Below are 56,202 nucleotides of genomic sequence, written 5' to 3'. Positions count from 1 at the left end.
TCCCCCACCGTCTCATTTGCTTCCAGCAAATGATCCACCTCCCCGTATAACGGGGAGGGATAAAAAGAGTAGTGAATTCTGTAATTTACTAGCTAATCGTGCTCAAGACGATGATGCCGTTTGCGGGCGGTAAATCGTCAGCGAGCCGGGATCGAAGGGCGCGGAGTCCTGGCCAAGGTCGAAGAACAAGGCGTGGTCACTGATGATACGCCAGTAGCGCTGCGAATCCTGATCCAGGCCGAACGGACCGCAGGCTGTGCGGATGCCTTCGGTGGCGATCTTTTCTGATTCGCCGATGGTCATCTCATCCACCTCCAGGGCGTCTGCCGGGAAGCTGTCGATGGCGGCTCGGCGGACCTTGCATCGGGCGGCTTCCTTCGGGTCGGTGATCTTGGCCTTGGCGTAGTCGAGGATGGCGGTATGGCCATCGGGTGTCGCCGGGATGATGGTCACGGGCGTAGAGTCGGGAAAATCGCGGTAGCGTAAGGTGCCGTTGCCGTAGTCGAGCTTCGTGGCCTTGTTGTCGCAGAGGGCCGCCAGGTACAGCAGGTACTCGCCTTGCGGCAGGGCGGTTTCGTTGAGCGTCCAGGTGCAGCCGTCCGGTGCATTGGGGCGCGAACCGGAATCGAATTGAAGCAGATAGATGGCCTTGTTGTAGCACAGACCGGACTCCGGCAGTTTGGCGCAGTCAGGAGCGTCGGATGCCGTTGATGCTGTGTTGCTGTGCGGTGCCGGTTGGCAGGCGGCCAAGACCAGCCACGCCGCAAGGGTGATGTGTTTGTACATGACGCCGCTCCCCGTTTTGCGAAGGTTGTGGCACGCGTGGGCGGCTGTCAACAGGTGTGCTCGCTATAAGAAAAATCTATAGTAAAATAAAATAAAATAAACTTGCCTTATTGTTCGTCCTGAGCGAATTTCCGCGTCGCCACACTTCACTTCATAGGAGAAAGCCCATGGGCCTCATCAACACCACCATCAAGCCGTTCAAGTCGACCGGCTTCAAGCAAGGCAAGTTTGTCGACGTCACCGACGCCGACGTGAAGGGCAAGTGGTCGATCTTCTTCTTCTATCCGGCCGACTTCACCTTCGTGTGCCCGACCGAGCTGGAAGACCTGGCTGACAATTACGACACGCTGCAGTCGCTGAACGTCGAAGTCTACAGCGTTTCGACCGACACGCACTTCTCGCACAAGGCTTGGCACGATACGTCGCCGGCCATCGGCAAGATCAAGTACACCATGCTGGGCGATCCGTCGGGCGTCATCACCAACAACTTCGACGTCATGCGCGAAGGCATCGGCCTGGCCGACCGCGGCACCTTCCTGGTCGATCCGGACGGCGTCATCCAGTTCGCCGAAGTGACTGCTGAAGGTATCGGCCGTAACGCCACCGAACTGCTGCGTAAGGTCAAGGCGGCTCAGTACGTTGCTTCGCACCCCGGCGAGGTATGCCCGGCCAAGTGGGAAGAGGGTGAAAAGACTCTCGCCCCGTCGTTGGATCTCGTCGGCAAGATTTAAGAGTAGCTGGAAAGAGGACCCCTCCGTCTCGACGCGGTCGCCCCATAAGGGGGCTCCCTTGCTCGCCACCTCCCCATCGATGATGGGGAGGAGAAGAAAAAGTAAATTTCGCGTGGAGGGGTTCTCTTTCCACATTTTCCTGATTTCGGGTTCTGTGGGACCCGACATCTGGACAATGAATTTCCCCTGACAGTTGGAGTACTACCATGCTGGACGCTGGTCTCAAGGCGCAGTTGAAGGGCTATCTGGAAAACCTTCGCACCCCGATCGAACTGATCGCCCATACCGACGACGGCGCGAAGTCGCGCGAACTCGTCGATCTGCTCGAAGACATCGTCGCGGCCTCGGACAAGGTGTCGCTGACGATGTACCAAGGCAGCGAAGGGGCGCGGGTGCCGTCGTTCGATATCGTTCGTCCGGGTTCGGATATTGGTGTCACTTTCGCCGGCCTGCCGATGGGCCATGAGTTTACGTCGCTGGTTTTGGCCTTGCTGCAGGTGGGTGGTCACCCGCCGCGGGTCGAGCCCGAGGTCATCGAGCAGGTCAAGGCTCTGGAGATCGAAGGCGAGCTGCGGTTCGAGACCTATTTCTCGCTGTCGTGTCAGAACTGCCCGGATGTCGTCCAGGCGCTGAACCTGATGAGCGTGCTCAATCCGAAGATCAAGCATGTCGCCATCGACGGCGCCTTGTTCAAGGACGAGGTCGAAAAGCGCCAGGTCATGGCAGTGCCCAGTGTTGTGTTGAATGGTGAGGTGTTTGCTCAGGGCCGGATGGGCGTTGAGGAGATTTTGGCCAAGATCGATACGGGTGCGCATCAGCGTGAAGCCGCCAAGATCAACGCCAAGTCGGAGTTCGACGTCCTGGTGGTCGGTGGTGGCCCCGCCGGCGCTTCGGCCGCCATCTATGCGGCGCGTAAGGGCATTCGCACCGGCGTGGTGGCGGAACGTTTCGGCGGCCAGGTGCTGGATACCATGGGTATCGAAAACTTTATTTCGGTCTCGCACACCGAAGGTCCCAAGCTGGTGACAGCGCTGGAACAGCACGTGAAGGATTATGAAATCGACGTGATGAACCTGCAGAAGGCGGTCAAGCTGGTGCCGGCTTCGGCGCCGGGCGGTTTGCATGAGGTGCAGCTGGAAGGCGGCGCTTCGGTCAAGGCGCGGACGGTGGTGTTGTCGACCGGCGCGCGCTGGCGCCAGATGGGCGTGCCGGGTGAGGCGGAGTATCGCAACAAGGGCGTGGCCTATTGTCCGCACTGCGACGGTCCGCTGTTCAAGGGCAAACGCGTATCGGTGATCGGTGGTGGCAACTCCGGCGTTGAGGCGGCGATCGACCTGGCCGGTCTGGCGTCGCATGTGACCTTGCTGGAGTTTGCGGCCGAACTGCGGGCGGATGCGGTCTTGCAGCGCAAGCTGTACAGCCTGCCGAACGTGACGGTGATCGTGAACGCCCAGACGACGGAAGTGAAGGGTGACGGGTCCAAAGTGGTGGGTTTGAGCTATAAGGACCGCATTCATGACGTCGTGCACGACATCGAACTGGAGGGGATTTTCGTCCAGATCGGGCTTGTTCCGAACACGGAATGGCTGAAAGGCGCGATCGATCTGTCGAAGCATGGCGAGATCGAAATCAATGCTCGCGCTGAGACCTCGATCCCGGGGGTGTTCGCGGCCGGGGACGTGACGACTGTGCCGTACAAGCAGATCGTTATCGCCATGGGTGAAGGTTCGAAGGCGGCGCTTACGGCGTTCGATTATCTGATCCGGTCGACGGCGCCGGTGGATATCGCCGCGTAAAGGGAAGGCCAGGAGGCGCAGCCTCCTGGACCTCGTAACTGGACAGCGATTAACCTGTTAAAACCAAAAAACCCGGAACTCTTGGTTCCGGGTTTTTTGGTTTTATTAGATTGAACACTATCGAGTTTCGGGGTCCAGGGGTCCGCGACCCCTGGCCTTCCTCTTACGGCGCTGATACCTCGTACCCCTTCGCCCGCAGCCGATCCAGCGTCGCACCTCGTCGCAGCAGGATGGCCAGCGGAAGCACGGCCACCGACTTGCCCGGTTTCTTCAGCGCTTTTTCGACGGCGGCGACGCTGTCGTTGATGCTGCGGTCCATCAGCGCCGAACCCTTGGACGATCCGCTGAGGCACCGCGCCATGGCGGAGGCCGGGTAATTGGCGCGGACGGTGGCCAAATCGCCGACCGCCCAGGCCGCGGCTGTCCGGCCCAACCGGTCGAGAAGGAAGTCGATGTCGTCCAGGGTGGCGGTGACGCAGACCTCGGCCGCCTGCGGTGTCATGGCGTTGATGTCCTTGACGATGGCGCCCATGTCGTAATTGGCGGCCGCCCGTACGGGAACACCGGCCCGGCCGGCCAGACGTTTGATCGTAGCGACGGGTTCGTCGTCGGTCAGGCCGCGTTTTTCCAGCACTTCACGGCGCAGGCGCACCATGGCCCACACCGGTTTGTCGCGGGCGAAGTCGCGGATGGAGACCTTGGCGCGCGCGGCGGCCGCTTCGTAGCGCGCGTACAGGGCCGGGGAGAGGACCTGTTTCAGCGTCTTGCCGTCCGGAAGGCCCTTGCGGAACATCAGGCTGGTCATGTCGCCGGCACCGGCATGGCTGGTGGCCGGGGTAATCAGCACATTGGCGCCGCGCAGGGCATTCTCGATCCGCTTGGTGTTCCAGGCCTGTTTCTTTGGGAAGACCGGGAGGATGCCGATGATGATGACCTGGGAGTCTTCGTCGCTGACCCGCCACATGGCTGGGCCGACGGTTGTTTTCGCCTTGATGACGACGTCGGGCCAGTCTTCGGTCTGGGCCATTGACTGAAACGGCAGGCCGATCAGGCACAGGACAAGGAACAGGCAACGCAGCATGGTGGACTCGCAAAATCGGTTTGCTCAGTCCTATCGAGGGTGTGTGACGGTTTTTTTGCGGTCAGGCTGCCGGGGCATTAGCGCGTAACCCGGTATAATACGAGTGGCGACGGCAGAAACACCGGCGGGTCAAATTCCCCACCGTATCATTTGCTAACCGCAAATGATCCACCTCCCCGTATAACGGGGAGGGATAAGTTATTTATATTGCTGATTTTTTCAATATCGCCAGGTTGATTTCAGTGCTGTTGAATTCGAGCAGATCAGATCGAAGCAGGTGGATATAGCGAATTACTCCAAGTCGCCTTCGAGGAAGCGACGTACTTCGAAGGGAGCATAGTCGTATCCCGTTGCTCTTGCCCCAGACCAATTGATTCCGACTCGCAATCCGTCTTTCTCCAGACCTGGCAACCAGCGCTCGATGAAATCTGACAAAGTGAGCTGATGCGGAGCAAAGCCTCGATATGCAGCTACGGTATCTACGATGGTTTGCGCTCGTTTTCGACTCGACCAGAAAGGCATGGAGGTCTCACCGGACGGGTTGGTCGAAGTTGGGAATCCCGCGTCGTCCCGAATGGTCCACACCATTCCGCTTTTACCGACATCTCTGAAAAACTGATGGGCGTGTGCGGCTGCAATGCTCATAGGTTTTGCTTGGGTGCCCGTGGTTCAGAATGTACGGTCGTCGGCGAGGACACTTACGCAGCTTTGTCCGAGGATACGGCGTTGAAGGTGAGGGGGCTGCCCCAGAAGGCTTCGATCAGGCCGGATTGCGAGCCGGGGGTGCCGGTTGTCAGAAAGGTCCGCGCCCCGGACGATCCAATATCATATTGCGTATGGCGCTCGACATAGTCGCCCATGGCCTTGGCCACCGAAGGCGGCTGGTGGATGATCGGCGTGCCGGCCGGCAGGTGTTCGCGGAACAGATCGGCCACCAGCTCATAATGTGTGCAGCCCAGGATCGCCCGGTCGGGATAGCGGCCGACGCGGATGCGCAAGCTTTCGACATGGCCCTTGATCTTGGCCGACAGCGAGTCGCGATCGGCGCCCTTTTCGATCATGTCGGCCAGGCCGGAACAGGCTTCGGTGAAGACGGCGATGTCCTGGCGGCGCTTGTCGATCTCGATTTCGTAGACCCGCGACCGCGCTGTCGCCACCGTGGCGAAGACGCCGACAATGTCCAGCTTCTCGATTTTCTCGCCGCGGCGTTCGGCTTCGTGCTCCCACGGCAGGCCGGTGGCGGCTTCGATGGTCGGGACGATAATGCCCAGGACATTGACCGGACGCTTGTAGGTTTTGCGAAAACCCGACAGCCAGGTCTGTTGCAGCCGGCGCAGGGCCACCGCGGAGGCCGTGTTGCAGGCCAGGACCACCAGGGAGGCGCCGGCTTCGAACAGGGTTTCGCAGCCTTGTTTCGTCAGTTCGACGATCTCTTCGCCGGAACGGTCGCCATAGGGGGTGTGTTTCTGGTCGGCCAGGTAGATGAAATCCGCCTGGGGAAGGCGACTGACCAGGGCGTGGTGAATGCTTAAGCCGCCAACGCCCGAATCGAACACGCCCATAGCCATGAAACTGTATCCCTTCCAACCGCTTGCCGGTTGGCAAGCGCGACTGCGCGCCCGAGCTTATGCGAGGAGCCTCGCGGCGCTTGAGCGCTAAGACCTTACGAAAACTTAATTTGGCCGTATCCGGGCCCACTTATAGGGTCATCGCATACGCCTTTTGCAACCGGCCGTAAACGGGGTTTTGCAGCCGGTTTTCACGGAGTTTTTCCATGTCCGAACATAACATTGATCGCCGCACCACGCTGGGCCTGATGGCTGCGACGGCACTGTCCACCTCCGCGTTTTCGGCGTTTGCACAGGAAGGTACCGCTTTGCTTTTGACAGCCGAATGGACGGGGTCTTATGGCGGAGTTCCGCCATTCGACAAGGTCGATATCAACCAGTTCGAAGCCGCCTATGACGCGGCCATGGCATCGCAGCGGCGGGAAATCGCGGCGATTACCGGCAACCCGGAGCCCGCAACCTTCGACAACACCATTGTGCCCTATGAGCGGTCGGGCAAGGCGCTGGGCCGGGTCGGGACGATCTACGGCATCTGGAACGGCAACCTGGCGACGGCGGAATTGCAGGCCATGGGCAAGACCATCCAGCCCAAGCTGGCGGCGTTTTCGGATGAGCTTATCCAGAACCCCAAGCTGTTCGCGCGCATCAAGTTGGTGTGGGACAACAAGGCGAAGTTCAACCTGACGCCCGAGCAGGATCGTCTGTTGTGGCAGTATTATACGAACTTCGTCCGGGCCGGCGCGGCTTTGTCGCCAAAGGCCAAGACGCGGGTGGCGGCGATCAACAAGGAGCTGTCGCTGCTGTTCAAGACCTTCTCGGACAATCTGCTGCACGACGAAGAGCAGGTGATGGTGGTGAGCGAGGCCGAGCTGGCCGGATTGCCGGACGGATTGAAGGCTTCGATGAAGCTGGCCGACGGCAGTTATGGCATCGCCAATACGCGTTCGGCGATGGAGCCGGTGACGACCTTCTGTACGGATCGCGGTGTGCGGGAAAAGGTGTGGCGGGCCTATGTCAATCGCGGCGACAATGGCGATCAGTGGGACAACAATGCCATTATTTCCAAGATCCTGAAGCTGCGGTTCGAGCGGGCGCAGCTGCGTGGCTATGAGACGCACGCCCATTGGCGGCTGGAAAACGCCATGGCGAAGACGCCGGCGAATGCCATGGCCTTGATGGAGGCGGTGTGGGGCCCGGCCGTGGCGCGGGTTCACGAAGAGGTCGCCGATATGCAGGCGGTCGCCGACAAGGAAGGCGCAGGCATCACGATCGAGCCGTGGGATTACCGTTTTTATGCCGAGAAGGTCCGTAAGGCGAAGTATGATCTGGATGAAAACGAGGTCAAGCCGTACCTGCAGATGGAGAAGCTGCGCGAAGGCATGATGTGGGCGGCCGGTCAGATCTATGGGTTTGAATTTACCCAGATCCAGGGCGTGCCGGTGTTCCACGATGACGTTCGGGTGTGGAAGGTGACGCGCGGCGGCAAGACGGTCGGGCTGTGGTACTTCGATCCGTATGCGCGCAAGGGCAAGCGGTCGGGCGCGTGGATGAATGCCTATCGGTCGCAGCAGCGGATGGATGGCAAGGATATCATTACGCTGGTGTCGAACAATTCCAACTTTATCAAGGCAGCGCCGGGTGAGCCGATCCTGATTTCGTGGGATGATGCGAAGACCTTGTTCCATGAGTTCGGCCATGCGATTCATGGGCTGTCGTCGAATGTGACCTATCCGTCGTTGTCAGGAACCAATGTGGCGCGCGATTATGTCGAGTTTCCGTCGCAGCTCAATGAGCACTGGTTGCCGACCAAGGAGGTTTTGAGCCGGTTTGCTTTGCATTACGAGACGGGCGAGGCGATGCCTGAGGCTTTGCTGGCCAAGATCGAGAAGGCCGACACGTTCAACCAGGGTTTTGCGACGGTGGAATATCTGGCGTCGGCTTTGATCGATATGAAACTGCACCTGGCCGGAGGGGCGGATATCGATGCCGATGCGTTTGAAAGTGCGGAGTTGACGAAGCTGAGTATGCCAAAGGAGATCGTCATGCGCCACCGCACACCGCAGTTCGGGCATGTCTTCTCATCGGACGGCTATTCGGCGGGGTATTACAGCTATCTGTGGTCGGATACGCTGACGGCCGATTGTGCCGAGGCGTTTACCGAGGCCGGCGGGTTCTACGACAAGGCGGTGGCCGATCGGCTGCAGGCCCATGTGCTGAGTGTCGGGAATACCGTCGATCCGGCGGATGGCTATCGTGCGTTCCGGCGCCGGGATCCGAACCGGGATGCGCTGATGCGTAAGAGAGGTTTCCCCGTAAAGTAATGGGGTGTGGGGTCCGCGACCCCACCTCTTTTCTTCTTCCTTTCCTGACCTTCGCCCCAAAGTGGGCGAGGTCAGGAAAGGAAAGAGGGAAGACTTGGGGCCGCAGGCCCCAAACCCCGTTTATTTTATGGGGGACACCCTCTATATACGCAGCATGTCACGCCCGTTCCTCAAGATGAACGGCCTCGGCAACGATTTCATCGTCGTCGATGCCCGCGAAACCGCCTTCCAGCCCGCTCCGGACCAGATCCGGGCGTGGAGTAACCGCGTCTCCGGCATCGGCTTCGACCAGCTCATCGCCATCGAAGGTTCCCGCGACGGTGACGCCTTCATGCGCGTGTGGAACTCCGACGGCGGCGGTGTCGAAACCTGCGGCAACGCCTTGCGCTGCGTCGCCTGGTACCTCAACCGGGACGCCAGCGATAAAACCCTGAAGATCGATACGCTCGGTGGAGCTACCAAAGCCCGCGTGCTCCGCGCCGACGCCACCACCGGCACGGCCAGCATCGACATGGGCAAGCCCGGTCTTAACTGGCAGGACATCCCCCTCTCCGAGGAAATGAACACCGCCAAGCTGGAGCTGAAGGTCGGGCCCTACGACGCGCCGCTCTATCACACCCCCGTCGCCGTCAGCATGGGTAATCCCCACTGCGTCTTTTTCGTCGACGACATCGAAACCGTCGACGTCAGGGCCACCGGCAGCCTGATCGAGCATCACCCGCTCTTCCCCGAAAGCGTCAATGTCGAGTTCGCCCAGATCCTCGACAAGGACAACATTCGCATGCGCGTGTGGGAACGCGGCGCCGGCATCACCCAGGCCTGCGGCACAGGCGCCTGCGCCACACTGGTCGCCACCGCCCGCCGCGGGCTGACCGGCCGAGCCGCCACCGTCCATATGGACGGCGGACCGCTGCACATCGTCTGGGCCGAGAACGACCACGTCATCATGACCGGCCCCGTCGAAGTCGAGTTCGAGGGCACGCTTTGACCGCCAAAGAATCGTCCCTCCAGGTTGTTACCTTTGGCTGCCGCCTGAATTCGTACGAAAGCGAGGTCATCCGCAAGACCGCCGCCGATGACGGGCTGTCCGACGCCATCATCTTCAACACCTGCGCCGTCACCGGTGAAGCCGTGCGCCAGGCGCGCCAGGCCATCCGCCGCGCGCGCAAGGAAAACCCGGACAAGCGGCTGATCGTCACCGGCTGCGCCGCCCAGACCGATCCCGACACCTTCGCCAACATGTCGGAAGTCGATTTCGTGATCGGCAACGCCGACAAGCAGAAGGCCGGCGCCTACCGCCTGACTCCCGACAGCGCGCGCGTTGTCGTCAACGACGTCTTTTCCGTCCGCGAAACCGCAGGTCATCTGATCGATGGGTTGAAGGATCGCGCCCGCGCCTTTGTCGAGGTCCAGAACGGCTGCGATCACCGCTGCACCTTCTGTATCATTCCGTATGGCCGCGGCAATTCGCGATCGGCCGCCGCCGGCGATGTCGTCGCCCAGACCCAGCGCCTGGTCGCCGAAGGCTATAATGAAATCGTCCTGACCGGAGTCGACCTGACCTCGTGGGGCAGCGACCTGCCCGGGCAACCGCAACTGGGCAATTTGGTGGCGCGGATTCTGAAACTGGTTCCCGACCTGAAGCGGTTGCGCCTGTCGTCGATCGATGCCGCCGAAATCGACGATACCCTGTTCCGCGCCTTTGCCGAGGAAGAGCGCCTGGCGCCCTATCTGCACCTCAGTCTTCAGCATGGGGACGATTTGATCCTGAAACGGATGAAGCGCCGCCACCTGCGCGCCGATGCCGTTGCTTTGGTCGAGAAGGTGCGGAGCATCCGGCCGGACATCGCGTTTGGCGCCGACATGATCGCCGGCTTCCCGACCGAAACCGAAGAGCATTTCGACAATGCCGTGTCGCTGATCGATGACTGCGGCCTGTCCTATGTTCATGTCTTTCCGTATTCGCCGCGGCCGCAGACGCCGGCGGCCAAGATGCTGCAACTGCCGCGTCCGGTGATCAAGGAACGCGCTGCCCGGTTGCGCGCCAAGGCCGAGGAAGCTTTGCAGGGGCATCTGAGCCGGCAGATGGGACGGACGTTGTCGTGTGTTATTGAGAAGCCGGGCTTTGCCCGCGCCGCCGACTTTACCGAAGTGGTGTTTACGGGCGAGGCGACGGTCGGTGGCATCAGCGATATCGCCATCACCGGCCACGACGGCAAACATGCTATTGGCGCTTTACTTCAAAACACGGTACGGCAGTCGGCATGACCGAAGAGAAGAAAAAAGGCTGGTTCGAGCGGCTGACCCATGGCCTGTCGCGGACCTCGCAGAACCTGGCCGAACAGGTCACCCAGGTGTTTTCGCAGAAGGAAGCTTTGAGCGATTCCGACCTGGAAGCGCTGGAAGATCTGCTGATCGAGAGCGACCTGGGCCCGCAGATTTCGGCCAATATCTCGGCCAAGATGGCCCAGGCGAAGTTTTCGTCCGCTAAAGATTCGACGGCGGTGCGCGAAGCCCTGGCCAATGCGTTGGCCGATGAGCTGGTCAATCACGAAGGCACGTTCGAGCCTCTGGGTGGGCCCAAGCCGTACATCGTCCTGTTCGTCGGCGTGAACGGGTCGGGCAAGACCACGACCCTGGGCAAGATCGCCGCCTCTCTGACGGCCAAAGGCGCCAAGGTGCTGATCGTCGCCGGCGATACCTTCCGGGCGGCCGCTGTCGAGCAGCTCAAGGTTTGGTCCGAACGCGCCAAGGCCGATTTCATGGGCCGCAAGACCGGCGCCGATGCGGCGGGTCTGGCCTATGATTCGGTGGTGAAGGCGAAAGAGGAGGGCTACGACGTTGTCCTGATCGACACCGCCGGCCGGTTGCAGAACAAGCAGCAGCTGATGGACGAGCTGTTGAAGATCGTCCGGGTGATCAAGCGGGTTGATCCGGACGCGCCGCATGAGACCCTGCTGGTGCTGGACGCCACGGTCGGACGCAATGCGCTCAGCCAGGAACAGATTTTCGGCCGCCAGGCGTTTGTGTCGGGGTTGGTGATGACCAAGCTGGACGGCACCGCGCGCGGCGGCATCCTGATCCCCATTGCCAAGGCCTCCGATGCGCCGATCAAGCTGATCGGGGTGGGCGAGGACATCGAAGACCTGCACGCCTTCAAGGCGCGTGATTTTGCCCGCTCGATGGTGGGCCTGGAGCCGCAAGCATGACGGACGAACCGCTCAAAACGGCGCTGAAGGCCGATCCGGAACTGGCGCTGAAGCCGTCCGAACCCAAGCAGAACTGGGTCAAGATCGGTGTCGATTACGGTCCGCTGATCGCGTTCGGCGGCGCCTTCTTCGCGTCGAAGTTCCTGTTCAAATTGCCCGATCCGGATCCGCTGATCTGGGCGTCCGGTAGTCTGGCTGTCGCTTCAGTGATCGCCCTGATCGTCGGGTTCGTTGCTGAAAAGCGTCTGGCGTGGATTCCGCTGGCGGCCGCGGCCATCGGGATTCCGTTTGCGGTGCTGACGGTGGTGTTTCACGACGGCGTCTTCATCAAGATCAAGATGACCATCGTCAATGTGCTGATCGCCGGCGTGCTGCTGGGCGGACTGGCGCTGAAGAAGCAGCCGTTGAAGGCGCTGGTTGGCGAGGCGCTGAAGCTGAAAGAGCCGGCCTGGCCGAAGCTGACCATTTATTATGCCCTGTTCTATCTGGCGATGGCCGGGGTGAACGAATATATCTGGCGGACCCAGACCGATAGCGTCTGGGCGACCTGGAAGCTGTTCTCGCTGGTCGGCGGTCCGATCCTGTTCTCCCTGGCGCTGTTTCCGTTCCTGATGAAGAACATGATCCAGCCGGAAGAAAAAGGGCCGGACGCGTGACAAACTGTTCCGGGTACGGAATATTGTCGTAAATCTGCCATATATCTATGACAGAAAACGAAGACATTCAGCACGCTGCACGGAACCGTCTCATGAAGAAGTCCAAGCCGTCCGATGCCCCTGAGCCGCGTTCCACGCTCGAAGGCTCGCCCGCCCATCTCCTCCACCGTGTTCTGCAGATCGCGCTCGATATCTATAACGAGACGGCTGGCGAGGGCGCCCTGACCCAGCGGCAGTTCGCCGTGCTTCAGGCGCTGGACGGTAGCGAGGGCCTGTCCCAGACGGACCTGGTCAAGATTACCGGTATCGACCGCTCGACCCTGGCCGACCTGGTGGCGCGGATGATCGCCAAGGAACTGCTGGTACGGGAACGTTCGGCGACCGACGCACGCGCCAACCTGGTGCAGCTGGCGCCGGCCGGCAAGACGGCGTTGGATGAAATGCAGCCGCGCGTTCTGCAGGCGGATGAGAAGATCCTCAGCCTGTTGTCGCCGCCCAAGCGTGACAGCTTCGTCAAGCTGCTGCGCAAGATCACGGCGGCGCGCGAGGTCGAACTGTCGGGCGAGACGCCGGTGCGCAAGGCGAAGGCCGATAAAAAGACCGACAAGAAAAAGAAAAAGCACAAGCTGAGTGCCAAGAAGCTGAAGAAGCTGCCCATGCCGGCCCTGTCGGATGGCGCATCTGAGGCTGTGGCCGGGCAGGATCTGGTTCACGCACCCGTGCCAGAACAGGCCTAACGCCCCAATTCGGCCAACATCGTTTATGGAGAATTAAGGCAACACACCTTATTTCAAATCCATGCTTCGCTCGTCCTATCGCCTTTTGCTGACCGGGATCCTCGCCTTCGCCCTGTGCGGAGCCATGCAGTCTGACGCCAATGTCCGCGTCAAGCGGCTGTCGGCCCAGGATCAGGCCGATCTCGATGCCTTGTCCGCCCAGCGCCGCGCCGAGGAACGCAAGAGCGACCAGACCCGCCAGACCGCCCGTGACGTGGCGCTTGAAGTCGAAGCGTTGCGCCAACGCATCATCGATATTTCCAAGCGCCAGGGCGTGTCGGAGCAACGCGCCGCCATTTACCGCGCCAAGCTGGAAACCCTGAACCTACAGGAAGCCGACATCACGCGCCGGCTGACGGCTGAGCGTTCCACCCAGTCCAAGCTGCTGTCGGCTTTGCAGATCTATTCGCGCAATCCGCCGCCGGCGTTGCTGATCAACCCGCGCAAGGCCAATGACGCCGTCCTGGCCGCCATCATCATGCGCGCGATCACGCCGGAACTGGAAAAGCGCACCCAGGGCCTGGTCCAGGAAAACGCCCAGCTGGTCAATGTCCGCCGTCAGGCCGCCCTGCAGAACGAAGCGTTGTTCATCTCCGAAAGCGAGGTGTCGAGCCAGCGCCGCGAAATAGAGGGCCTGATCAAGGAAAAGATGTCGCTGGAAGACCAGCTCCTGCAGCAGGCCGATCGCATGGACGCCAATGTCGTGACGATGAAAGCCAGGGAAGACCGGGTGCGCGGCAATCTGCCTCTGCGCGGCATGTTGGGCACCGAGTCCTCACGCCTCAATCAACCCGTGGTCGGGGAAAAGGTCCGCGACTTTGGTCAGGTTGGAGGGCAGGCCAATGCTCCAGGCGGAGCACCGTCCAGTCGTGGCGTCTATTATACGGCCCAGCCGGGGTCGCAGGTGACGGCGCCGGCGGAAGGCGAGGTCGAATATGCCGGCCCCCTGGCCTCCTACGGTCAGGTCGTGATCCTGGGGATCGGCAACAATTATCACATCGTGCTGACAGGGATCGGCCGGATCTATGTCGACAAGGGCCAGACCGTCGGCCGCGGCGAGCCGGTGGGCCGCATGCCCAACCTGTCGGATAAGAAGACCGTTCTGTACATGGAACTGCGCAAGGGCGAGGACCCGGTCAACCCGGCTAACATGGTGCCGGTTTCGGGGAAATAGTTAGCAAGTAAGATACTCCTCCACCCCTTCGGGGTCCGCCTCCCCACTTCGTAGGGAGGAGGGAGCTTGAAACTGCGGACGGCGCTTTCTCGGACAATTACGCTCTTGCGGCCGTTTTTTCGGTTGCGGCGTTGCCCAGCACCTCGGCCAGCGGCTTGGGGCGGCTGAAATAATAGCCCTGCAAATACTGGCACCCGGCCAGCCGCAGCAGACGGACATGGTCCTCGGTCTCGACGCCTTCCGCGGTCACCGCCAGCCCCAGGGCATTGGCGATATTGACCGTGCCGGCGACCAAAGCCGCCGCCTGAGGGTCGCGGTCGACCTGGCTGGCCAGCGACTTGTCGATCTTGATGGTGTCGAAATCGTACCGCCGCAGGTAACCGATGCTGGAATAGCCCGTGCCGAAGTCGTCCAGCGCCATCGAAACCCCCAGCGCCTTCAGCGCCGACACCGCCGCAATGGCCCGCTCAGGATTTTCAATCAGATAGCCCTCGGTGACCTCCAGTTCCAGGCGATCGGCGGGGAAACCGATTTCGGCCAGGATGGCGGCGACCTTGCTTTCGAACTCGACGTCGCGGAACTGTGCCGGCGAAATATTGACGCTGAGCTGCAGCTCCGGCACCAAGCTCAGGTCCTTGCAGGCGCGGCGCAGGACGAACTCACCCAGGGCCTGGATCAGGCCGCTGCTCTCGGCAATCGAGATGAACTGGTCGGGGAAAAGCTCGCCGTCCGGCCGTCCCGGCCACCTGACCAAAGCCTCGACCGAGGCCATACGCCCGCTGCGGGCGTCGATGATCGGTTGATACACGACGTCGAACTCGCCGCGTTTCAGGCCATCGCGGATTCCGGTCTCGATCGCCTGCTTGCGCAGTCTCTGGGCGTCCAGTTCGTCATTGTACCAGGTGATCCGGGCCTTGCCGGTCGATTTGGAATGGTACATGGCCAGGTCGGCGCGGCGGAACAGCTCCTGGCTGCGGACGGCTTTCAGGTCGCCGGAGGCGATGCCGATGCTGGCGCCGATCTGGACGGTGCGTTCGCCGATCCGGATCGGTTTGGTCAGAAAGTCGAGGGACTTTTCGGCAAAGATCTGGGCGCGGGCGTCCGCATCCTTGCCGCCCAGCAGCAGGGCGAATTCGTCGCCGCCCATGCGCGCCAAGGCGCCATGATTGGGCAGGAATTCCTTCAGCGCGGCGGCTACGATCATGATCAGCTTGTCGCCGGTGGCGTGGCCGTAGATGTCGTTGACATCCTTGAAGCCGTCCAGGTCGATAAACACCACGGCCTTGTGGGCGGCTCCGCGCTTTTTGTCGACCCGCCGCAGCTGATCGAACAGGGCGCGGCGATTGGGCAGGCCGCTGAGGTTGTCGGTGAAGGCGAAGGTGCGCGCGACCTGTTCGCCCTGGGCAAACTTCATAAGGCTGTAACCCGCCACGGCAAACATCAGCAGGATAAGCCCGCCGATCAGCCAGGCAATGGTCTGGATACCGGACCGCGCGGCTTCGGCCGCCTCGGCGCCGGGTTGGCGGGGCGTCCAGGACAGTCGTGCCAGTTCCAGCCCGCTGGCGTCTTCAAGCTGCAGATAGGGCTTGGTGCTGCCTGACCTGTCGGTCAGGCGAATTTCATCAATACGGAATGCGTCGGACAGCTCTTTCAACATGCCGGCCGACAGGTGCCGGGTCATGACCAGATAGCGTTTCGTGCTGCCCTTTCCCGACAGGGTGCCGTCAGTCTGGCGGATAAGACCGATGCCGGCAATCGCGATCCCGCGGGAGCTGCGGGTCATGCCCGATACAGCCGTCTTCCCGGTCTGAAGGTTATCGCGATGGACATTGATAAGGGCGTCCAGCCCGCTGCCGAGACTGACGGCGGCCGGATCGACCTTTTGCCCGGAAACATAGCCGGTCACGACGGCGAATTTTTCGTCGAGAATATAGATGCCGTCATAGTCGCGACCGTCCTGCGCGACGGCGCCCCAGGTCGCATAAAACCAGTTGTCGTCCTGCCGGTCGGTATAGATGTGCGCGACGGCATCATCCCAGACGGTGTTGTCCTCGACGCGCGCCGTCATGCGCGTCAGGGAGGTCAGGATGGCCCCCTGGACGTATTCGATCGACCGCGTTTCGTAGATCTGGTTGGCCTTGTTGGTGACAACGGCCAGGGACGAATACATCAGGGCAATAATGGCAACTGCAAAGCCGACGCAACCGACCGCAACCAGGGCGAAAAGCGTCCTGGCCTTGGGCTCGATACGCCACCCCGGAAATTTGAGCATTCTGCCACCGACTATGAAACGACGCTCTTCCGGCGTCTCCCAGCATCGGCACTATGAAACAAAAGTGTGAAAATCTCGCTTATGGTGGCCGTAATTGCCTGAAGCGGGTTGCCAGCTTTTCTTACCTATACCCCTCCACCGCTCCGCGGTCCCCCTCCCCACTTCGTGGAGAGGAGGGCGCTTGGCACCTCCGTCTGAGATAGCTCCTTTGCCGGGGAAGCAATGTCCATATGGATTTTATACGCGCGCCATCCTATGCTCGCAGCTTAAGCGTACCCGGCATTTCCGTCACAACCGGCGGGAAATGGAGGTCACGGTTACGCGCCCCGTTTACGCCACACTCACACTCTTATATGTAGTTTGATAACCTTGATGCCCGGGCGTGCTTGCGTCGTTCCCGGGCTCGCTTTGAGGACAGTATGAAAAACCTTTATCTCGGCGGATTCGCCGCCCTGTGCCTGAGTGCCGGCGCCGTTGCCTACGCCAACCAGCCGGCCTTTGCGCCGCAGTCCGATACCTACAAGCAGCTTCAGTTGTTCGGCGACGTCCTGGCCATCGTCCAGCAGAACTACGTCGTCAAGGTCGATTCGAAGAAGCTGATTACCTCGGCGCTGCAGGGCATGCTGACCAGCCTGGATCCGCATTCCAACTACCTGTCCGACGAATCCTATACAGATCTCAACGAGAAGACCCGCGGCACCTACGGCGGCATCGGCCTGGAAGTGACCAGCGAAGACGGCGCGGTGAAGGTGGTGACGCCGATGGACGACACCCCCGCCATGAAGGCCGGCGTCGAATCGGGCGACTATATTACCGCCATCGACGGCACCTCGATCCTGGGCCTGCCGCTGAACGAAGCGGTGTCCAAGATGAAGGGCGAGGCCGGCACCAAGCTGACCGTCACCCTGGTCCGCGCCGGCAAGGACGAGCCTTTCGACCTGACCCTGACGCGCGAAGTCATCACGGTCAAGTCGGTCAAGGTCCGTATGGAAGGCGACTACGGCTATCTGCGCATCGCCAGCTTCTCGCAGAGCACGGCCAATGATGCCCGCGTCGCGCTGGAAGACCTGATGGCCAAGAACCCGAACATGAAGGGTCTGGTCCTGGACCTGCGTAACAATCCTGGCGGCCTGCTGGAACAATCGGTCGGCGTCGCCGACATGTTCCTGAACGGCGGCGAGATCGTGTCCCAGCGTGGCCGCGACCCCAACGACATTATCCGTTACCAGGCCAAGAAGGGCGATATGCTGAAGGGCCTGCCCATGGTCGTCCTGACCAATCCGGGTTCGGCTTCGGCGGCGGAAATCGTCGCAGGCGCCCTGCAGGACCAGAAGCGTGCCTCGATCGTCGGTCTGACCACCTTCGGCAAGGGCTCGGTTCAGAGCGTCATCGACCTGGGCGATAACCGCGCGGTCAAGCTGACCACGGCGCGTTACTACACCCCGTCCGGCCGCTCGATCCAGAAGACCGGCATCGAACCGGACCTGGAAGTTGCCCAGTCCAAGGACCAGGCGAAATACATCGCCACCTCGGCCCTGCAATATACCGAAGCGGCCTATGCCAATGCGCTGGATGCCGACGAAGGCAAGGTCCGCCGTTCGCCGCACGCTGTGCAGGAGGTTCCGCCGGAGGATTTCGACACCAAGACCGGCGACTTTACGCTGACGCGTGGCCTGGACGTCCTGAAGTACGGTGGCGACGTCAAGATGGCGATCGACCATCCGCGCGGTGTCAAGCTGGCCGACGCCGACTTGGTCAAGAAGGATCCGAGCCGTTTTGCCGGCAAGGACAAGCCGGCTCCGGCCACGGGCACGATCGTCGAAGGCGCCAAGTCGTCAAGTTCGAGCACTTCGGCACCGAAGTAAGGTCGTTTAAGCTGAAAGGAATAAGGCCCCTCAGTTGTTTCGAGGGGCCTTATTTTTTTTCCCTCTCCCCGCTTGTGGGGAGAGGACGAGAGCGGAACGAATTGAACGCGACGGGGCGGGCGGCGAGCCTGAGGGGCTTTCCGAAAGCGTCTATGCGGCGGACGGTACAGCATGCCCCTCACCCTAACCTCTCCCCGTGCAGAACGGGGAGAGGGGATTCTGACGGCGCTTCTTCGACAAAAAGTAAGCCTTCGTTAGGCTTTGTTAACCCTGAATTGGCAAAATCCAGGCTGAGTTTCCCGGATCGCGCCGCATGTTCGCCAAACCGAAATCGCCAAGCTTCCTCAGTCGCCCGGCCACGCCGCGCGCCGGCGGTTTCGACCTGCGCGCGAGAGCGGACAAGGTCGTCGAATTTTTCAAAAAGCCCTATGTCGGCCCGGTCACGGCCGGTGCCGCCTTCGTCCTGGTCATCTTCGCCTTCCTGAACCTGGCGGGCGACCCCGACGCCGCCTCGCAGTCCGTCCGCATCACCCTGCCCAAGACGCAACAGTCCAAGGCCCCGCCGCCGCGCTCCGGAGCCGGCGAAGCCGCCGAAGGTGAAACCTTTACCCTCGACAGCCTGGGCCTGTTCGGTGACACGCCCAGCGATGGCTTCAACCTGGACCCGGCCAGCCAGGCCGAAGCCCCGGGCCACGCCGTCATCACCCTGCCAGGCGACGAAACCGCTGCTCCCGCAGCTGCCGGTGTGCGCGGCGCGCGTATCCCCCTCAGCCAGGCGCCGGTCGCCGGCCTGATCCAGACCACCAACACCGGGCCCCTGCCGATGATTTCCCCGGCCGGCCTGACCCCGGCCTCGGCCTATGCCCGGCCGTTCAAGTCCGACGGCCGTCCCTATGTCGCCCTGATCGTTGGCGGCCTCGGCCTGAACCCGGCCGCTACGCGCCAGGCCATCGACGAATTGCCGCCCGAAGTCACCCTGTCCTTCGTGCCCTACACCCAGGGGCTCCAGGGATGGATCGACCTGGCCCGCGCCTCGGGCCACGAGGTCATTGTCGAAGTGCCGATGCAGCCGACCAACTATCCCGACACCGATCCCGGCCCGCAGACCCTGATGGCCAACGCCAAGAGCGACGAACTGCAGAACAAGCTGGCCTGGTCACTGTCGCGCGCTACCGGCTTCTTCGCCGTCTCCAACTATCAGGGCAGCGCCTTCCTGAAGGACAAGGCCGGCACCCAGACCTTCATGAGCGTGCTGAAATCGCGCGGTGTCGCCTTTATCGACGACGGCCAGGCGCGGGGCCTGCAGGGTGCGTGGTCGCGCGCCAGCGCCGACCGCGTTGTCGACAGCCAGATCAACGCCCAGTCCATCCAGGCGCAACTGACGGGGCTGGAAACCACGGCCAAGAACCGCGGCAGCGCGCTGGGTACCGGCTTTGCCTATCCGGTGACTTTGGCTGTGGCCCTGCGCTGGACCCAGTCGCTGGACGCCAAGGGCATTCAACTGGCGCCGGCCTCGGCGGTCCTGCATCAATGACCGCGCCGACCGGCTATCGTCCCAATGTGGGCGTCGTCGTCTTCAACCGCGACGGCAAGGTGTGGATCGGCCACCGCTACGGCATGGCCGGTGACTATGCTTGGCAGTTCCCGCAAGGCGGCATCGATGAGGGCGAGGACCTGGAAGAAGCCGCTCGCCGCGAGCTTTATGAAGAGACCGGGATCAAGCGTATCGACCTGATCGGCCGCACCAAGGATTGGGTTGTCTATGATTTCCCGGCGGAGGTCCTGGCGCAGGGCAAGATCGGCAAGAACTTCAAAGGCCAGAAGCAGATCTGGTTCGCCTTCCGCTTTACCGGTGACGACAGCGAGATCGACCTGAACGCCCACCACGAGCAGGAGTTCTCACGCTGGGAATGGTGCGACCTGGGCTCGGTGATCGACCGTGTCGTGCACTTCAAACGCGACAGCTATCGCCAGGTGATCAAGGAATTCCAAGGCCTGGTGTGACGGAACGTGAGTAAAGGGTTTTACCACGGACCACACGGACCACACGGACTTCGGGTTATACCAAACCCCCGCGTAGCGGCAAATACCCAAGACATATTCCGCTTCACGGTAGACCCAGGCTAACCTGAAGTCCGTGTGGTCCGTGTGGTCCGTGGTAAAAAATCTTACTTCGCGGGGCCCTTGCGCCGGGTGTCCGACGGGGCCTCACCGAACAAGTTCGCGTAATACTGGGCAAACCGCCCGGCATGGGGGAAGCCATGATCGGCGGCCACCTCGGCGATCGGCCGGGTATCGCGCACGTCCTGCAAGGCCTGATGCGCCATCTGCAGACGGATGGTCCGCAGGTAAGCATGTGGCGTCACGTCCATATGCGTCCGGAAACTGGTTTCCAACGTCCGTACACTGATATTGGCCGCCTTGGCGACCTCCGCCATGGAGGGATTGCGCCGCGCCTCACGGTGCATGAAGTCGCGCGCCACCCGCAGATAGTTGGGCATGGGGCCCGCCTTCGGCGCCTGCATGCGCTCGGAATAGCGGTGCGGAATACTTTCCAGCAGCATGTGGCTGAAGGTTTCGGCCAGGCGCTGCTGCAGGGTCGGCGACAGGTGCCGGCTCTGGAAGGTAAAGGCGTCCGAACACAGGGTGGCGATCAGCCGCGCCAACAGCTTGGCCTTCGGCGCCGACATGTCGATCACCGGCCCCAGTTGCAGGTCCTGTTCGACCGGCAACTGCAGGATATCGTACAGGAAGCGCTGGACCCAGTCGAAGCTAAGCTTGATGATATAGGCTTCGCAGGTCGTGCCTTCGGCCAGGTGATAGATCCGTGCCTCGGTGCGCGGCTGGTAAATCGTCGCCGAACCAGCGGCAATCGTTTGCGTTGCGCCGTCACGCTCCAGGCGCAGACTACCCCGGACCGGCATGATGATGACCACGTCGCTGGTCGGTTCGGTCTGGACCTGCAAGAAGCCGCGGCTGGAGGTCAGGCGGGCCATCAGGATACGCGGTGCATTGCGGCTGTCTTGCGACTTCAGCACGCCCAGATTCATCTGCCAGTGAAAATTCGGACCGGAATCGTCGAGATCGCAATTCCAATCGAAAAAGCTGCAGATGATTTTCTGGAACTTGTCAAAGCTGTCGCCGACGCATTGCCATGTTTCCACGGAATCGAGCGTATTGCCTTGCATGATCTCCATTCCCAACGCAGCTCTCCTCCTACTTTCCGAGAATCGGGCGAGTCCGAAGGTCTTAATCGCAGTAAATCAAAAGGTTCTACTGCGAAAGACAAAGGATATCCGCTAATAAACACTGATATCCAGAATGCGAAAAAAAAGACGCCCGCAAGAAAACAATCCACATAATAGAATGTAACGACAATTCAGATAATTACGTTTTGGTCTGAAATTTCTAAAGTATCCATAAATAAGCGCTTTTCGTCCAAAAAGCGTAGAGTAAAATCAATTTTTTATTTGGAAAATTGGGCGATTTTGCGGCGTGATCACACATCATCTCACGCCGGGCCAATATCCGCAAGCCGTCACATTACGGTCATTGGGACGATGTAAGGCTTTCGGCAATTGCCAAACCGTTCGCCATCGTTTATACGCCCCCGTCCCTCCCCATCGCTCCGTCTGGGGGACCAAGGGCCAATGACGGGCGTCACCAAACCTATGGAGGCGATCATGCGTAAATATACCCCCCAATTCAGCTTTCGAGCCGACATCTAAACGCCGGAGGGGCTTTCCCCAGCGAAACCCGCGTCATGCGTGGCGACCGTGTCGTCCATGGCGAAAAGGAGCTGATGGAAAAATTGGGTCGTCAGGACCCATGCCCCTGCGAATCAGGCCGGAAGTTCAAGGCATGCTGCCTCACCCGCCGCTGCTTTCAAGGACATGAACCACTACCGGCGTGATTGATCCCCTCCCTATCCCGACCCGCCGTCGCTCCGTCCGGCGGGTCGGCCTTTCCAACGACGGGCGCTCAAATCAAGGGAAACCACAGATATGAACGCTCCCGTTCAGACCAACACCAAGGCCGAGCTGCTGCAGAACACCGTCGAGCACGTCGACATCACCTCCTATGACGCCCGCCCGATCATCGATTCGATGCGCAAGATGTCGTTCTCGTCGCGCGACACCGCCCGCGCCGCCGACATCTTCAACATGGCCCTGGCCGACAAGGGCTGCTCGACCTGGCTGATCCTGGCCGGTTCGACCTCGGCCGGCGGCTGCATGCATGTCTATCGCGACATGGTGAAGTTCGGCATGATCGACGCGGTGGTCGCCACCGGCGCCTCGATCGTCGACATGGATTTCTTCGAAGCCCTGGGCTTCAAGCACTATCAGGCGGCCGGCTCGGTCGACGACAACGTGCTGCGTGAGAACTATATCGACCGGATCTACGACACCTATATCGACGAGGAAGAGCTGCAGGCCTGCGACCACACGATCCTCGAGATTGCCAACCGCCTGGAGCCGCGCGGCTATTCCTCGCGCGAATTCATCTGGGAAATGGGTAAGTGGCTGTCGGAAGGCAACGCGAAAAAGCCCGGCTCGCTGATCCAGACCGCCTATGAAGAAGGCGTGCCGATCTTCTGCCCGGCCTTTGTCGATTCGTCGGCCGGTTTCGGCCTGGTCAAGCACCAGAAGGAGCGCATCGCCGCCAAGCAGCCCTATATGCTGCTGGACGCGATCGCCGACTTCCGCGAACTGACCGACATCAAGATCGCCGCCGGCACCACAGGCCTGTTCATGGTCGGCGGCGGCGTGCCGAAGAACTTTGCCCAGGACACGGTGGTCTGCGCCGAAATCCTCGGCGTCGAAGCCGACATGCACAAGTACGCCGTCCAGATCACGGTCGCCGACGTCCGTGACGGCGCCTGTTCGTCCTCGACGCTGAAGGAAGCCGCTTCGTGGGGCAAGGTGTCGACGACCTATGAACAGATGGTGTTCGCGGAAGCGACGACTGTCGTTCCGCTCATTGGTTCGGACGCCTACCACCGTGGCGCGTGGCAAGGTCGCGAAAAACCCCGTTGGGCCAAGCTGTTCGCGTAATCGTGAGACAAAAAACGCAGATATATTGCGGTGCACCTATTGCAATTTCGGCGGAAAGGATTAGTTAAGGCCTCTCAGCTATGATCATCATATGATTCATCTCATATGAGTCGCAGCAACAAGTTCGTCGCCGGGATCATCCCCCCCCCCTCGAAACCGGCGGCATGCGCGGCCCTCCTTGCCCCCCAAGGAGGGCCGTTGATTTTTACGGCACCGTTGTTGCGGGCAAGTCGGGTTTTCTTTGATTTGCGCTTTTGCTCAGGCAAAAGACGCGGGCTTGCCTCTCCAAGGAGGGCCGTTGATTTTTACGGCACCGCCATTGCGGGCAAGTCGGGTTTTTCTTTGATTTTGCGCTCTTGCTAAGGCAAGAGCGCGGGCTTGCCCCCCAAGGATGGCCGTAGATTTTTTACGGCACAGTCGTTGCGGGCAAGTCGGGTTTTTCTTTGATTTTGCGCTCTTGCCAGGGCGAGAGCGCGGGCTTGCCCCCCAAGGATGGCCGTTGATTTTTACGGCTCCGATATCCCGATAAATTTGCGCAGGAAGAAGACTCCCTCTTTTCTTCGCGTCTTCGCGTGAATAAATTCTTCCGACCTCGCCCCCGCACACAAGACGCAGGCACTGTCGAGAACCTACGCAAAAAAATTCACGCGAAGACGCGAAGACGCGAAGAAATTAACCGGTCTTAATCGCCGTTAACCAAATAGCTACCTGATTTTCCTAAGGTTGGCGTCATGACCACGCCGATTCGCCCCTCGCTCGCCCAGATGCTGAACCCGCAACAGGCCGCTCCGGCCCGTCCGGCGGCGCAGGCGACTCCGCAGGCCGGAGGGTTCGCTTCGGCGATGCAGGCCCAGAAAGCCTTCTTCCAGCAGGTCACCCAGCCGAAAATCACCCCGGCCACCTATACGGCGGCCGACATCGCCAGGGCGACGCCGCAGGTCAATACGGCGCCGGCACCCGCGGCCCAGGACGCGACCCAGCCGCTGAAAAGGCCGGGCTCGTACGTCAATATCGTGATTTAAACTCAATCCCGGTGATAGGGCAGGCCGGCCAGGATGGTCGTGGCGCGGTACATCTGTTCCGCCAGCATGACCCGTACCAGGGCGTGCGGCCAGGTCTGCGGCCCGAAGGCCAGGGAAAACGCCGCCTGTTGACGCAAGCCCGGGTCCAGTCCATCCGCCCCGCCGATGACGAAGGTTACCCGGCGCTCACTGCGGTCCTTGAAGGTTTCAAGCCGTTCGGCGATCTTGCGTGAGGTCAGCAGTTCGCCGCGCTCATCGCAGGTGATCAGAATGCCGCCATCAATGGCATCGCGGATGGCCTCAGCTTCGGCAGCCTTGAGCTGCGGCGAGGTCAGGTTTTTCGCCTTCTTCGCCTCGACCTCGATCAGCTCGACCGGCGAAATACCTAAGCCGCGTCCGGTCTGGCCGGCGCGGCTCAGGTAGTCTTTCACAAGGGCATTTTCCGTGGTCGCGCCCAGCTTGCCCACGGCGCACAGGGTCAGGCGCATGGTATCAAGCGTCGGCGGGCGACAGCGACCAGATCTTTTCGATATTGTAGAAGGTGCGGACTTCCGGACGGAAGATGTGGACGACCACATCACCGACATCGATCAACACCCAGTCGCAGGCCGGCAGGCCTTCGACCTTGGCCTTGCCGTGGCCGGCCTCCTTCAGAGCGCGCAGAACGTGGTCGGCGAGGGCGCCGACATGGCGGTGGGAGCGGCCCGACGCGATGATCAGGGTATCGGCGACGGAGGATTTTCCCTTGAGATCGATGCAGACAATGTCCTGCGCCTTGTCGTCATCGAGACGATCAACAATCAGGGTCTCAAGCGGCGGAAGAGTTTCATCGTGGGCAGCCTGAACAGTGTCAGGCGCGGCCGGCGTGCCGGCGGAAGCTTTCGGTTGCGCACCTTGCGCGGGTTGAAGAGACAGGGTCAGGGTTCCTTTATGGTCCACGATAAGGCAGGACCTTATCACAAAAGGGTCCCCCGGTCATCCCATCAATGGGCCGATCACCGATTTTTTAAATGCCGGTGGGCGACTGCCGCCGTTGCGCCCGGATCGCGGTCGAGGAATGACCGTGCAGAGGCCCTTTGAAGAAGGACCAGGCGGGAGCCGCCATCATCGGCAGGATGCGCGCCTGGCGTTCTTTTACCCGATAATGGGCGAAACGTTTGGCGGCGTGCGAGAAGCGTGCGTTCATCATGGCACCGGGACGCGACACCACTGCGACGGGCACCATGGCCATGATCTGCAGCCAGCCGCGCCACTTGTGAAAGCTCACCAGGCTATCGCCGCCCATGATCCAGACGAAGTGCACGCCCGGGAAACGCGCCTTCAAGGCCCGCAGGGTATCCAGCGTATAGGTGGCGCCGATGCGGGTTTCGAAGTCAGAAATAATGTCGTTGGGACCGATAAACGGTTCGATCTCGGCGATGCGCTGATGCAGCGGCGCCGTTTCGGTCTTGGATTTCAGCGGATTCTGCGGCGAGACCAGCCAGATGATGCGGTCCAGTCCCATCTTGACGCGTGCGGTTTCGGCGACGTGGCGGTGCCCCTCATGGGCCGGATTGAACGAGCCGCCGAACAGGCCGATCTTCATGCCGGGTTCGAGATGGAATCCCGGACGCAGGCCGCCGCCGCGCACCGAAGACGTCATCGGGACGAGACCGGCGCGCCACATCCCGTTTAGTTATCCCAGGGACTGTAGGGCGCGGCGACCGGGGTATCATCGTCCTCTTCGTCACGTTTGGGCGCCGTGCCCTGGATGGTGGCCAGGGCGGCGAACAGAAGTTCGCGCACGCCTTCGCCGGTGACGCCCGACATCTGGTACGGGGTCTGGCCGCTGGCGCGTTTCAGTTTTTGGCTCAGCTTTTTGCGGGTATCGGCGTCGATGGCATCGATCTTGTTGATGACGACGAGTTCCGGCCGCTCGGCCAACTCCTCGGCATAGGCTGCCAGCTCGCGGCGGATGACCTTGTAGGCCTTGACCGGGTCGTCCTGGGTGCCGTCGACCAGGTGGATCAGCACCTTGGTGCGTTCGACGTGACCCAGGAAGCGGGTGCCGAGACCGGCGCCTTCCGAAGCGCCTTCGATCAGGCCCGGGATATCGGCGAGGACGAAGCGCTGTTCGGGGCCTAAGTCGATCACGCCCAGGTTCGGGGTGAGGGTGGTGAAGGGATAGTCGGCGATCTTGGGCTTGGCGGCGGAAGATGCGGCCAGGAAGGTCGATTTTCCGGCGTTGGGCAGGCCCAGCAGGCCGGCGTCGGCGATCAGCTTCAGGCGCAGCCAGAACCAGCGCTCTTCACCGTCCTGGCCGGGCAGGGCGAAGGTTGGAGCCTGGTTGACCGGGCCCTTGAAGCGGGTATTGCCCCAGCCGCCATTGCCGCCCTTGGCCAGCAGGTAGCGTTTGCCGACGACGTCCAGATCGACGATCAGTTGATCTTCGTCTTCGTCGAGGACTTCGGTGCCGACGGGGACGCGCAGGACGATGTCATCGGCATTGGCGCCGTGCATCTGGCGGCCCTTGCCGTGCTCGCCGGTCTTGGCTTTGAAATGTTGCTGGTAGCGATAGTCGATAAGGGTGTTGAGGCCCTCGGTGGCTTCGATCCAGACGTCGCCGCCCTTGCCGCCGTCGCCGCCGTCGGGGCCACCGTTGGGGATGAACTTCTCACGCCGGAAGGAGACGCTGCCCGCGCCGCCATTGCCTGAGCGGATAAAGATCTTGCACTGGTCGAGGAATTTCATGGTTTGGTTGTCTTGACGGAAAAAAGGCCCAAGATCAATGACCTTGTGCTCAGGGGGAGGATAAGGTTTTTCGCAAAAAAGTCCCTTGGCTTCGGGCGTTGCCCTCGCCTCAGCGTACTTTTTGGCGGGTTCAATAAGGAAAATCCAGGACTGGGGAGCGGCCCGGCGTCCTGGATTTGCTTTTTAGTGGCTTGGACTTTGGCCAAGGTTTCAGAGGATGCGGATCATATGCAGGGCGGTGTGGTCGCCGTCGCGGGCGGCTGAGGTCTCCTGGGTGCGGCGGCCCGTGTACAGGAAATCCGCCGCAATCAGGGTCGCGCCGCCCTTTTCGTTGTCCGCGAAGTGCGCCGCGTGGATGATCTTGTGCAGCTTGCGCTTCTTGACCCAGCGCAGCAGACCGTCGATGGCCTCCAGCGCATAGCCGCGGCCATGGTGCTCCGGCGCGACGAAGATGCCCAGGTGCGGGCCGAAATGATGCAGATCCGAGGTCTTGCCGCAGGCCGCCCGCGTCAGGGAGATCACCCCGATCAGCCGGTCATCGTCGAGGCGGATGGCCCAGTAGGCGTAGGGCTTGGCCATCATGTTGGCCAGAAGACGCTCGGCATCCTCACGCTTGAACGGGTGCGGCACGGTATGGGTCATGCGCGCCGACGAGTTGTCGCAGAACACCGCCATCAGGTCGTCGAGATCCGTATCGCGCAAAGCGTTCAGGCTCAGGCGCGTGGTTTCGATGCTGACGGCCTCCGGACGCACGGGGCTGTCGCTGGCATAAATGTTCATAATCATCGCTCGTCTCCAGGGCCTGTCCCCTGCGCCATGCATATGGCCTCGGGTTGGGCTTTATTTAGGGCGGACCTGTAACAGTTCGACCCTTTGGCTTTTTGAGCGGGATCACATTTTGTTTAAGGGAAACAAAAATGTAAAACGGGAGCCCGGTGAACCGGACTCCCGCTACAAATCGGTCCGGATCGGCTTTGGCAAGCACGATCCGAAAGCAAAGGATCAGTGCTTATTCAGCGGCCAGGGCCGCCGGAATGATCGACACGTAACAACGGTCGTCACGCTTTGTGGTGAACTTCACAGCGCCTGTCGCGGTCGCGAACAGGGTGTGGTCGCGGCCGAGGCCGACATTGTCACCCGGGAAGAACTTGGTGCCGCGTTGACGGACCAGGATGTTGCCGGCCAGGACGTTCTCGCCGCCGAAGCGCTTTACGCCAAGGCGTTTGGCTTCTGAATCGCGACCGTTGCGCGACGAACCGCCAGACTTTTTGTGTGCCATAGGAGTATCTCCTTAAATACAGTGCTTACGCTTCGTCAGCGGTGGTTTCGGTGGTGGCAGCGGCCTTCTTCGGCGCGGCCTTCTTCTTGGCGGGGGCCTCTTCGACCGCGACCGGTTCGACGACGGGAACCGTATCGACTTCGACGTCGGTTTCCAGCGCGGCGGCCAGAGAGCGCGGCGCCAGGTTACGGGCGCGGGCGTTCAGTTCGGCCTTGGTGGTCAGCGAAACGGTGCCGTCCCACTTGATGTCGTTGCCGCCGCCCAGGATCGAGGTGACGCGCAGGACGGTCTCGAACTGACGGTGGCCGTTGGTGCGGCGATAGCCCTGGCGGCGGGTCTTCTTGAAGATGCGGACCTTCTCGCCCTTGCGGGTTTCGATCAGGGTCGCTTCGACGACAGCGCCGTCGACCAGCGGAGCGCCGATGGCGTCGCCGACCATCAGGACTTCGTTGAACTTCACGGCGTCGCCCGGCTCGCCTGCGAGCTTTTCGACCTTGATCAGGTCGCCGGCGGCGACACGGTATTGCTTACCGCCTGTTTTGATGACCGCGTACATGGTCAGAACCTTTGCTCGGGCGCAAGGCTTTACAGTAAGGAAAGCTCGCGCGGAAAAATGGAAAAACGCCCCAGGAACCTAGGGCTCCGGGCGAGAGGCGGCGACTTATACAGCGAAAAGTCTGTGAGTCAACGCCCGAGGCCGGATTTGCGTCAATAATTGTATGGCTTGACGGCCGATGGCAAAAGACGTCTGTCGAATGAGGCACAGGCGCGGAGGAGTTGCAGCTTGCCGGACGATCAGCCCGACATCAAGACCCTGGCTTACCATCTGAGTCCCGAAGAGGTGGACGCCTTTCATCAATTCATTCTGGCGCGATATTGGCGTCCCGATACCGCACGGATATGGATGGTCGCCAAATACATCATCTGCTACGTCGCCTTACTGGCCTGGTTGGTCAAGGTTCAGGAATTTCCTCTTCTCCTGGCCGTCCTGGTAAGTACAACCTCCTTCGGAGGCCTGATTGCCTACCTGGCTGCTCGCGACAATGAAAAATGGCGGCGGATGAAGGCAACGCCAACCGTGAACCAGATGCGAGTCAATGCGGCGGGGCTGCATCTCGGCTCAGACGACTTCGACATGCGCATGGCCTGGAAAAATATTGCCGGCCTCGCGAAGAAGGGTGAGCTGGTCATTTTCCTGATAGATGAGGTCACGGCGACGGCTGTACCGGTTGCGGCCTTTGAGTCCCCTCAGCATCGTGAAACCTTTATTTTGGCTGCGGAAGCTTACCTGCGAGCCGCAAAATCGGGCGTCGACGTCACTTCCGCTTGATTTCGACCCGCAAAGGCATACTTAAGCGGCATCCGTTTTCTCTCTATTACAAGATAACACCATGCCCGACAGCGCCCCTTCATCGACCAAGACTCCCGTCACCGTGCTGACCGGTTATCTCGGCGCCGGCAAGACCACCTTGCTGAACCGCATCCTGACCGAGAACCACGGCCAGAAATACGCCGTCATCGTCAATGAGTTCGGCGAGATCGGCATCGACAACGACCTGATCGTCGGGGCCGATGAAGAAGTCTTCGAGATGAACAACGGCTGCGTCTGCTGCACCGTCCGCGGCGATCTGATCCGCATCCTGTCGGGGCTGATGAAGCGCAAGGGCAAGTTCGACGCCATCATCGTCGAAACCACCGGCCTGGCCGATCCGGGCCCGGTCGCCCAGACCTTCTTCGTCGATGAGGAGATCAAGGCCAAGACCTATCTCGACTCGGTGACCACCCTGGTCGATGCCCGCCACTTCGAGCAGGCGCTGAAGGACGGCCGCGAAGCCAAGGAACAGGTGGCCTTTGCCGACCATATTATCCTGAACAAGACCGACCTGGTTTCGCCGGAGCAATTGGATGAGATCGAGGCGCGGTTGAAGGGGTTGAACCCGCTGGCGACGATTCAACGTGCGCATCGGTCGGATGTGCCGATCAAGACGCTGCTGAACCAGCATCGGTTCGATCTCAGCAAGATGGAACAGGTCGATAATCACGACCATCACCATGATCATCACCACCATGATCATGACCATGATCACGGGCATTATCATGATAACCCGGCTCACGGCGAGCCCGGTCACGTCCATGATGAGCACTGCGGGCACGATCATCATCACCATCATCACCATGATAATCCGGCCCACGGTGAAGTCGGACACGTTCATGACGAGCATTGCAGCCACACGATCAATCCGATCCACGACGAAGAGATCAAGAGTGTATCGCTGAGCTCGGAAAAGCCGGTCGATGGCGTCAAGTTCACCCAGTGGCTGGACAAGCTGCTGGCTGAGCAGGGCCAGGACATCCTGCGTGCCAAGGGCATTCTGAATGTTGCCGGCGAGCCGAAGCGTCTGGTCTTCCAGGCGGTGCACATGATCCTGGAAGGTGAGTTGCAGCAGCCATGGCGAGACGGCGAGAAGCGCCTGTCACGGGCTGTGTTTATCGGCAGGCATCTCGATCAGGCCGCTCTGAAGGCCGGGTTTGACGCCTGCGTGGTGCAGTAACGCCGTCAGAATCCCCTCTCCCCGTTTACGGGGAGAGGACGAGAGCCGAGTGAAACGAAGGCGATCGGGTGAGGGGCCTTCCGAAGACGATCGAGCGTCGGACCGGTCCGTATGCCCCTCACCCTAACCTCTCCCCGTGAAGAACGGGGAGAGGGGTTTTCTTACAGCTTTCCCTTCCATTGCTCTGTGCCTATAAGCCTCCGCCATGACCATTGCCTATTCCAAGTCCTTCGACTCTTACGTCGTTTCCGCGCTGTTCGACGCGCTCGATGAACCGATCGTCGCCCTGGCCGACGGCCGGGTGATTTTCCCCGATCTCGACGCCGAGTTCGAATCCCACCCCAATGCCGGCATCCTGGCCGCTGTGATCCACCCGACCGGGCTCGGTATCATCACCGGCGGAGACGACGGCCGGGTTGTCTGGACCACCAAGGATTCCGGTCCGATCGAGCTGGCGGCGCACAAGGGCGCCTGGATCGACTCGATCGCAGCTGCATCCGAAGGCCAGACCATCGCCTATGCCGCCGCCAAGAAGGTCCATGTCCTGGACCTGCTCAGCAAGGCCCAGCGCGTTTTTACCCACGATCACAGCGTGTCGGGCTTGGCCTTCGATCCGAAGGGCCGCAAGCTCTATTGCGCGACCTATAACGGCGTGAATGTCTGGTTTTCGCGCATCGCCGAGCAGAAGCCGCAAAAACTGTATTGGGCCGGCTCGCACACCGCCGTCGCCATCCAGCCCGCCGGGGATTTCATCATCACCGCCATGCAGGAAAATGCCCTGCACGGCTGGCGGCTGAAGGATTCGAAAGACATGCGCATGGGCGGTTATCCGGCCAAGATCAAGTCGCTCGACTTCTTCGCCAAGGGCAAGCTGCTGGCTACCTCGGGCGCCAATGGCGCGGTAGTCTGGCCCTTCCTGCGCGCCAACGGGCCGATGGGCGAGGAGGCCTCCGAGATCAATCCCCAGGAAGGCGCCATGGTCACCGTGGTCTCCGGCGCGGCCGAAGATCCGTTACTGGCGGCCGGGCTGGACGATGGCCGGGTATGGATCGCGGAACTGCAGTCGACCGGTATCGACTGGGTGAAGGCAGAAAAAGGTGGGGCGATCACCGCGCTCAGCATGTCCAATGAGGCCAACCGATTGGTATTTGGCGATGAGGATGGTTTCGTCTATATCTACGAAGGTAGTGAATAGGCGCGCTGTGGGGGCGTTGGTAGATGAGCGACAACAAGGACGACGAAACCGGCCAAGGTGAAGATGGCGCCGAAGGCCTGTCGCCCGACATCATGTACGATCAGTCCGGCGATGAGGCCGGTAAAAGTCACGAAAAGAACTCCCACGCCTTTACGTCTGATGAGGCTGAGCCGGCGCCTGAACCTGTCGCTGAGCCCGAACCCGAAGCCCCTAAGCCGGAGTCTGTTGCGGTCCCGCCGCGCAAGCCCGACAGGCTGAACCCCGTCCTGCGCTGGGCGCTGTATGTCGTCGTGGGCTTCTTCACCTTCTCTATCTTGTCGGTGGCGGTGCATCGTTTCGTGCCGGTGCCGGTGACCATTCTGATGCTGCAGCGCCTGGCGGAAGGCGAGGGTCTGGATCACCGCTGGGTGTCGGCGCGCGATATCAGTCCAAATCTGAAGATGGCCGTGGTCGCCGCCGAGGATGCCAAGTTCTGCACCCACGACGGTTTCGACTTCGAAGCGATCGAGAAAGCGCAGAAGTACAACGCCACGCACAAAAAGAAGCGCGGCGCCTCGACCATTTCGCAGCAGACCGCCAAGAATGTCTTCCTGTGGCCGTCGCGATCATGGGTGCGCAAGGGTTTTGAGGTCTATTACACCGGCCTGATCGAGGTGATGTGGCCCAAGGACCGGATTCTCGAAGTCTATCTCAACAGCGTTGAATGGGGACCGGGTGTCTACGGCGCCGAATCGGCATCGCGCTATTGGTTCGGCAAGTCGGCCAAGAACCTGACGCGGGCGGAAGCCGCGCGGCTGGCGGCCATCCTGCCCAGCCCGCGCAAGTGGAAGGCGGCCAGGTCGGGCAAATATGTCCAGAAGCGCTCGGGTAAGATCCAGGCGGCGGCGCGGACCTTCCAGAATGGCGGCATCGATATCTGCGCGGCGGAGTAGGTTTCAGAAGAGGGGGGAGACAATGGACATAATTCTTTCGGCTTTCAGGGCGCATCCTATCGGCCTGATGGTGGCAGGACTGTTTTTGCTGACGACCGTCTGGGCCAATTGGCCGATGAACTGGAAACGTCAGAAGGCCCGGTTTATCGAACGGCTGGGCCTGACCCAGGATGAGGCCGACCGCGTTTTCCTGCCTACCCGCGACGTGGTAACGCAAGGCGTCCAGAAGACGGTCGCGCTTTCGATGAGTCTAGTTTGCCTTCTGTATATCTTGGGCTGCCTTTTTCCCGGCTCTCCCCATGGTGCCATCCTGACAACGGTTATGCTTGGCGCTCTGGTCTGGTTCCTGGTGGTCGGCGGCGGATTGCAGATTTTCCGGGCCCGGCGGCTGAGGCAAATCGGACGCCTGCGCTTTGTCGGTGATCCCAACCGCTTTTCAAAGGGTGCCTGGGCGGTGTTCGATGTCGAGAAACAGCTTGGAGCGCAAATACTGATGCGCCTGATCGGCTTCAAGCTCATGGTGGTCGGGCTGGTGCTGGGCTACTTCGCCTTCACGGGCGGTCGTCTTGGTTGGATCGAAACGCTTAAGGGCTTGGGATGACGCTGCTGCGCCCTGACCTGGCGGGTTGCCGATACCGGACCTCTCTTCGCTCTTGACGCCTTACCTGAAATAGCCTTCCCTCGGGCATCAAACTGCCTGGGAGGCTGTCATGAAGCGTCTGCTCCTGTCCACGGTAAGCCTTTTGCTGCTTACCGCCTGCGCCACCACCTCGACCCCAATGGATCCGGTTGCCGAGGTTCCCGCGGAAGTTCCGGCCGATGTGCCGCCGCCGGTCGAAACCGCCTCCGGCCCGACGCCGCAAGAGGCCAAGGCCTTTGTCGAGGGCGCCGAGGTTAAGCTGGCCGACCTAAGCGAATATCAGAACCATGCTGCCTGGGCGGCCGAAACCTATATTATCCACGATACCGAGTGGGTTCGCACCAAGTCCGATGCCGCCATGACCGAGGCCATGGTCGGTTACGCCACCGATACGGCGCGCTTCAACGGCGTCAATGCCGATGCCGCGACACGGCGCAAGCTGGACCTGCTGCGGGTGTATCAGCCGCTGCCGGCGGCCAATACGCCGGGCGCGGCCGAAGCGGTGGCCGGCGTATCGGCGCGGTTGCAGAGCACCTATTCGACCGGCAAGTTCACCTGGAAGGGCAAGACCTATAACCTGACCGAGGCGTCCAACCTGATGGCGACGTCGCGCGATCCGGCGACCTTGCGCGCCATGTGGGAAGGCTGGATGAGCATAGCCACGCCGATGCGGTCGGACTATGCCAAGCTGGCTCAGTTGTCCAATGACGGCGCCAAGGGGCTGGGCTTCGACGACACGGGCGCCCTGTGGCGGTCGGGCTATGACATGTCGCCGGATGCCTTCGCGGCCGAGACCGACCGTCTCTACGCCCAGGTCAAGCCTTTCTATGTCAACCTGCATTGTTATGTCCGGCGCAAGCTGAACGAAAAGTACGGCGATGGCGTCCAGCCGAAGTTCGGGCCGATACGGGCCGACCTGTTGGGCAATATGTGGGCCCAGGACTGGACCAACATCTATGACGTGGTGGCGCCGAAAACCATCAAGACCAGCTACAGCCTGGACAAGCTTCTGGTCGCCAAGAAGTACGACGCGGTCAAGATGGTGAAGACCGGCGAGAACTTCTACACCTCGATCGGGCTGGAAGCCTTGCCGCAGACCTTCTGGGAGCGGTCGCAGATCACCCGGCCGCGCGATCGTGAAGTGGTGTGTCACGCCTCGGCCTGGGACATCGACAACCGCGATGATATCCGCGTCAAGATGTGCACCCAGGTGAACGGCGAGGACTTCTACACGGTCCACCATGAGCTGGGGCACAACTATTACCAGCGCGCCTATAAGGAACAGCCCTTCCTGTTCAAGAACGGCGCCAATGACGGCTTCCACGAAGCGATCGGCGATTTCATCGGCCTGTCGTCGGTGACGCCGACCTATCTCAACCAGATCGGCCTGCTCGACAAGGTGCCGGATTCGTCCGAGGACATCCCGTTCCTGCTGAAGATGTCGCTGCAGAAGGTGGCCTTCCTGCCGTTCGGCCTGATGATCGACCGCTGGCGGTGGGAGGTCTATAACGGCGAGATCACCGAAGCCGAATACAATGCGCGCTGGTGGCAGCTGATCGGCAAGTATCAGGGCCTGGCTGCGCCGGGCGTACGGCCGTCGACAGCCTTCGATCCGGGCGCCAAGTATCACATCCCGGCCGGGGTGCCCTATACGCGCTACTTCCTGGCCGACATCCTGCAGTTCCAGTTCCAGCGCGCGGCCTGTGATGAGATCGGCTGGAAGGGGCCGCTGCATCGCTGCTCGATCTATGGCGAGCGCGCGGTCGGCGCCAAGCTGAACGCCATGCTGGAGATGGGGCAGTCAAAGCCTTGGCCGGAGGCACTGGAAGCCTTCACCGGTCAGCGCGAGATGGATGCCACGGCGATCATCGAGTACTTCAAGCCGCTGGATGCCTGGCTGACCGAGCAGAACAAGGGTGAGAAGTGTGGTTGGGAAACCTGACCCAGTTTCGGGGCGTGGGGCCTGAGGCCCCACATCTTCTTCTATCCAATAAAAAGCCTCGCCCTTTTGGGGGGCGAGGCTTTTTATTGGATAAGGAAAAGGCGAGGGGTCGCGGACCCCTCGACCCCGAAACTAGGCCAGTTTGATCTCCCGAATGCGCTGTTGCAGGAACTCGTGGGCGGTTATGGGTTCCGGGAACTGATCCGGATGGTCTTCCGAGATTCGGTTCGGCAGGGTCTTGATCACATACGGGCTTTCGAAATGCAGGAAGAACGGCGTCGAATAGCGCGAGAAGTCCTTACGCGCCTCCGCCGGATTGACCACACGGTGCACCGTCGACGGCAGGAACCCGTTGGTCAGCCGTGACAGCATGTCGCCGATATTGCACACGATGCAGTTGGCCGGCGGGGTGATCGGCAGCCATTGACCGTCTCGGTCGAGAAGTTGCAGGCCAGGCTCCTCAGCCCCCAGCAGAAGCGTAATGACATTGATATCGCCATGGGCGCCGGCTCGAACACTTTCGCCCGGCGTATTCACCGGCGGATAGTGCAGCAGTCGCAAAACGCTGTTGCCATCCTTCACCAGCGGCGTGAAGAACTCGCGGTCCAGGTCCAAATAGACAGCGATCGCCCGCAGCACCTTCTTCCCGAGATTGTCCAGAGCCGTGTACAGCTCATAGGTGGCCTCATGGAAATCCTCAACCTCCGGCCAGATATTGTCCGCCATATGGTCGCGATACGGATGGCCCTCAGGCAGATCCCGGCCGACGTGATAGAACTCCTTCAGATCGTGCGCCGAATAACCCTTGGCCGTCTCGACGCCGAACGGCGTGTAGCCCCGCGCGCCACCCTGGCCCTTGCGGTGATAGCTCGTCTTCGCCTCTTCCGGCAGGGCAAAGAAAGCCTTGGTCGCCACATCGACCCGCTTCAACAGCGCCGGATCGATGCCGTGATCGCCCAGGACCGCAAAGCCATAACGTTCGAACGCCGCGCCCAGCCGGGCCGAAAAGGCGTCGAAATCCGAATCATACAGCGCCAAAGGCACGGGCGGGATGGCGGAAACGGGCGCGGAGTCGGGCATGTCCTTTGTCCTTCGCAAAAACTGATCGATCTATCAAAATTCAGCGCGCAACCTTAAGGCCGGCAAGGTTCGCACGCAAGTCGTCACAGCGTATACGATCCAAAATATCACAGTGAAACGTTTGCACACAGCAGGGGATGCTTTTTCCCCGGAAACCAGCTATTAACGTTTATCACAAAAACGTGCGCCGTCTTCATACAGGGTAATGCGTTGGCTTTTCGATTGGGCGGACTGAGGTTCAGCGCGGGCGCGATCATGGCCGCAGCCATGGTCCTGTCATGTCTGATGACTGGCCCGGTCATGGCCCAGAGCAGCGCCGAAGCCGCCGCCGCGCTCAGCATCGATCCCGACCTGGCGCCGGTCAATTCCACCAAGGCGCTGAAGACCTCGGAACAGGCGGTTGTCCGCGTCCTGGTCATCTATCGCGGTTTCGGTGGCCAGCCGCTGGACACCGTCGGCATGGGCTCGGGCTTTGTCGTCGCGCCCGGCTATATTGTCACCAACTTCCACGTCGTCGAGGTCCCGCCCGAAGCGTCGTCGGCCGACATCTATATCGTGCCGCATAAGGATTCCGGCGCCGCCTATCAGCCGGTCCAACTGGTCAAGCACTGGATCGAAGGCGACCTGGCCCTGTTACAGGCACCGGGCCTGAAAATTCCGCCCATCAAGCTGTATCTGACGCCGTACAAGAACGAGCGCGTCGTCTCGATGGGCTATCCCGACATTACCGACCACCTCCTGAACCGGTCGGGCACCGCCCTGTTGGAACCGGCCGATGCCTATGTCACGCAAGGGTCCATCGCCCTGTTCGCCAGCACCAATCCCGACGGTGCGCGGGTCGACACCCTGTTCCATACGGCGCCGATCAATCACGGCAATTCCGGCGGACCTCTGTTGAACGAATGCGGCCAGGTGGTCGGCGTCAACACCTGGACGGCGCCGTCGACCCTGTCGGCCGGCGGTGATCTGGACGTGGCGGCCGGCCAGTTCGTGGCCACCCACGTGTCGGCGCTGAACACCTTCCTGAATTCTGCCGATGTGAAGCCCCAGACGACTTCGTCGCCCTGCTATGCCAAGAGCGAGGACGAGATCGTCAAGGACGACGCCCTGACGCGCGCCCTGGCCAAGGCCTCGGCCGCGCAGGAAGAGCGCCTGGGCGAACAGCGCAAGGCCGAGGCTGACCGGGCGTTGATGGAGCGGCTGCAACTGGGCGCCATGGTGGTGCTGTCGCTGCTGGTTCTGGTGCTGATCGGCCTGATCGTGCGGCGGGAAATGCGTCACCGTGCCGAGAGCCATCACAAGGAACCGGAAGCGCCGACGGCGTGGTCCGAGCCTGTGCCGGAAAAAGCCAAGCCGGCCAAGGTCGAGAAGGTAAAGCCCGTGAAGCCGGCGCCGGTTGCCAAGGCGCCGGTCAAACATCCGATTCCGTGGGGTTGGATCGCGCTGGGCGTCATGGTGGTGGTGGTGATTATCGCCTTCCTGGTCAATTACAGCGAAATGGCCAAGCGTCTGGCGCCCGCCAAGGCATCGGCAACCGTGGCTGCCCAGGGCGTGATCCAGATGGTGTGCCAGGTCGACAAGAGCGCCTCGTCGCAGATGCTGAAGGACGCCGGCCCGATCGATTTCGAATTCGACGCCCTGCATGCCTGCGTCAACGGAAAGACGGCCTATGAGCGCCAGGACGACGGCAGCCTGGTCCGCTATATGGTCAGCGACAGCAGCCCGATTGCCGCGCGGATCTCGCTGTCGTCGGACGGTACGACGTTCGAACGCCGCGAATACCGTCTGGAGGCCGAGACCTACCGCAGCTATCTGGCGCAGCGCGCGGCCCTGGGGTCGTTGCGGTGTGTCACCAAGACCGACCCGGGCAAGACGGCGCAGCTGGCGGACAACCTGGCCAAGGTGCGTACCCTGTCCATGACGGTTCTGACCATGCCTCCTGAGAGTCATACAGTGTGGCGTTGTACCAAGAAGGCCGGGTGAGAAATGATTGACGCTGGTCTGCAAAGGGCCGTTTTCTGCGCTTCCGGTGCTCACGTACTTGAGTACGCTCCGCTCCGGTTCTCGAAACCAGCCCTTTTCGACTCAGCCTGAATCATTTTCAGTAGGCTTTTCGTTTTTTGGCCAGATGAGTTTTGCCTCAACTGCGCCTTCATCCTGTGTTCAGTTACGGGCGTATACCAGTAAAGCGTATCAGGAAGTGAACGGCGGAACACTTCGACGAGCGTGAGTGTCGTTCCGTAAACTTACTGATTTCTGATAATTTCCTGGCGGAAATCGGATTGTCGCGAGTCAGGCTGACGTGTCACCACGAAAGTCCGGCGGCAACAAGATCCCGTCAGGGAGCAACAAAAAGGAACGACACGATGCGTAAGATTCTCCTCCTCCTCGCGGGTGCAGCTTTGGCACTTTCGGCCTGCGAAACCGTCGACACCAGCAACGGCGTGAAGACCCGTTCGAACACCAAGACCGGCGCCCTGATCGGCGCGGGCATCGGCGCCGTCGTCGGCGGCCTGTCGAACAAGAAGGGCGACCAGGCCCGCAAGAATGCTGTTCTGGGCGCCGGTATCGGTGCGCTGGCCGGCGCCGGGGTCGGCGCCTATATGGACCGCCAGAACAAGGACCTGCGCGCTGAACTGGAAGGCCGTAACGTCTATGTCACGCGTTCGGGCGACAACATCATCCTGTCGATGCCGGGCGACGTCACCTTCTCGTCGGGTTCGGCTGACCTGAACGGCGGCTTCATGCCGGTTCTGAACGACGTGGCGACGATCCTGAACCAGTATCCGTCGACCTATATCGACGTTGTCGGTCATGCGGATTCCCAAGGGTCCGACGCGTTCAACCTGGATCTGTCGGAGCGCCGTGCCAATGCTGTGGCCGGTTATCTTGTCGGCCAGAAGGTCAAGTCGGAACGTATCTACGTCGCCGGCCTGGGTGAGTCGCAACCGATCGCCAGCAATGACACCGCCGATGGCCGTGCACGCAATCGTCGCGTTGAGATTACGCTGCGGCCGATTCAGGAATAATAGGTTATGGGGTTTGGGGCCTGCGGCCCCAAGTCTTCCTCTTCCTTCCTTTGACCTTCGCCCTCAAGGGGGCGAGGTCTAAGGAAGGAAAAAGAAAGATTTGTGGGGTCGCGGACCCCACACCCCGTTAACTATTCTTCCTCACTGAATCCCAACCTCAATCGCCTACCCTCAGCGGCATGGACACACCACGCCGTTTTTCGCTGCTCGGAGCAGAGGTCGACACCGTCACCTCCGCCCAGATGCTGGACTTCGCCGCTGCCAAAATCGCCGCGGGCGAAGGCGCCATCGTGGCCAACCACAATCTTCACAGCCTGTACCTGTACCAGCGCCGCGCCGATATGCGCGCCTTCTACGCCCAGGCTGACCTGATCGAAATCGACTCCACCCCGATGATCGCCTGGGCCAAGCTCCTGGGCCACCAGGTCTCGCGCGCCCACAGGGTCACCTATCTTGATTACCGCGAAGATTTCTGGGCCCGCGCCCAGACCAACCACTGGCGGGTCTACCACGTCGGCGGCGCCCCCGAGGTCAATGCCGCCTCCAAAGCCGGCATCTTGAAACGCTACCCCCGCGCCGACGTCCACACCCATAGCGGCTTCTTCGACATGAACGGCGCCGATAACGACGCCCTCATCGCCGATATCCATGCCCAACAACCGCACATTCTGTTCGTCGGCATGGGCATGCCGCGCCAGGAAGCCTGGATCCTGGCCAACCGCCACCGCCTTCCGCCCTGCGTCATCCTGCCCGTCGGTGCCGCCTTCGACTACGAAGCCGGCGTGCAATACACCCCGCCGCGCTGGACCGGAAAACTGGGTGTCGAATGGCTGGCGCGTTTCCTGGCTGACCCGAAGCGCCTGTTCGAACGCTACTTCGTCGAGCCGTGGTTCCTATTGCCCCAGGCCGTGCGCGACCTGACCCGGCGCGGCAAACCCGCCTGACCGCTTAATTTTCAAGCTTAACGCGGTTTTAAGGGCAAGCGGCGACCATGCCGGGAATCGTTTCCCCGCAGGCCATCATGACCGCTTCCTCCTACCGTGATTTTTCCCCCCAGATCGACCCTGTCAACGGCAAGGTCGTGCTTATCACAGGGGGTACCGGCAGCTTTGGCCGCAAGATGGTCCAGACCCTGCTGTCGCAGTACAACCCGCGCAAGGTTATCATCCTGTCGCGCGACGAACTCAAACAGTACGAGATGCGCAACGAACTGGAAGAGACCTTCACCAAGGATCTGATGTCGAAGATGCGCTTCTTTCTGGGGGATGTCCGCGATCGCGCGCGCCTGGAGCTGGCCTTCCGCGGTGTCGATGTCGTTATCCACGCCGCGGCGCTGAAACAGGTGCCGGCGGCGGAATACAACCCGTCGGAATGCATCGCCACCAATGTCAACGGCGCCGAAAACGTCGTCTGGGCCTGCCTGCACAACCGTGTCCAGCGCGTCGTCGCCCTATCGACCGACAAGGCATGCTCGCCGATCAACCTCTATGGTGCCACCAAGCTGGCCTCGGACAAGATCTTCGTCGCCGCCAACAACCTGTCAGGTGATATCGGCAGCCGGTTCTGCGTCGTCCGCTACGGCAATGTCGTAGGGTCTCGCGGTTCGGTCGTGCCCTATTTCAAGCGCCTGCTGGCCCAGGGCGCGACGGAACTGCCGATCACCGACCCGCGCATGACCCGGTTCTGGATCTCGCTCGACCAGGGCGTGGCGTTCGTCCTGTCGTGCCTGGAGCTGACCCAGGGCGGCGAGATCTTCGTGCCCAAGATTCCGGCCACCCTGGTCACCGACCTGGCCGTGGCCATGGCGCCCGAAGCGAAACACAATGTCATCGGCATCCGTCCGGGCGAGAAGTTGCATGAGATGATGATCTCGGCCGACGATGCGCGCTCGACCTATGAGCTGGACGACCGCTACATCATCGAGCCGGAATTCGTCGAATATACCCGCAAGTCGTTTGCGAAGGTCCGCGGCAGCAAGAAGGTGGCCGAGGATTTCTATTACGCTTCCGATGTCAACGAGGAGCGCCTGGACGCCGACGGCATCCGCGGCATGATGAAGGCCTATCTGGAATGACCTTCCTTCCCTACGGCCGGCAGTCAATCGACGACTCGGATATCGAAGCCGTAGTCGCGGCGCTGAAGTCCGATTACCTGACCACAGGGCCGCTGGTCGATCAGTTCGAAAAAGCCCTGGCCCAGACCGTCGGCGCGAAAGAAGCCATCGTCGTCGCCAATGGCACCGCCGCCCTGCATCTGGCCATACTGACTGAGGAATTGTCGCCGAAATGCGTGGTCATCGTGCCGTCGGTGACGTTCACGGCTTCGGCCAATTGCGTCGCCTATTGCGGCGCTCAGGTGGTGTTCGCTGATGTCGACCCGCACACCGGCCTGATCACCGATGAAACCTTTGACCAAGCCCTGGCAACCCTGGACCGCGACTATCACGGCTATCGCTTTGCCGGGGTCGTGCCGGTGCACTATGCCGGCCGGCCGGTCGATCTCACCCATCTGAACGAAGTCTGCACCGAACGCGGAGCCTTCTTGCTGGAAGACGCCTGCCACGCCATCGGCGGCACAGGTCCGCAAGGCTTGATCGGGTCGTGTCAATCCTCGACCATGGCGGTCTATTCCTTTCATCCGGTCAAGACCCTGACCACAGGCGAAGGCGGGGCGATCACCACCAATGACTCCAACCTGGCGCGGCATCTGCGGCTGTTGCGGTCGCATGGTATAGAACGCGATCCGGCCCATTTCGTCGGCCTGCGCTATGATGGCGAAGGCGATGAAGGCCCATGGGTCTATGAACAGCAATGTCTGGGCTTTAATTACCGCCTGCCCGACATCAACTGTGCGCTTGGCCTGTCGCAACTGAAGCGCCTGCCGCAGTTTGCCTCCAAACGCGCCCGCCTGGTGGCCGAATATCAAAAGGCACTGGCGGCGACCAACCTGCCGGTGCGCTGGACGCCGCAGGCGGAGGCCACCGCCCCGGTCTTTCACCTGTTCGCGGTAAATATCGATTTCGCCGCGGTTGGCCTGACCCGGGCCCAGGTTATGGCTGGCTTGCGTGAAAGCGGCGTCGGCACCCAGGTCCACTATATTCCGGTTCATCGCCAACCCTACTGGCAGACCCATGCCCTGGCGAAACGCGATCTTCTGGGTGCGGATCAATTCTATCAGTCCACCCTGTCCCTGCCGCTATATGCCGATATGGCAGACGACGATCCGCAGCGGGTTATCCAGGTTTTACAAGAGGTTCTCACCTCATGAGCGCACACGAAGTCACCATTGCCGGCCGTAAAATCGGCCGCGAGCACGAGCCCTACATCATCTGCGAGCTGTCGGGGAACCATAACGGTTCGCTGGACCGGGCGCTGCTGCTGATCGATGCGGCAGCGGAAACCGGCTGCGACGCCATCAAGATCCAGACCTATACCGCCGACACCATCACCATGAAGTGCGACCGGCCGGAATTCTTCCTGCATGGCGGGTTGTGGGACGGCTATTCGCTGTACGACCTGTACCAGGAAGCCCATACGCCGTGGGACTGGCACCCGGCCCTGTTCGAACGCGCGGCCAAAAACGGCGTGACACTGTTTTCGTCGCCGTTCGATGACACGGCGGTCGATCTGCTGGACGACCTGAAGGCGCCGGCGTTCAAGATCGCCTCGTTCGAGTTGGTGGACCTGCCGTTGATTGCCTATGCGGCGGCCAAGGGCAAGCCGCTGATCATGTCGACCGGCATGGCCAACCATGCCGAAATCGAAGCCGCGGTGAAGACGGCGCGCGAACATGGCACCGGCGAGATCGTGCTGTTGCACTGTGTCAGCGAATATCCGTCCCGGATCGAGGACGCCAATGTGCGCACAGTGCCGGACCTGGGTGACACGTTCGGCTGCGTGTCGGGTCTGAGCGATCATACGTTTGGAACGGCGGCCTCGGTGGCCAGCATCGCGCTGGGCGGTAGCGTCATCGAAAAACACTTTACCCTGGCGCGGGCGGATGGCGGGCCGGATTCCGGCTTCTCGCTGGAGCCGCCGGAATTCACCGCCCTGGTCAAGGATTGCAAGGACGCCTGGCGGGCTTTGGGCCGGGTGCACTACGATACTCTGGGTTCGGAACGTGCCTCGAAAAGTGTGCGCCGGTCCCTGTATGTGACGGCGGATATTCGTAAGGGCGAGGTGTTCAGCAAAGACAATGTACGCTCGATCCGGCCGGGCCTGGGCCTGCCGCCGGGCCGGCTGTGGGATGTGCTGGGCAAGCCGGCATCGCGCGATGTGGAACGCGGTGAACCGCTCAGCGATGATATGGTGGATTAGGAAGTATCAATACCGCTTACGGATTTTGTCAATTGTATCACTTTGGCGTGCCCTGCATCCGGACGGGTTAACTATTTGAATTGAGTCGAGCGGGAGACCGTACACTTCAGAAATGTTCTTTCTAATAGTTTCCACTGATGTGGTTCCGCGGGCTGCCCGATGTCTGCGAGCCGATAATGCTCGCGATCGTAAACCTGCCAGCTCTTCTACTGCGTCAGAAGGATACACAATGCCATGTGAAATCAAGTCCGCATTTTTGAACTCTTTAAGGCAGTGACGGATGCCTATAACGCGCTGTTGCAGTAAGATATTGTTCATTTCATTTCCTCAGATCTATTTATTATAGTGTTGAGAGACCGCGCCAGGCGAAAGGTCTAACAGTTTCGCTATATCGGCCTGCTTGATACCGCTGCGTTTAGCCGAAGAAATTAAATCTCGGCCAAAATCAGTGAGTCTTCCGCCGTCTGTTTTTGCGTAAATTCTTAGCAGGGCTAAGAGGCCGGCCTCAGTTTCTATTATTTTGAGCTGAGATCGAATTATTTTGAACGCGCTCATGTGGCGTTATTCCTGTTGCCGACAGCAAGGATAATTTAAATTATTTTAGCCATTATGTAAACAATAAAATGTCAAATTATGTTTAGAAATTTATCCAAACTTTCCGGCCTGGTAGTCGGCATAGGCCTGGTGAATTTCCTGCGGCGTGTTCATGACGAAGGGACCATGGGCGACGATCGGCTCGCGGATGGGCTCGGCATGGCCGAACAGGACCAGACTGCCGCTGACCGCTTCGATATCGACCAAGTCGCCCTCGGCGAATTCCACCAGGTTCCATTTGGCGACATCCGCACCGTTAATCGCGACATCGCCGCGCACGACGTAGCAGAAGATATCGCGACCGCCCAGGCCGTCGAAGCTGATCTGCCCGCCGGGTTGCAACTCGATCCAGGTCATGAACACACCGGTCAGGGAGGTGATGGCACCGGTCGCGCCCTGATACTCACCCGAGACTAGGTGGACCTTGGTGTTGTCGCCGGCGATCGCCGGAATCTGGTCGGCCTGGACACCGGTATAGCCGGGTTGGGTCATCTTAAGCCGCGCCGGCAGGTTCACCCATAGCTGCAGGATTTCCATCGGCCCGCCTGAGCGTTTGAAGGCTTCCGGCGACACCTCTTCATGGACCAGGCCGGAACCTGCGGTCATCCACTGCACCCCGCCGGCATGGATGATACTTTCATGGCCGCCGGAATCGCGGTGAGCCAGGTCACCTTCCAGGATGAAGGTCACGGTCTCGAAGCCACGGTGCGGGTGCGGGCCGAACGGCAGGCCGCGATTGTTCGGCGCATAGGTCTGCGGGCCGTGGTGGTTGAGGAACAGGAAGGCGCCGATATTGTTCAGCGTCCGATTGGGCACCGGCCGCCGCGTCACCAGGTCGCCGATATCGTCGCGATAAGCCGGATGCAGGCGCAGTACGGGTTTGCTGACGGACATGGTGTGCTCCTTAGTGTGATTAGTCATTAATTCGAAAGGAGGCTTGAAAGCCAATTAACTTGAGTATGGGTGGTGCTATGATGGTATTTAACGATTGAACTCAAATGGTTGCCAATGATTGTCGAAGATATAGAGTTTCAGCATGTCGTCCATCTGACCCCAGTTCGCTTGGCGGATGGATCAGTTCAATGTTTCATGCCTCAAGATCGTTATGCAAAAGCGCGTGACTTTCCCCTAAATAAGTATGGTACGGGGCCATTCTGCAAGTTCAAAGTGCCGTCTAAATATGGAACGAGTGGGGTCTACCTCTTGGTAGTCGGATCGGAAATTCGATACGTGGGAGAGTGTGCAAACTTGGCTAAGCGCTACAACATGGGTTACGGTAATATTTCGCCTAAGAACTGTTACAAGGGTGGGCAGGAAACGAATTGCCGCCTAAATAACCTTATATATGCGGCGTCGTCGACCGGCGAGCGAGTTGACTTGTTTTTTCACGAAACGCCAAATTACAAAGCAATTGAAAGTCAGCTTAGAGCGGTTATTCGGGCTCCTTGGAACCGAGTTTAGCTAAGATCTAAATCAGGTCGATCGACATCGGGGTCCGCGTTGATCGAACCTGCGAACCAAGAAAGTAAGAACCCCACCGCGACGCGATCGTAGGCGTTATGCTACCGTCTGTTTTACGTCGCGTCCTTATTGCATTGCGGACTTTACAAAATCCACCGCTGCCGTCACTGCCAGCCGTAAATCTCACGTGCGGAAAAACAAGCCCAGTTTCAGGCTTTCCCCAATCCGGTGGGCGCGTTCCATAAAATATTCGACGGCGCCTTCGTCCGGCGCCAGGTCGTGCAGGGTCTGTTCGAACAGGTACAGCCACTCGCCGAAATGCGCCGGTTCGATCTCCCTGACCTTCAGATGGGCCTGCATCGGCCGGCCGGAATAGCTGCCGCTGTGCAAAGCGACCGAAGCCCAGAACTGCTTCAGCTTGGCCAGGTGGTCGGGCCAGTCATGGATGGCATTGTTGAAGATCGGCCCCAAACGCGGATGTTCGCGCACGCGGGCATAAAATTCTTCGACCAGGCGGTCGATAAAGGCTTCGTCGATGCCGAGGGTTGCGGTCTGGGCGCGGATCTTGTCGCGAGCGGCGAGGGCGTGCGGGGAGGTCATGGCCGGAAGATACGACTCATGGCATGAAATGGCCATGTGACCTGATGTCCCTGTACCCGCATTGTTTCCTTACAGCCCGGCTCCTAGCCTGCCCCTCAACAGGAGAGATTCGTATGCTTCACGAAGGCAGCTGCCATTGCGGCGACATCGCATTCACGGTCGAGGCTGACTTTACCGAAGGTCTGGACTGCAACTGCTCCATGTGCCGGCGGCGCGGCGCTCTGTTGGCTTTTGTGCCGGCAACGGCATTCGAACTGACCTCGAGCAAGAATGTCGGGACCTACAGCTTCAATACCCACAAACTGCAGCACCATTTCTGCACGACCTGCGGCATAGCGCCGTTTACAGAGGGGCAGGCGCCGGACGGCACGGCGACGCGCGCGATCAACCTGCGTTGCGTTCCGGACATCGATCTCGACAGTTTGAAGATCGTCAAGTGGGACGGCGCCAGCCACTAGTCTTGCTTCTTTTCGGGTTGTTGAAACAAGAAGTTTCACCACGGAAAGCACTGAAACGCCGCTGCGCGGCGGCACGGAAAACACTGAAATCCTGCGGTAACCCGCGCGAAGCGCCTTCTTATCAACTTCAAAATAGGGCGCTTCGCGCCGGAGATTCAGCCACTCGAATTCCGTGCCTTCAGTGCCGCCGCGCAGCGGCGTTTCAGTGCTTTCCGTGGTCAACCTTCTTAGGGGCAGAATAATCGCGACACGCGCCGTTACAGCGGCGTGATAGAAGGTTAGTCGCCCTTAACTCAGGCGTAACAAACCATCGCTTTATTTCGGGGAGGAGAAACCCTACATAGGCTGCGGATAAGCGCCTGTCCTGAGTAAAGATCCCATGTTAGCCCTGCCCCTGTCCTGGCCGTTGAAAGACCGCCGCGTCGTGCTGATCGGCGCCGGCGAATGGCTGGTGCGCAAGGTCAACCTCCTGCGCCGGACACCGGCTACCCTCACCATCTTTACACCCACCGATCCGACCCACATCGAAGCCGAGGCCACGGTCCATATCCGTTGGCCGCAGACGTTGGAACTCGACGGCGCTGCCCTGATCGTCGTCGCCTTCGAAGACCGCGACCTGGCCGAAAAGGGCGCTGAACTGGCCCGCACCGCGCGTGCGCCGCTTAATGTCGTCGACTTTCCCGACCTGTCGGATTTCCACTTCCCCGCCATCGTCGATCGCGGTCCGTTGAGTATCGGCATTGCCACCGGCGGCGTTGCTCCCGTCCTGGCGCGCGAGACCCGCACCAAGATCGAAGCCGCCGTCCCGCCGTCCGAAGCCCATCTCGCCGAATTTGCCCTCAGGCTCAGCCCGAAGCTGCGAGAGGCCATTCCCAATGTCGATGACCGCCGCCGCGTCTGGGAAGATATCCTGAAGTCCCCCGCTGCCGGGTTGGCGCGGGCGGGTCAGGTCGACGAGGCCGTCGAACAGGCTTTGACCACCCGCGGCGAGCGCACCGGCGTCGTCCACCTGGTCGGCGCTGGCCCCGGCGATCCGGACCTGCTGACCCTGAAGGCCCTGCGTCTGCTGGGCGAAGCCGATGTCATCGTCTATGACCGCCTGGTCGGCGACGCCATCATGGACCTCGCCCGCCGTGACGCCGAACGCTTCTATGTCGGCAAGCAGCGCTCCAACCATTCCGTCCCCCAGGACCAGATTCACGACCTGCTGGTCGAACAGGCCCGCCTGGGCAAGCGCGTTGTCCGCCTGAAGGGCGGCGATCCTTTCGTCTTCGGCCGCGGCGGCGAAGAGGTCCAGGCCCTGCGCGACGCCGGCATCGAGGTCCATGTCACCCCGGGCATCACCGCGGCTTTGGGCTGCGCCGCCAGTTCAGGCGTGCCGCTGACCCACCGCGACCACGCCCAGAGCGTCACCTTCATCACCGGCCATTCCAGGGACGGCGACCACACCAACCCGCTGATGCTGGACTGGGCGGCCTTGTCGGCCGCCAACCACACCCTGGTCGTCTATATGGGCGTGGCCACGGCGCATGAGATTTCCGGCAAGCTGATCTATCACGGCCGCCTGCCCGACACACCGGTGCTGATCATCGAGAACGGCACCCGCCCCGATGAGCGCCGCACCCTGACGTCCCTGGGTGAGCTGGAGGCCGCCATCGCCGCCACACCGCCGCACGGCCCCGCCTTACTGATCATCGGCGAAGTCGCCAGCCTCTATGGCAGCGCCGCCGTCACTGACATCGTCGAGAAAGCCCACGCATGAAACTGCTCACCGCCAACCGTCTGACTGACGGCCTGACCCTGTGGTATACCGGCACGCTGGAGACCGGGACCTGGGGCGAGGACGCCGCCAGGGCTTCACGCCTGTCGGATGACGACGCCGACGCGTTGCTGATCGCCTGGAAGCTGCGCGAAACCGACGTCGTGGCGCCCTACCTGATCCCGCTCACCGACGCCGGCACGCCGGTTCAGCGTGAGCACGTCCGCGAATTCGTCCGGGCCAACGGCCCCACCATTGGCCAGACCGCCGACGCAATTGCGTCCGCCCACAATCGTGCCGATATTTTCGAGAACTGATATGTCCGCCACCATGTACAAATATGATGACTTCGATCACGCCTTTGTCCGTGATCGGAATATCGAATTCGCCGACCAGGTCGCCCGCCGCCTGTCCGGTGAAATCACCGAAGACCAGTTCAAGCCGTTGCGCCTGATGAACGGCCTGTACCTGCAACTGCACGCCTATATGCTGCGGATTGCCGTGCCGTATGGCGTTCTGTCTTCGCGGCAGATGCGCAAGTTCGCCCATATCGCCCGCACCTATGACCGCGATTTCGGCCACTTCACCACGCGGCAGAACCTGCAGTTCAACTGGGTCAAGCTGGCCGAAGCGCCGAAGATCCTGGAAGAGCTGGCCGAGGTCGAGATGCACGCCCTGCAGACCTCGGGCAACTGCATCCGCAACACCACGACCGACCAGTTCGCCGGCGCCGCGCGTGACGAACATTCCGATCCGCGTCCGTGGGCCGAGCTGATCCGCCAGTGGTCGTCGAACCACCCGGAATTCACCTTCCTGCCGCGCAAGTTCAAGATCGCCATCACCGGCGCCCAAAAGGACCGCGCCGCCATCCGCGTCCACGACATCGGCCTGCACGCCAAGCCGGAAGGCTTCGACGTCTATGTCGGCGGCGGCATGGGTCGCACCCCGTCGCTGGGTCACTGCATTCGCACTGGCTTACCGGGAGAGAAGTTGCTGAGCTATCTCGAAGCCTGCCTGCGCGTCTACAACCGCTATGGCCGCCGCGACAACATCTACAAGGCGCGCATCAAGATCCTGGTCGCCGCCCTGGGGCCCGACGAATACAAGCGCCAGGTCGAAGAAGAATGGGCGCGTATGGACCAGGCCAAGGTAGATGCCCCGGTCGCCGAGATTGATCGCCTGAAAAGCTTCTTCCCGGATCCGGAGTTCAAGGCCGCCGCGTTCGACCGCGTGGCGTATCAACGCGCCCAGACGGCCGATGCCGCCTTTGCCCGCTGGATCAAGAATAACACCAACCCGCACAAGCGCGACGACCATGTTTCGGTGACCATCTCGCTGAAACCGGTCGGCCTGCCGCCGGGCGATGCGTCTTCGGCCCAGATGGATGTTATGGCCGACGTCGCCGACGCCTTTGCCTACAGCGAGCTGCGCGTATCGCACGAGCAGAACATCATCCTGCCGCACGTCCATAAGGGCGACCTGTACGCGCTGTACAGCCAACTGGATGCCGTGAACCTGTCGACCGCCAATGTCGGCAAGATCACCGACATGATCGTCTGCCCGGGCCTGGACTATTGCTCGCTGGCCAATGCCCGCTCGATCCCGCTGGCCCAGGACATTTCGCAACGCTTCGAAGACGCCCAACTGAGCGACCAGATCGGCGACCTGCAGATCAAGATTTCGGGCTGCATCAATGCCTGCGGTCACCACCATGTCGGCCATATCGGCATCCTGGGTGTCGACAAGCAGGGGATCGAATTCTACCAGATCCTGCTGGGCGGCCGCGCCGACGAAAAGGCGGCTTTGGGCGTCATCACCGGCAAAGGCCTGCCGGCCGAAGCCGTGCCCGCCGCCATCGAACGCGTGGTGCGCCTCTATCTCGACCTGCGCACGTCCGACAGCGAACGCTTTATCGATACTTTGGAACGCGTCGGTCGCGAAACCTTCGCCGGAGCCCTGCATGAGCCAGCCTAATTCGACCCATACCCCCCAGCTGGTCACCCGCGATGGCGCCGTCATCCCCGATGGCTGGACGCTTTTGGCCGATGATGACACCACCGGCGCCGACGGGCCGTTTATCCTCAGCTTCGAACGCGCCCTGCGTGAGCTCGATGGCCGCAACGGTCATTACGGCGTGCGGGTTTTGCCGGCCGACGATGTCCGCCTGCTGGAGCCGTTCCTCGAAAAGATCACCTTGATCGAGGTCGCCTTCCCCGGTTACCGCGATGGCCGTGGTTATTCGACGGCGCGCATCCTGCGTGAGGATTTCGGCTACACCGGCATCGTCCGCGCGGTCGGCGATGTCCTGCGCGACCAGCTTTTCTACATGCTGCGCTGTGGTTTCGACGAGTTCGTGGTCAAGGACAAGGATCCGTCCCAGGCCATCACCTCGGCGGCACAACGTTTCCAGACAGTTTACCAGGGCGCTGCCGACAGCAACCGCCCCGCCTGGGCCAAGCGACACACGCTGGCCTGAGAAAGAGTATGGCCATGACGGTCCTGATCGATACGCTGAAACAGGCGCCCAGCGAGGGCGGCCAACGCGCCGAGGAACTGAGCGCACGCTATGAAGGCATGGCGGCGCAGGAGATCCTGCGCGACGCCATTCGCAACGAATTCTTCGGCGACATTACCCTGTCGTCCAGCTTCGGCGCCGATTCGGCGGTGCTGCTGCACATGATTTCGGAGATCGATCCGGGCCTGCCGGTGCTGTTCCTGGATACCGACCGTCACTTCTTCCAGACCCTGCAATACCGCGATGAACTGGCGAAGAAGCTGGGATTGACCAACCTGGTCAATCTCAAGGCGGATGTCGAGGAAGCGGCGGCTGAAGACGGCAAGAATACTCTGTGGCGGACCCATCCCGACCAGTGCTGCGACCTGCGCAAGGTGCGGCCGCTGAACCGAGAGATGGAAAAATGGGGCGCGTGGATTTCCGGCCGCAAGCGCCACCAGAGCGCCACGCGGGCGAAGCTGCCGATCGTCGAGTTCGACGGCAAGCATTTCAAGGTCAATCCGCTGGCCACCTGGACGTCGGACGATATCGCGGCTTACTTCGCGACACACGACCTGCCGCCGCATCCTTTGGTCGAACAGGGCTTTCCGTCGATCGGCTGCTTTACCTGCACCAAGCCGGTGGAACAGGGCGCCGACGCGCGCTCGGGCCGTTGGGCCGGGATGGAAAAGGTCGAGTGCGGGATCCACAATCCGATCTACGGCGGCGACGGGATTTAACTGAAACCGCCGCGCGGCAAGAGGTCGTTACCCTGCCGGCATCGACTTTAACTGCTGTGCCGCCCAGGCATGGCCCCCTTTACCGGCCAGATCGTACCAATACCGCGCCATGGACATGTCCACCGGCCCGCCCAGGCCAGTCTGCTGCATCAGGCCGAGATTGGCCATGGCATTGACGTCGCCCCGCCGTGCCGCCGCATCGAACCATTGCCGCGCCTTGACATAGTCCTGCTGGACGCCGGTGCCGTTGTAATAGACTGTCCCCAGGGAGGTCATGCCGGCGGGATCGCCGGCTGCCGCGGCCTTTTCATACCATTGCCGCGCCAGGTTCAGGTCCTTGGGCTGCATCAGACCCTGTTCCGCCATATAGCCCAGGCTGTTCATCGCCGGGCCGTAACCCATGTCGGCGGCGCGTTTGAACCACGCCCGCGCCACGATGTAGTCCTGGTCACCGGCCTGGCCGTAAAAAGCCATGCCGCCCAGGGCCGCCGTCGAATAGGGTGAGTTCTTCGCGGCTGCCTTTTCGTACCAGGCCTTGGCCAGGGAAATGTCCTGGGGATGTCCGCCGCGGCCGTAGGCGTAGAAGATGCCGACATATTCCATGGCCTCGGCATTGCCCAAGGCCGCCGCGCTCAGCAGCCACGGCCGTGCCGCCACGTCGCCCGACGGGTCCTGGCCGCCCCTGTTGGCCATCATCGCCATCTGGAACATGCCTTGGGCGCTGCCGGCGTCGGCCGCCTTTTGGAACCACTGCTGGGCCAGGTCGAAACTGGACCCGGCCAGATAGGCGCGGCCGAGATTGACCATCATCCGGCGGTTGGCCGGTTGGGAGTCCACCGCCTGCTGGCACACCGGCACGGCCTCTGCGGAAACGATGCTGGCGAAGGCCATATAACCGTTGTTGCCGGCCGGCCGGTCTTCGTCGAACTGACCGCCCGCCTTGGCGTCGCACAGGGTTTCCGAGACCGAGGTCAGGGCCGGAGCCAGGCCGGCATCGAACGAGGTCGGGTTGCGCGAGATGTTGCAGAGTGGCGCGCCCAGGCGGGTGCGGGCCATCTCGGCGAACTCGCCATTGGGATACTTGTTGAGGTAGGCGCGGTAGTCGCCACAGTCCTTGGCCGAGGCCCAGAAGGTCTGTTCGACGGTTTCGGGCTGGGTCACCACCTGGGGGGCGGTGACATTGATATTCACCGTGCAGCCGGCCAGGCAGATGACGTCATAGATGCGGTTGTTCGACCACGGACGCTGCTTGCGGCCGGTCTGTTTCGAGACCTCGATCTGGACGGAGTCGAAGACCTGGGTGACGCTCATGCCCGGTTTGACGATCTCCCTGGCCAGGACCGGCGCGTAGACACCTACCGAAGCGATATCGCCGAGATCCGTGGCATAGGCGACCAGGGTATTGGGTTCGGCCGCCACGGCGACCAGGCCCTTGGTGCCGGCCTTGCCCAGGCTGGGCGTATTACGACAGGCGTCGACGACGATGATCACGGCGGAAGCATCGGTGCGCGACATCTGGTTGACCAGATCGCTGAGTTTTATGCCGGACGCCGGCAAGTCGGCCACCACCTGGACATCGGCGTCGATCCCCAGCAGGTAGTTGTCGCCCTTTTCATCGGTCGGGTCGGCCATGCCGTGGCCGGTATAGTAGATGAAACCGATGGCGCCGGGTGAGGCGGCCAGCTTGCGGCGGAAGTCCTTCAGGGTGGTCTGCAGGCCGCTCAGGTTGACGTTGCGGACGGTGGTGACGTCGAAGCCGACCTGTTTCAGCGCGGTGGTAACCTGGGTGGCTTCCTTGTCAGTATCGGGCAGGGGCGTCAGGTGGGTATAGCCGACCTGGTTGATGACCAGGGCGAACTTGGCGGGTTCGGCGGCATGGGCAACGGTGCCTAAACACCATAGCGTGAAGGCCGCCACAAGGCTCAACCAAAGCTTCATCCCTGTACTCCCTGAGCGCAATCCAAAAAGTGGTTGCCACTTTTTGGATAAGATTGCGCGACCCCTTAAGTGCCCGTTATTCCGGAAACCTTTGAAATGTGGTGCCATAAATGGAGCGTGGATACAAGTTACAGCCTTTGTTACGTTCCTTGGGCGACAGCGTCAGGGGCAATAACGGCAAAACCTGTTTGCTTCTTCGTCGAAGATAGCCGACTCTTATCTTCATGGCCTCCAAGACGACTCTCAACGAAACGAACCTCGAAGCCCTCGGTGCGGAACGCCTGGCCGCTCTTCTGATGGAGATCAGCGCCGGCAACGCCAATGCCAAGCGTCGGCTGCGCATGGAACTGGCCGGGGTCGAAAGCCCGGACAAGCTGGTCCACGAAATCCGTAAGCGCCTGACCTCGATCGGCAACGCTACCACCAATATCGGCTGGCGCAGTCTGAAGGCCTTCAAGGCCGACCTCGACAGCCAGCGCCGGCTGATCGTCGACCAGGTCGCCAAGGCGTCTCCCGGTGATGCGCTAGACCTGATGTGGACCTTCGTTTTCATGGGCGCATCGGTGATGGAGCGGGCCACAGACAAGTCCGGTGATGTCTTTGCCATCTTCCAGCAGGCCTGCGAGGACCTGGAACCGATTGCCACGGCCGTGCGCCCGGATGTCCAGGGCCTGGTCGAAAAGGTCGCCTTTGCCGCGCTGATCAACAGCTATGGTCAGAACGATGCCCTGATCCCGATTATGGCGCCTTTGCTGGGGCCTGACGGTTTGAAGGAGGTCCGAAAGCGACTATTGGCCAGCGGCAAGACCGTGGAGACACGCCCGGCGCCGGGCAGCCGCCGGATGTCGCGCTGGCGGCGCGGCCGGATGCAGCAACGCGAGGCTTTGCGCCGCTCACGGCCTCGCATCATCCATCAGGCCCTGGTCGAGATCGCCGACGCCCTGGGCGATGTCGATGCCTATATCGAACTGCAGCCGGATATCCGTTTGCCGGACATGGCCGCTGAAGCCGCGGAACGGCTATTGGGGGCCGGGCGTGCCGAAGAGGCGCTGGCGATTCTCGACAAGGCCAGGGGAGAAAAGCCGCTGGAGTGGCAGACCATTCGGTTGCAGGCGCTGGAAGCGCTGAATCGCAATGATGATGCCCAGGCCTTCCGGCTGGAGGTTTTCCACCAGACCCTGAATCGCGATGTCCTGAAGGCCTATCTCAAGCGCCTGCCCGACTTCGACGATGTCGAGGCCGAGGACGCGGCGATGGAGTTCGTCCTGAAATATCCCGATGTCCATGCGGCCCTGGCCTTCCTGATCGGGTGGCCTTCGTTGGATAGTGCGGCGAAGTTGGTTGTGGCGCGGTCGCGGGACATCCGTGGTAGTGACGAAGAGATCGTACCGGTCGCTGCCGAAAAGTTATCCGCGCGCTACCCGTTGGCGGCCTTGGTTTTGCTGCGCCGGATGCTGGACGCCAATCTGAGCCGGCGCGACAGCGACGTGGCCCAGGCCGCCGATCATTACGACCAGAGCCAGAGGCTGGCGGCACGGATCGACGACTTTGCTGGTTTCGAAAGCCAGGAAAGCTACACTACCGAACTGCGCATCCAGCACAGCCGCAGGCACGACTTCTGGACCCTGGTCACGTAGGCTATTCTTCGGCGGCGACCAATGATCGCTTGCCAGATCGCAATAAGTGGCGCGAAGCTGAAAAAACAGCGAAGGATACCTGCTTATGCGCGCCCATCTCTCTGTCGCTGTGTTGGGGCTATGCGCTTTCCTGGCGGCGTGCAAGGCCCCACCCGCCGCATCGAGCGATGACGTCAAGATGGACGGGACCATGTCGCAGTGGGAAGCGGAAGCCGACAAGGCGATTGCCGAAGCCTCATCCGTGCCACCGCCTGAGACCCAGCAAGCCCCCAGGCCGGTGACGACGCAACCCGGCACGATTTCGCCGGGTCCTTACCTGTGCAGCACTTTTGTCGACCGCCGGGAAAACTCACCGGGTTTCACTGTCAACGGCGACGGCAGTTACACCCATGAGAAGGGATCGACGGGCACGATATCACGGGACGGTACCGGCCTGGTGATGTTCTCCGGTGGCGCCCTGGACGGCCAGGCGGCGAAATACGAGGTCGACCTCGGCGGCCGGCCGACGCTGCGGC

53 protein-coding genes are annotated in these 56,202 nt (G+C 61.2%); 35 read left to right on the top strand and 18 right to left on the bottom strand.

Annotated features, from left to right (window positions below; all coding sequences use genetic code 11):
- Window positions 1–102: 102 nt before the first annotated feature.
- Window positions 103–786: a hypothetical protein gene (locus tag ABAC460_RS27940; protein WP_023451891.1), complete on the bottom strand. Its 684-nt coding sequence runs from the start codon at window positions 784–786 to the stop codon at window positions 103–105.
- A 167-nt stretch (window positions 787–953) separates the two neighbouring features.
- Here ABAC460_RS27940 and ahpC point away from each other — a divergent pair, with 167 nt between their 5' ends.
- A complete protein-coding gene (gene ahpC, locus ABAC460_RS27935; protein ID WP_023451890.1) occupies window positions 954–1,517 on the top strand; it encodes an alkyl hydroperoxide reductase subunit C in 564 nt (187 codons plus the stop codon).
- Window positions 1,518–1,723: 206 nt separating this feature from the next.
- Entirely contained in the window at window positions 1,724–3,313 is a 1,590-nt protein-coding gene (gene ahpF / locus ABAC460_RS27930) for an alkyl hydroperoxide reductase subunit F (RefSeq protein ID WP_023451889.1), read from the top strand.
- Window positions 3,314–3,476: 163 nt separating this feature from the next.
- On the opposite strand, the gene ABAC460_RS27925 is transcribed toward ahpF, so the two are convergent.
- The 3 genes from ABAC460_RS27925 to ABAC460_RS27920 all read right to left on the bottom strand — a co-directional run bounded on the left by ABAC460_RS27925 (window position 3,477) and on the right by ABAC460_RS27920 (window position 5,962).
- Entirely contained in the window at window positions 3,477–4,394 is a 918-nt protein-coding gene (locus ABAC460_RS27925; RefSeq protein ID WP_023451888.1) for a TraB/GumN family protein, read from the bottom strand.
- Window positions 4,395–4,685: 291 nt separating this feature from the next.
- Window positions 4,686–5,039: a DUF2750 domain-containing protein gene (locus tag ABAC460_RS48810; protein WP_081716423.1), complete on the bottom strand. Its 354-nt coding sequence runs from the start codon at window positions 5,037–5,039 to the stop codon at window positions 4,686–4,688.
- A gap of 53 nt (window positions 5,040–5,092) precedes the next feature.
- The gene (locus tag ABAC460_RS27920) at window positions 5,093–5,962 is read right to left on the bottom strand and encodes a glutamate racemase (RefSeq protein WP_031236340.1); all 870 of its coding nucleotides are present in this window, start codon (window positions 5,960–5,962) and stop codon (window positions 5,093–5,095) included.
- A gap of 206 nt (window positions 5,963–6,168) precedes the next feature.
- Between ABAC460_RS27920 and ABAC460_RS27915 the strand changes: the two genes are divergently transcribed.
- The 7 genes from ABAC460_RS27915 (at window position 6,169) to ABAC460_RS27885 (ending at window position 14,098) form a co-directional block, all read left to right on the top strand.
- Window positions 6,169–8,283: a M3 family metallopeptidase gene (locus ABAC460_RS27915; protein ID WP_023451886.1), complete on the top strand. Its 2,115-nt coding sequence runs from the start codon at window positions 6,169–6,171 to the stop codon at window positions 8,281–8,283.
- Between the two features lie 154 nt (window positions 8,284–8,437).
- A complete protein-coding gene (dapF, locus tag ABAC460_RS27910) occupies window positions 8,438–9,271 on the top strand; it encodes a diaminopimelate epimerase (protein WP_031236339.1) in 834 nt (277 codons plus the stop codon).
- Window positions 9,268–10,551, top strand: coding sequence for a tRNA (N(6)-L-threonylcarbamoyladenosine(37)-C(2))-methylthiotransferase MtaB (gene mtaB, locus ABAC460_RS27905; RefSeq protein ID WP_023451884.1), 1,284 nt, complete (start codon window positions 9,268–9,270; stop codon window positions 10,549–10,551). Before dapF ends, mtaB begins: the two co-directional genes overlap by 4 nt.
- The gene (gene ftsY / locus ABAC460_RS27900; RefSeq protein WP_023451883.1) at window positions 10,548–11,492 is read left to right on the top strand and encodes a signal recognition particle-docking protein FtsY; all 945 of its coding nucleotides are present in this window, start codon (window positions 10,548–10,550) and stop codon (window positions 11,490–11,492) included. Before mtaB ends, ftsY begins: the two co-directional genes overlap by 4 nt.
- The gene (locus tag ABAC460_RS27895; protein ID WP_023451882.1) at window positions 11,489–12,148 is read left to right on the top strand and encodes an inner membrane-spanning protein YciB; all 660 of its coding nucleotides are present in this window, start codon (window positions 11,489–11,491) and stop codon (window positions 12,146–12,148) included. The genes ftsY and ABAC460_RS27895 overlap by 4 nt, the downstream gene beginning before the upstream one ends.
- Window positions 12,149–12,240: 92 nt before the next feature.
- Window positions 12,241–12,885: a MarR family winged helix-turn-helix transcriptional regulator gene (locus ABAC460_RS27890; protein WP_023451881.1), complete on the top strand. Its 645-nt coding sequence runs from the start codon at window positions 12,241–12,243 to the stop codon at window positions 12,883–12,885.
- 124 nt (window positions 12,886–13,009) lie between these two features.
- A complete protein-coding gene (locus tag ABAC460_RS27885; RefSeq protein WP_235075749.1) occupies window positions 13,010–14,098 on the top strand; it encodes a murein hydrolase activator EnvC family protein in 1,089 nt (362 codons plus the stop codon).
- A 97-nt stretch (window positions 14,099–14,195) separates the two neighbouring features.
- On the opposite strand, the gene ABAC460_RS27880 is transcribed toward ABAC460_RS27885, so the two are convergent.
- On the bottom strand, window positions 14,196–16,370 hold the full coding sequence (locus ABAC460_RS27880) for a putative bifunctional diguanylate cyclase/phosphodiesterase (RefSeq protein ID WP_023451879.1): 2,175 nt from the start codon (window positions 16,368–16,370) through the stop codon (window positions 14,196–14,198).
- 419 nt (window positions 16,371–16,789) lie between these two features.
- Here ABAC460_RS27880 and ABAC460_RS27875 point away from each other — a divergent pair, with 419 nt between their 5' ends.
- The 3 genes from ABAC460_RS27875 (at window position 16,790) to ABAC460_RS27865 (ending at window position 20,239) form a co-directional block, all read left to right on the top strand.
- Window positions 16,790–18,235 (top strand): S41 family peptidase, encoded by a 1,446-nt coding sequence (locus ABAC460_RS27875; protein ID WP_023451878.1) that lies wholly within the window; start codon window positions 16,790–16,792, stop codon window positions 18,233–18,235.
- Between the two features lie 313 nt (window positions 18,236–18,548).
- The gene (locus ABAC460_RS27870; protein ID WP_023451877.1) at window positions 18,549–19,769 is read left to right on the top strand and encodes a divergent polysaccharide deacetylase family protein; all 1,221 of its coding nucleotides are present in this window, start codon (window positions 18,549–18,551) and stop codon (window positions 19,767–19,769) included.
- Entirely contained in the window at window positions 19,766–20,239 is a 474-nt protein-coding gene (locus ABAC460_RS27865) for an RNA pyrophosphohydrolase (RefSeq protein ID WP_023451876.1), read from the top strand. Before ABAC460_RS27870 ends, ABAC460_RS27865 begins: the two co-directional genes overlap by 4 nt.
- 164 nt (window positions 20,240–20,403) lie before the next feature.
- Here ABAC460_RS27865 and ABAC460_RS27860 read toward each other — a convergent pair whose 3' ends face one another.
- Window positions 20,404–21,432, bottom strand: a complete 1,029-nt coding sequence (locus tag ABAC460_RS27860; RefSeq protein ID WP_023451875.1) for an AraC family transcriptional regulator — start codon at window positions 21,430–21,432, stop codon at window positions 20,404–20,406.
- A gap of 566 nt (window positions 21,433–21,998) precedes the next feature.
- Between ABAC460_RS27860 and ABAC460_RS51165 the strand changes: the two genes are divergently transcribed.
- From ABAC460_RS51165 to ABAC460_RS27850, 3 genes are all read left to right on the top strand, one after another.
- The gene (locus ABAC460_RS51165; protein ID WP_081716422.1) at window positions 21,999–22,148 is read left to right on the top strand and encodes an SEC-C metal-binding domain-containing protein; all 150 of its coding nucleotides are present in this window, start codon (window positions 21,999–22,001) and stop codon (window positions 22,146–22,148) included.
- A 91-nt stretch (window positions 22,149–22,239) separates the two neighbouring features.
- Entirely contained in the window at window positions 22,240–23,289 is a 1,050-nt protein-coding gene (locus ABAC460_RS27855) for a 1,9-bis(guanidino)-5-aza-nonane synthase (RefSeq protein ID WP_023451874.1), read from the top strand.
- A 731-nt stretch (window positions 23,290–24,020) separates the two neighbouring features.
- Window positions 24,021–24,311 carry a hypothetical protein gene (locus ABAC460_RS27850; protein WP_023451873.1) on the top strand — a complete coding sequence of 97 codons (291 nt, stop codon included), beginning with the start codon at window positions 24,021–24,023 and terminating at the stop codon, window positions 24,309–24,311.
- 2 nt (window positions 24,312–24,313) lie between these two features.
- Here ABAC460_RS27850 and rlmH read toward each other — a convergent pair whose 3' ends face one another.
- The 7 genes from rlmH to rplU form a co-directional block, all read right to left on the bottom strand.
- The gene (gene rlmH, locus ABAC460_RS27845) at window positions 24,314–24,799 is read right to left on the bottom strand and encodes a 23S rRNA (pseudouridine(1915)-N(3))-methyltransferase RlmH (protein WP_023451872.1); all 486 of its coding nucleotides are present in this window, start codon (window positions 24,797–24,799) and stop codon (window positions 24,314–24,316) included.
- A gap of 4 nt (window positions 24,800–24,803) precedes the next feature.
- Complete coding sequence (rsfS, locus tag ABAC460_RS27840) at window positions 24,804–25,250, bottom strand: ribosome silencing factor (protein ID WP_023451871.1); 447 nt, start codon at window positions 25,248–25,250, stop codon at window positions 24,804–24,806.
- 67 nt (window positions 25,251–25,317) lie between these two features.
- Window positions 25,318–25,977 carry a nicotinate-nucleotide adenylyltransferase gene (locus tag ABAC460_RS27835; protein ID WP_023451870.1) on the bottom strand — a complete coding sequence of 220 codons (660 nt, stop codon included), beginning with the start codon at window positions 25,975–25,977 and terminating at the stop codon, window positions 25,318–25,320.
- A gap of 5 nt (window positions 25,978–25,982) precedes the next feature.
- Window positions 25,983–27,041 (bottom strand): GTPase ObgE, encoded by a 1,059-nt coding sequence (gene obgE / locus ABAC460_RS27830; RefSeq protein WP_023451869.1) that lies wholly within the window; start codon window positions 27,039–27,041, stop codon window positions 25,983–25,985.
- A gap of 210 nt (window positions 27,042–27,251) precedes the next feature.
- The gene (locus ABAC460_RS27825; RefSeq protein WP_023451868.1) at window positions 27,252–27,827 is read right to left on the bottom strand and encodes a GNAT family N-acetyltransferase; all 576 of its coding nucleotides are present in this window, start codon (window positions 27,825–27,827) and stop codon (window positions 27,252–27,254) included.
- A 223-nt stretch (window positions 27,828–28,050) separates the two neighbouring features.
- Window positions 28,051–28,320, bottom strand: a complete 270-nt coding sequence (gene rpmA, locus ABAC460_RS27820) for a 50S ribosomal protein L27 (RefSeq protein WP_023451867.1) — start codon at window positions 28,318–28,320, stop codon at window positions 28,051–28,053.
- A 25-nt stretch (window positions 28,321–28,345) separates the two neighbouring features.
- Window positions 28,346–28,876, bottom strand: coding sequence for a 50S ribosomal protein L21 (gene rplU / locus ABAC460_RS27815; protein WP_023451866.1), 531 nt, complete (start codon window positions 28,874–28,876; stop codon window positions 28,346–28,348).
- Between the two features lie 228 nt (window positions 28,877–29,104).
- Between rplU and ABAC460_RS27810 the strand changes: the two genes are divergently transcribed.
- The 6 genes from ABAC460_RS27810 to ABAC460_RS27785 all read left to right on the top strand — a co-directional run bounded on the left by ABAC460_RS27810 (window position 29,105) and on the right by ABAC460_RS27785 (window position 35,581).
- The gene (locus tag ABAC460_RS27810) at window positions 29,105–29,650 is read left to right on the top strand and encodes a YcxB family protein (protein ID WP_023451865.1); all 546 of its coding nucleotides are present in this window, start codon (window positions 29,105–29,107) and stop codon (window positions 29,648–29,650) included.
- A 61-nt stretch (window positions 29,651–29,711) separates the two neighbouring features.
- The gene (locus ABAC460_RS27805) at window positions 29,712–30,872 is read left to right on the top strand and encodes a CobW family GTP-binding protein (RefSeq protein WP_023451864.1); all 1,161 of its coding nucleotides are present in this window, start codon (window positions 29,712–29,714) and stop codon (window positions 30,870–30,872) included.
- Between the two features lie 205 nt (window positions 30,873–31,077).
- The gene (locus tag ABAC460_RS27800) at window positions 31,078–32,067 is read left to right on the top strand and encodes a WD40 repeat domain-containing protein (protein ID WP_023451863.1); all 990 of its coding nucleotides are present in this window, start codon (window positions 31,078–31,080) and stop codon (window positions 32,065–32,067) included.
- Window positions 32,068–32,090: 23 nt separating this feature from the next.
- Window positions 32,091–32,999, top strand: a complete 909-nt coding sequence (mtgA, locus tag ABAC460_RS27795) for a monofunctional biosynthetic peptidoglycan transglycosylase (RefSeq protein ID WP_023451862.1) — start codon at window positions 32,091–32,093, stop codon at window positions 32,997–32,999.
- Between the two features lie 22 nt (window positions 33,000–33,021).
- Window positions 33,022–33,600, top strand: coding sequence for a hypothetical protein (locus ABAC460_RS27790; RefSeq protein ID WP_023451861.1), 579 nt, complete (start codon window positions 33,022–33,024; stop codon window positions 33,598–33,600).
- A gap of 109 nt (window positions 33,601–33,709) precedes the next feature.
- A complete protein-coding gene (locus ABAC460_RS27785; RefSeq protein ID WP_023451860.1) occupies window positions 33,710–35,581 on the top strand; it encodes a M2 family metallopeptidase in 1,872 nt (623 codons plus the stop codon).
- A 132-nt stretch (window positions 35,582–35,713) separates the two neighbouring features.
- On the opposite strand, the gene ABAC460_RS27780 is transcribed toward ABAC460_RS27785, so the two are convergent.
- Complete coding sequence (locus ABAC460_RS27780; RefSeq protein WP_023451859.1) at window positions 35,714–36,661, bottom strand: isopenicillin N synthase family dioxygenase; 948 nt, start codon at window positions 36,659–36,661, stop codon at window positions 35,714–35,716.
- A gap of 255 nt (window positions 36,662–36,916) precedes the next feature.
- Here ABAC460_RS27780 and ABAC460_RS27775 point away from each other — a divergent pair, with 255 nt between their 5' ends.
- The 6 genes from ABAC460_RS27775 to pseI all read left to right on the top strand — a co-directional run bounded on the left by ABAC460_RS27775 (window position 36,917) and on the right by pseI (window position 44,006).
- Window positions 36,917–38,644, top strand: coding sequence for a S1C family serine protease (locus ABAC460_RS27775; protein ID WP_023451858.1), 1,728 nt, complete (start codon window positions 36,917–36,919; stop codon window positions 38,642–38,644).
- A gap of 383 nt (window positions 38,645–39,027) precedes the next feature.
- Window positions 39,028–39,690: an OmpA family protein gene (locus ABAC460_RS27770; RefSeq protein ID WP_023451857.1), complete on the top strand. Its 663-nt coding sequence runs from the start codon at window positions 39,028–39,030 to the stop codon at window positions 39,688–39,690.
- Between the two features lie 179 nt (window positions 39,691–39,869).
- Window positions 39,870–40,634, top strand: a complete 765-nt coding sequence (locus ABAC460_RS27765) for a WecB/TagA/CpsF family glycosyltransferase (RefSeq protein ID WP_023451856.1) — start codon at window positions 39,870–39,872, stop codon at window positions 40,632–40,634.
- Between the two features lie 77 nt (window positions 40,635–40,711).
- Window positions 40,712–41,764 carry a UDP-N-acetylglucosamine 4,6-dehydratase (inverting) gene (gene pseB, locus ABAC460_RS27760; RefSeq protein ID WP_031236334.1) on the top strand — a complete coding sequence of 351 codons (1,053 nt, stop codon included), beginning with the start codon at window positions 40,712–40,714 and terminating at the stop codon, window positions 41,762–41,764.
- Window positions 41,761–42,957, top strand: a complete 1,197-nt coding sequence (gene pseC / locus ABAC460_RS27755) for a UDP-4-amino-4,6-dideoxy-N-acetyl-beta-L-altrosamine transaminase (RefSeq protein WP_023451854.1) — start codon at window positions 41,761–41,763, stop codon at window positions 42,955–42,957. Before pseB ends, pseC begins: the two co-directional genes overlap by 4 nt.
- Window positions 42,954–44,006, top strand: a complete 1,053-nt coding sequence (pseI, locus tag ABAC460_RS27750; RefSeq protein ID WP_023451853.1) for a pseudaminic acid synthase — start codon at window positions 42,954–42,956, stop codon at window positions 44,004–44,006. Before pseC ends, pseI begins: the two co-directional genes overlap by 4 nt.
- Before the next feature lie 333 nt (window positions 44,007–44,339).
- Here pseI and ABAC460_RS49510 read toward each other — a convergent pair whose 3' ends face one another.
- The 3 genes from ABAC460_RS49510 to ABAC460_RS27740 all read right to left on the bottom strand — a co-directional run bounded on the left by ABAC460_RS49510 (window position 44,340) and on the right by ABAC460_RS27740 (window position 46,661).
- Window positions 44,340–44,561, bottom strand: a complete 222-nt coding sequence (locus ABAC460_RS49510; RefSeq protein WP_023451852.1) for a hypothetical protein — start codon at window positions 44,559–44,561, stop codon at window positions 44,340–44,342.
- Between the two features lie 90 nt (window positions 44,562–44,651).
- Window positions 44,652–45,494 (bottom strand): pirin family protein, encoded by an 843-nt coding sequence (locus tag ABAC460_RS27745; protein WP_023451851.1) that lies wholly within the window; start codon window positions 45,492–45,494, stop codon window positions 44,652–44,654.
- 750 nt (window positions 45,495–46,244) lie between these two features.
- Window positions 46,245–46,661, bottom strand: a complete 417-nt coding sequence (locus ABAC460_RS27740; RefSeq protein ID WP_031236333.1) for a group III truncated hemoglobin — start codon at window positions 46,659–46,661, stop codon at window positions 46,245–46,247.
- A gap of 113 nt (window positions 46,662–46,774) precedes the next feature.
- Here ABAC460_RS27740 and ABAC460_RS27735 point away from each other — a divergent pair, with 113 nt between their 5' ends.
- From ABAC460_RS27735 to ABAC460_RS27710, 6 genes are all read left to right on the top strand, one after another.
- On the top strand, window positions 46,775–47,119 hold the full coding sequence (locus ABAC460_RS27735; RefSeq protein ID WP_023451849.1) for a GFA family protein: 345 nt from the start codon (window positions 46,775–46,777) through the stop codon (window positions 47,117–47,119).
- Window positions 47,120–47,498: 379 nt separating this feature from the next.
- On the top strand, window positions 47,499–48,881 hold the full coding sequence (gene cysG / locus ABAC460_RS27730; RefSeq protein WP_023451848.1) for a siroheme synthase CysG: 1,383 nt from the start codon (window positions 47,499–47,501) through the stop codon (window positions 48,879–48,881).
- Window positions 48,878–49,195, top strand: coding sequence for a DUF2849 domain-containing protein (locus tag ABAC460_RS27725; RefSeq protein WP_023451847.1), 318 nt, complete (start codon window positions 48,878–48,880; stop codon window positions 49,193–49,195). The genes cysG and ABAC460_RS27725 overlap by 4 nt, the downstream gene beginning before the upstream one ends.
- A gap of 13 nt (window positions 49,196–49,208) precedes the next feature.
- Window positions 49,209–50,852, top strand: a complete 1,644-nt coding sequence (locus tag ABAC460_RS27720) for a nitrite/sulfite reductase (RefSeq protein ID WP_031236332.1) — start codon at window positions 49,209–49,211, stop codon at window positions 50,850–50,852.
- Window positions 50,839–51,354 carry a DUF934 domain-containing protein gene (locus tag ABAC460_RS27715; RefSeq protein ID WP_023451845.1) on the top strand — a complete coding sequence of 172 codons (516 nt, stop codon included), beginning with the start codon at window positions 50,839–50,841 and terminating at the stop codon, window positions 51,352–51,354. Before ABAC460_RS27720 ends, ABAC460_RS27715 begins: the two co-directional genes overlap by 14 nt.
- Before the next feature lie 14 nt (window positions 51,355–51,368).
- Window positions 51,369–52,112: a phosphoadenylyl-sulfate reductase gene (locus ABAC460_RS27710; RefSeq protein ID WP_035425868.1), complete on the top strand. Its 744-nt coding sequence runs from the start codon at window positions 51,369–51,371 to the stop codon at window positions 52,110–52,112.
- A 27-nt stretch (window positions 52,113–52,139) separates the two neighbouring features.
- Here the strand turns inward: ABAC460_RS27710 and ABAC460_RS48065 are convergent, their stop codons facing one another.
- A complete protein-coding gene (locus ABAC460_RS48065) occupies window positions 52,140–54,050 on the bottom strand; it encodes a caspase family protein (protein ID WP_023451843.1) in 1,911 nt (636 codons plus the stop codon).
- Window positions 54,051–54,274: 224 nt separating this feature from the next.
- Between ABAC460_RS48065 and ABAC460_RS27705 the strand changes: the two genes are divergently transcribed.
- Both ABAC460_RS27705 and ABAC460_RS27700 read left to right on the top strand, forming a co-directional pair.
- Window positions 54,275–55,687, top strand: coding sequence for a DUF6880 family protein (locus ABAC460_RS27705; protein WP_023451842.1), 1,413 nt, complete (start codon window positions 54,275–54,277; stop codon window positions 55,685–55,687).
- An 85-nt stretch (window positions 55,688–55,772) separates the two neighbouring features.
- The coding region (locus tag ABAC460_RS27700) for a hypothetical protein (protein WP_035425867.1) at window positions 55,773–56,202 on the top strand (430 nt) is incomplete at its 3' end.

The sequence above is a fragment of the Asticcacaulis sp. AC460 genome (genome assembly GCF_000495795.1).
GTDB lineage: Bacteria > Pseudomonadota > Alphaproteobacteria > Caulobacterales > Caulobacteraceae > Asticcacaulis.
This window is presented reverse-complemented; position numbering and strand designations above follow the sequence as displayed.

Coding starts and splice junctions, on each gene's coding strand:
- ABAC460_RS27940 (WP_023451891.1), bottom strand. CDS start 786: ATGTACAAACACATCACCCTTGCGGCGTGGCTGGTCTTGGCCGCCTGC.
- ahpC (WP_023451890.1), top strand. CDS start 954: ATGGGCCTCATCAACACCACCATCAAGCCGTTCAAGTCGACCGGCTTC.
- ahpF (WP_023451889.1), top strand. CDS start 1,724: ATGCTGGACGCTGGTCTCAAGGCGCAGTTGAAGGGCTATCTGGAAAAC.
- ABAC460_RS27925 (WP_023451888.1), bottom strand. CDS start 4,394: ATGCTGCGTTGCCTGTTCCTTGTCCTGTGCCTGATCGGCCTGCCGTTT.
- ABAC460_RS48810 (WP_081716423.1), bottom strand. CDS start 5,039: ATGAGCATTGCAGCCGCACACGCCCATCAGTTTTTCAGAGATGTCGGT.
- ABAC460_RS27920 (WP_031236340.1), bottom strand. CDS start 5,962: ATGGCTATGGGCGTGTTCGATTCGGGCGTTGGCGGCTTAAGCATTCAC.
- ABAC460_RS27915 (WP_023451886.1), top strand. CDS start 6,169: ATGTCCGAACATAACATTGATCGCCGCACCACGCTGGGCCTGATGGCT.
- dapF (WP_031236339.1), top strand. CDS start 8,438: ATGTCACGCCCGTTCCTCAAGATGAACGGCCTCGGCAACGATTTCATC.
- ftsY (WP_023451883.1), top strand. CDS start 10,548: ATGACCGAAGAGAAGAAAAAAGGCTGGTTCGAGCGGCTGACCCATGGC.
- ABAC460_RS27895 (WP_023451882.1), top strand. CDS start 11,489: ATGACGGACGAACCGCTCAAAACGGCGCTGAAGGCCGATCCGGAACTG.
- ABAC460_RS27890 (WP_023451881.1), top strand. CDS start 12,241: ATGAAGAAGTCCAAGCCGTCCGATGCCCCTGAGCCGCGTTCCACGCTC.
- ABAC460_RS27885 (WP_235075749.1), top strand. CDS start 13,010: ATGCAGTCTGACGCCAATGTCCGCGTCAAGCGGCTGTCGGCCCAGGAT.
- ABAC460_RS27880 (WP_023451879.1), bottom strand. CDS start 16,370: ATGCTCAAATTTCCGGGGTGGCGTATCGAGCCCAAGGCCAGGACGCTT.
- ABAC460_RS27875 (WP_023451878.1), top strand. CDS start 16,790: ATGAAAAACCTTTATCTCGGCGGATTCGCCGCCCTGTGCCTGAGTGCC.
- ABAC460_RS27870 (WP_023451877.1), top strand. CDS start 18,549: ATGTTCGCCAAACCGAAATCGCCAAGCTTCCTCAGTCGCCCGGCCACG.
- ABAC460_RS27865 (WP_023451876.1), top strand. CDS start 19,766: ATGACCGCGCCGACCGGCTATCGTCCCAATGTGGGCGTCGTCGTCTTC.
- ABAC460_RS27860 (WP_023451875.1), bottom strand. CDS start 21,432: ATGGAGATCATGCAAGGCAATACGCTCGATTCCGTGGAAACATGGCAA.
- ABAC460_RS51165 (WP_081716422.1), top strand. CDS start 21,999: ATGCGTGGCGACCGTGTCGTCCATGGCGAAAAGGAGCTGATGGAAAAA.
- ABAC460_RS27855 (WP_023451874.1), top strand. CDS start 22,240: ATGAACGCTCCCGTTCAGACCAACACCAAGGCCGAGCTGCTGCAGAAC.
- ABAC460_RS27850 (WP_023451873.1), top strand. CDS start 24,021: ATGACCACGCCGATTCGCCCCTCGCTCGCCCAGATGCTGAACCCGCAA.
- rlmH (WP_023451872.1), bottom strand. CDS start 24,799: ATGCGCCTGACCCTGTGCGCCGTGGGCAAGCTGGGCGCGACCACGGAA.
- ABAC460_RS27835 (WP_023451870.1), bottom strand. CDS start 25,977: ATGTGGCGCGCCGGTCTCGTCCCGATGACGTCTTCGGTGCGCGGCGGC.
- obgE (WP_023451869.1), bottom strand. CDS start 27,041: ATGAAATTCCTCGACCAGTGCAAGATCTTTATCCGCTCAGGCAATGGC.
- ABAC460_RS27825 (WP_023451868.1), bottom strand. CDS start 27,827: ATGATTATGAACATTTATGCCAGCGACAGCCCCGTGCGTCCGGAGGCC.
- rpmA (WP_023451867.1), bottom strand. CDS start 28,320: ATGGCACACAAAAAGTCTGGCGGTTCGTCGCGCAACGGTCGCGATTCA.
- rplU (WP_023451866.1), bottom strand. CDS start 28,876: ATGTACGCGGTCATCAAAACAGGCGGTAAGCAATACCGTGTCGCCGCC.
- ABAC460_RS27805 (WP_023451864.1), top strand. CDS start 29,712: ATGCCCGACAGCGCCCCTTCATCGACCAAGACTCCCGTCACCGTGCTG.
- ABAC460_RS27800 (WP_023451863.1), top strand. CDS start 31,078: ATGACCATTGCCTATTCCAAGTCCTTCGACTCTTACGTCGTTTCCGCG.
- mtgA (WP_023451862.1), top strand. CDS start 32,091: ATGAGCGACAACAAGGACGACGAAACCGGCCAAGGTGAAGATGGCGCC.
- ABAC460_RS27790 (WP_023451861.1), top strand. CDS start 33,022: ATGGACATAATTCTTTCGGCTTTCAGGGCGCATCCTATCGGCCTGATG.
- ABAC460_RS27785 (WP_023451860.1), top strand. CDS start 33,710: ATGAAGCGTCTGCTCCTGTCCACGGTAAGCCTTTTGCTGCTTACCGCC.
- ABAC460_RS27780 (WP_023451859.1), bottom strand. CDS start 36,661: ATGCCCGACTCCGCGCCCGTTTCCGCCATCCCGCCCGTGCCTTTGGCG.
- ABAC460_RS27775 (WP_023451858.1), top strand. CDS start 36,917: ATGGCCGCAGCCATGGTCCTGTCATGTCTGATGACTGGCCCGGTCATG.
- ABAC460_RS27770 (WP_023451857.1), top strand. CDS start 39,028: ATGCGTAAGATTCTCCTCCTCCTCGCGGGTGCAGCTTTGGCACTTTCG.
- ABAC460_RS27765 (WP_023451856.1), top strand. CDS start 39,870: ATGGACACACCACGCCGTTTTTCGCTGCTCGGAGCAGAGGTCGACACC.
- pseB (WP_031236334.1), top strand. CDS start 40,712: ATGACCGCTTCCTCCTACCGTGATTTTTCCCCCCAGATCGACCCTGTC.
- pseC (WP_023451854.1), top strand. CDS start 41,761: ATGACCTTCCTTCCCTACGGCCGGCAGTCAATCGACGACTCGGATATC.
- pseI (WP_023451853.1), top strand. CDS start 42,954: ATGAGCGCACACGAAGTCACCATTGCCGGCCGTAAAATCGGCCGCGAG.
- ABAC460_RS49510 (WP_023451852.1), bottom strand. CDS start 44,561: ATGAGCGCGTTCAAAATAATTCGATCTCAGCTCAAAATAATAGAAACT.
- ABAC460_RS27745 (WP_023451851.1), bottom strand. CDS start 45,494: ATGTCCGTCAGCAAACCCGTACTGCGCCTGCATCCGGCTTATCGCGAC.
- ABAC460_RS27740 (WP_031236333.1), bottom strand. CDS start 46,661: ATGACCTCCCCGCACGCCCTCGCCGCTCGCGACAAGATCCGCGCCCAG.
- ABAC460_RS27735 (WP_023451849.1), top strand. CDS start 46,775: ATGCTTCACGAAGGCAGCTGCCATTGCGGCGACATCGCATTCACGGTC.
- cysG (WP_023451848.1), top strand. CDS start 47,499: ATGTTAGCCCTGCCCCTGTCCTGGCCGTTGAAAGACCGCCGCGTCGTG.
- ABAC460_RS27725 (WP_023451847.1), top strand. CDS start 48,878: ATGAAACTGCTCACCGCCAACCGTCTGACTGACGGCCTGACCCTGTGG.
- ABAC460_RS27720 (WP_031236332.1), top strand. CDS start 49,209: ATGTACAAATATGATGACTTCGATCACGCCTTTGTCCGTGATCGGAAT.
- ABAC460_RS27715 (WP_023451845.1), top strand. CDS start 50,839: ATGAGCCAGCCTAATTCGACCCATACCCCCCAGCTGGTCACCCGCGAT.
- ABAC460_RS27710 (WP_035425868.1), top strand. CDS start 51,369: ATGACGGTCCTGATCGATACGCTGAAACAGGCGCCCAGCGAGGGCGGC.
- ABAC460_RS48065 (WP_023451843.1), bottom strand. CDS start 54,050: ATGAAGCTTTGGTTGAGCCTTGTGGCGGCCTTCACGCTATGGTGTTTA.
- ABAC460_RS27705 (WP_023451842.1), top strand. CDS start 54,275: ATGGCCTCCAAGACGACTCTCAACGAAACGAACCTCGAAGCCCTCGGT.